Origin of the sequence: Methanosarcina sp., assembly GCF_049706645.1 — an archaeon.
Lineage (GTDB): Archaea > Halobacteriota > Methanosarcinia > Methanosarcinales > Methanosarcinaceae > Methanosarcina.
Map to the genome: position 1 here is coordinate 230,687 of NZ_JBNAKP010000015.1, position 57,671 is coordinate 288,357.

Here is a 57,671-nt window from a genome sequence, read left to right on the forward strand (position 1 = left end):
TTCTGGGTAGCGAGTATAAAAAAGGGTTTGTCAAGCAGGTATGTCGTATTTGCCACAGTTACCTGCTTTTCCTGCATGGCCTCAAGCAGCGCAGACTGGGTTTTCGGGGATGCACGGTTGATCTCATCGGCAAGGACAATATTTGCAAAAACCGGGCCCTGTTTGAACTTGAAGTGTTTGGAGCCTTTCTCGTCATCTTCTATTATATCGGTACCTGTGATATCCGCAGGCATGAGGTCAGGCGTGCACTGTATCCTGCTAAATTTCATGTTCATAATCTGGGAAATCGTGGATATGGTCAGGGTTTTACCCAGTCCCGGATTGCTTTCGACCAGCACGTGCCCTTCGCACAGCATGGCTATAAGGATCTGCCTTATCATTTCTTTCTGGCCGACTATGGCATTGCCTATCTCCTTAAAAATGGCCTCGAAAATCGCAGGGGCTTTTTCATAAGTGGGTTTTAAATTAAGTTCCGAATCTTCAAGCTGGATTTCCTGTATTTCCTTCATTGAAACTCCTCTCTTTTTAAGATGAGAGCTTTTCAAAATATTGCTTTATCAGCGGTTCATATTCTTCGGGGAGATCTTCGGTATACGTCTGGCTATACCTGAACCCGTTTTTAGAGCTGTTCGAGCTTTCATTGAACTTACTGGCTGTCTCTAAATCTATCCGATTTGTAAATCCAAGTCCCAGGCTCGGGTTGATTTCCATTTCGATCTGCTCTCCGTTTTTTATTATGACAGCTTCTACACCATAATCGGTCTCTTCAACAGTTTCGTTTTCGGCCTGGCCTGAAGCCTTTCCTTCAGGTAAATCCGGGATTTTCTCGATCAGGCGGCTGGGAGAGATGTCAAAGCTAAAACCTTCAGCTATGCAGAAAGCAACCGATCCGCTGAATAGTAAAAACACTAAAAATGCGCTGAGGATCTGCCTGCCTGGAACAAGTTTTTTAACATCGGCATCGGCTAGCTGTTTATATACATCATGAAAAAGTTTATCAGTAACTATATTCAAATTTTGTTTATTGTCATATGCCGTACTCAGCTTTGTCCTGAGGCCCGGAAATTTTCCTTCAAGCATGTTCATGAGGTTTAATTCTCTTTTCTTCCTGAGCGGTTTGCTGAAGGCGATTCCTAAAAAAGTGAGTATAACCGCTCCCGTTCCCATCAAAAAAATATTAAACCAGTAGGGGTCGATATACTTTTGGGTTTTGATAAATGCTTCAGCTCCAGGAATAAAGTAAGCAAACTCGTAGGTATTAAATAAAATCATTAACAGGAAAAGAAAGACAAACTTCCCGACGATTTGTAGAAACCTGAGAATGCTGTAATATTGCTTCAAATAAGCTTTATATTTAACCAGCAAGGGCTCAAAAAGCATGTAAATCTCTTCCCACAATTGTAATTTTATTCTAATTATATTGCAGATGTTAATGAAAAACTTTTCTAATAATTTAAGCAACTCGTGGAAACAGAAAACATGTTTTAGACCTGGAATGCCGATTTTCGGGCATTAAAATAGTTAAGAGATCAGGTGCAGGTTTTTAAAGCCCCGCCTGAACGTAAAAGATTAACTATAGAATCTCAGGTTTCATTGTAGAATATCCAGTCTTTTCTAAAGCATTTACTGCTGGATTATTCCATCTTTCAACTTTATTATCCTGTCAGCATATCTGGCATGCCAGTCTTCATGGGTAACCATTACAATCGTCTGTCCCTCTTCCCGGTTAAATTTTTTGAAAAGGTCAAGGACTTCCTTTGAAGTCTCGGAGTCCAGGTTGGCACAGGGCTCGTCTGCAAAAAGGACTCTTGGGGAGTGGGCAAGAGCCCGGGCTATTGAGACTCTCTGCTGCTGGCCGCCGCTCATTTTTGAGGGGAGCTGCTGCAGGCGGTCCCCAAGGCCAACTGCGGTAAGGATCTCTGCAGCTGCGGATTCGCATTCGGCTTTACTTTTGCCCTGCATCATAAGGGAGATATAGACGTTTTCCGAGGCATTGAGTTCGGGAAGAAGAGCATAGTCCTGAAAGACATAGCCCAGATTATGCAGCCGGAATTTGCCTTTTTCGCTGTCGGACATGCGGGAGGTATCCGTGCCGTCTATAATGACTTTTCCGGAGTTTGGGGTATCAAGCAGGCCGAGCTGGTTTAAGAGAGTGGTCTTTCCTGAGCCGCTCGGGCCCATGATTGCAATAAACTCTCCATGCCGAATTCTTACATTTACGCCGCGCAGGGCTCGAACATGTACCTCTCCCATCCTGAAGGTGCGCACTATATCTATGCCTTCTATAATGATGCCTTCTATGATTGAACCTTCGGACGGCCTTATAGAATCACCAGGCTGTCCTTTCGTTTTTCCGGTTGTGTCTCTTTCCGGATTCCCGGTTTCGTTTTTTAGCATATTCTCAGTCTGTTTTCGGGCTTCTTCCACACTTTTCCTCCTTTATTTTCCCCATATCAAGTCCAGAAGATCTCTCTGGGCCAGTTTGTACGCAGGAATTACCGAACCGACGATAGAAGCCAGGAAAAGGAGGACAGCGCGGTTTATGGCTTCGGCGTCGTCCAGCCTCAGGCTCATGGTGCCGAGAGGAATCTCTACAGGGTGAGAAACCGTATAAGGCGCAAGCCCGAAGCGCATAAAAGCATAGCCAAGTATGACGCCCGCGCCTGCGTAAAGCATGGCCTGGAGCACAAAGGATGCAACTATTACATTTTGCTCGATCCCTATGGCTTTCTGAACGCCTATCTGTCTCTTTTTGTTCACGATGTTTACGTAAATGACTACAAAGATTATCACAAAAGCGATTAGCAGGCCGATAGCGTTCATAATGTTCCGAATCAGGCCAAGCGTATTTTCAATCAGGCGGAGAATGCCTGCAAACTCCTGCCAGGTGCGGATATTCTCACTGATTCCGAGGGAGAGGAGCGCAGTTCTGGTATCGTATTCAGGAGTACCGTCTGCGGTTTTAACGGCAATTTCCTGGGCAAAGCCCCTGCCCTCAATACCCATCATCGCTTCGAGGTCAGCTCTGGTAAGATAAGCTGAAGCGTCAGCCATAAAATAACGGGTTGTATAAATCCCTTTTACTCTGAACTGCCTGGTTACGCCCCCTACGGTAAGTTCAACGGTGTCTCCTACCTCCACACCTCCCAGAGATCTCGATTCCATAAGGGCTTCGAAACCTCCTGAGACTTCCCTGCCCAGAATGACTTCTCCTCTGTCAGGCCTGCTCAGAAACTCCCCACTTATTATGGCGTCTTCAAGGCCTGTTACAAGTATTTCATCTGCAGGATCTATCCCGTAAACCGTAGTTCCCATTTCTTTTTCTTTATAGCGGAAGTTTCCAGTCGTTTTCAGGCGAGCCGAGGTCCCTACCACCTGCGGAAGACTTTCTATTTTTTTCTGAAGAGCTGAGGCATCCTCAATGAATCTTGCCTCGGTTTCTGGTTCGACCACAACATTCCCGGTCTGAAAATCGACCATCAGTTCATTAAATTTCAGCGTAACTCCTGCAAGCATGCTTGAAAAAAGCACAAGCTGTATAAAGATCAGGGTCAGGACAAAGACTGTAAAGATCGTAATCCCTTTATTGCCCCTGGTTATTGAGCGGCTGGCAAGGAAGAGGGAAACTTTCGCTTTTTCGAGCATAATAGGCGTCCTTTCTGGTTAATTCCATTTTCCTGCTTGTTTCTGGGATGCTTGTTTCCGGGATTTTAGAGCTTGCCTTTCTTTTTCATATAGAAAATCACGGCTGCAAGAATCAGTACCACTCCGAGCACAATCGGAACAGTGCTACCTTCCTGGCTTTCCACATTAAAAGTCAGGTTCTCGCTAAGCTGGTGCCCTCCGAAATCATCCTCGTACTCCACCAGCAGTGTCACTTCCTGCTCTCCTGCTTTTTCAGGAGTAAATGTAAAAACTGCAGGGGCATCATCGTCCTTATCAAGGCGTCCGAGAAAGGCACCTGTACTTCCCGAACCTTCAAGCCCTTCAAGCCTAGCCTTGACTGAGCGAGCTTCCCCTTCCCCTACATTTTCAAGCCGTACGGACATGGATACCTGCTGCCCTTTCACAGGCATTCCGGGGTCGAATTTCAGGCTTGAAATGTCGATCTTCGCCCGGTTAAGCACGTTAATTCCAATCTCCTGGATCTTGTCTATCTGGAAGGTGTCGGTGTTATTCGAAGCCGTTATCCGCAGGGGAATCCTGTAGGGCTGCACCTCGGCGTTGCTGCCGAGAAGAAGTTTGAACGATAGGTTTTCGGAACTGCCTGCACTCAGGTTTTCAAAGAAACGGACATTATCTTCCAGCGGGATTACAGGCGACGAATTATTGAGGTTGAGCATTACCCTGACGTTTTTTGCGTCCCCGTTTCCTGCATTTTTAACCGCTGTCCTGAGGTAGAATTCCTGTCCCGGAATTATGGCTCCTGAAGAAGAATTATCTGCGTTTACAGGAAGAATTTCAGTGCCTGTAAGCACGAGATCCGGGTTTCCTTCCACCCGAATGGGAATTCTTCTCGAAAAACTTGTTCCGCTGTTGTCTTTGATAGTAAACTCGAGCTGATAAATTCCGGATTCAGCCTCCTGATCTACCCTGAAATAGAAATTCAGTTCGACTTTGGAACGCTGCCGGATCTGTTGAATCTGGAAATTTTGCTCTGTGTTCGTCCCGGAACCGTATATTTCTGACGTGCTATACTTAAAAACAAAAGGATGAATTTCCTCAATTCCTATTATCACGTTTTCTGCGGGCTCGTCTCCGGCATTCTGTACATTTACTTTTATCAGCAGGTCTTCGCCTGGCCTGGCAGGGTTGGGAGTGATTTCCGAGATCTCAACCCCTAAATGAGTGCTTCCGGACACTACAACTGCAGAAGCGGGGCCCGTCAGAAAAATGGTTATAATCAATAAGGCAACTGCAAACCGAAGAGCTGCGGCTGACATTCTATCTCTTATTATTCTATCTGCCAGCATTTTATATACCGAACTTCGATCTCCCGGTTTTTTATCTACGGATCCTCTTTCTGCCGACATTCGATCTATCAGCTTATACTTCTTTTTCCCGGTACAGGAACACTTTTCTGGATAGGCGAGCTTCATAGGGTAACAATCCTTATGCCTGGTTTATAACGGTTGCACTTTATTTGCAACTTGTAACATGTTGTATTTTTCTATTGCAAGCCTTTTCAAAAAAGGCTTGAGCGAAAACGTGGCAACGCCTGGGTTGAGAAATACTTATAATCCCCTAACCCTATCCGGCGTGATCACAAACCTTTTTAAAAAAGGTTTGATCGAAAACGGAATTGTCGGCGTGATCAACCGGCGCAATGGTTGCGGCCCAACGGTTGCGGCCCAACGGTTGTGTTTGAGCCAAAACGGCGTTTTCGGCAGGGTTGTTCGATATTCCAGGGGTTTACCATGCTCCAGGCGGATTATTTCGACGCCTCAGCGGAATTTGAGGTTTCAGCCTCCAGTTTCTCAAAATATTGACTGGTTTCGGCCGCAACAACTTTCCGAAGAGCCAGCAGGGCAATAAGGTTTGGGAGAGCCATGAGTCCGTTTACTATGTCTGCAAGCACCCAGATGATATCAAGGGTCAGGAAGGCGCCTGAGGCAACAATCAGGATATAAACGATCTTGTAAGGGAGAATTCCTTTTACGCCGAAGAGGAATTCCGTACAGCGCTCACCATAGTAATTCCACCCCAGAATAGTTGTAAAGGCAAAGAAGATGAGCCCGACTGTTACAATGTAATTTCCGGCCTCTGCAAGTACGGTGGAAAAGGCGTAGCTTGTCATATAGGCGCCTGCAAGGTCGCCTGTCCAGGAATCTGTTACGATCAGTACTGTTCCGGTCATGAAACAGATGATAATTGTATCGAAAAAAGTCCCTGTCATGGAAATAAGCCCCTGCCTGGCAGGCTCTTTTACCTTTGCAGCCGCAGCAGCTATCGGGGAACTTCCAAGGCCGGATTCGTTTGAGAAAATTCCCCGCGCAATTCCCATTCTGACCGCAAGCATTACCCCTGCCCCAAGAAAGCCGCCCCGTGCAGCCGTTCCTGTAAATGCGGAGTTTATTATCAGGGCCAGGGTTTCAGGAATCTTCTCGAGGTTCAAGCCTATAATTACCAGGCAGCCCAGCACATAGCCAATTGCCATGAAAGGCACAAGAAGCTGGGCTACGGCTGCAATCCTCCTGATTCCGCCAAGCGTCACAAACGCTACAAGCAGGCTTATTACAGCCGCGCTCAGGGTTTCAGGGATATCAAAGGCAATCCTGGCCGAATCAACAATGGCATTTACCTGCGGAAAGGTTCCTATCCCGAAAAGGGCTACATTTACCCCAAAGAAGGCAAAAGCGGCTGCAAGGATGCGGCTGTACTTCTTCTGTTCAAGCCCGTTTCTGATATAATACATGGGCCCTCCTGACATCTGCCCGTTTGCATCCACGGTCCTGTATTTGACTGCAAGCAGGGACTCGGAATACATGGTTGCCATCCCGAAAAAAGCTGCAAGAAACATCCAGAAGAGAGCTCCCGGCCCTCCCGTTTTTATTGCAGTTGCGACCCCAACTATATTCCCTGTCCCTACCGTTGCAGACAGCGCAGTGCTGAGCGCCGCAAAACTCGAAATATCCCCCTGTACCCCGATTTCGGCTTTTCTTGAGTTAAACACGTACCTGAGCGCAAGGGGCAACCTGAAGATCTGGATCAGCCCGAGCTTCCAGGTCAGAAAAATTCCGGTTCCCACAAGTAAAACCAGAAGCGGCGGCCCCCAGATTAACTGGTCTATTCCTGTAAGAATGTCAAGTATGTCGATATCCGCCAGTCCCGTGCAAGCCAACCTCCATAAAGTAAAGAGATAATTTTAGAAAAAATCGGTTTTCTCAATATTTGTTGAGGCTGGTCTTAAACGTTAATGTTCGGAAATTAACGGTATAAAGCTGAATTCCGGAATTAAGCTGAACTCAGGAATTTGGAATATTCGAAAGACATCCGGAAAAATCCCTCCACAGGCAAAAAAGTGGGAAAATCTCCTCATAAGCAAAAAAACTACTTCCTTTAGCCGCCAACAGAGTAAATTTTTATACTTTCACGGCTTTTACTTATTTTTAAGGGGGATTTGAAATAATACGTATAACATCTTTAAATAGCACGTCTCTGGCAAAAGTCCTGAGCCTCATGTACCTTACTCTTGCAATCATCTTTTCGCCGTTTGTTTTTCTAATAGCGAGTGCAGATGGGCTGGGCTTCACTGAAGGTATATTTATGGTCGTATTTCTTGTTGTTTTTTACGGAATTGGGGGAGCAATAGCGGGATTTCTTTTTGGCACGGTATATACTCTTATTGCAAAGAAGGTTGGGGGTATCGAAATGGAGATCGAAACCACCTGAATCCGTTATTCTGTAAACTCTATTTTAAAATCTTTTTTAAAATTTTTAAACTTTTCTAAACTCTTTTTAATTCTTTTTAACTTTTCTTTGATTTTTTATTATTTGTGTTTAAATTCTCTTTTTCTGAATTTTTCTTTTATTTTTTCCTTAATTCCGGAAAAAAGCCGAAAGTCTCATCTGCCCGGTTTTCTGAATTGTTTCAATTTGCCCTTCCTGCTTTTGCTGGTTCCCCGGCTTTTCTTTCTTCGCAGGCTCAAGCACGTTATCAAGAAAAACGACTTCATTTTCCGGGTTTAGTGAATCCCTGTAATACTTGATTGTTTTTTCCTGCCAGTTTCCCGAAAGCAGCAGGAATTTCATTCCCCTTTTCTGCTCATTCCATCCCCAGACTCCAGCCTGGTAAAAAATAGCTCCCAGCTGGCTTGAAAGCTGGGCATAAGATACTTCCGGACGGAGCTTGTACAGGAACTTCCCGATGCCGTCCTTCTCCGTTCCCATGCACAGGTTTGCAGCGCCGTTCGCAAGGGCTTTCCATTCCCCATCCTGCATGAACTCGCAGAGCCTGTCCAGATGGCGGCAGCTAATCTTATCGATTCTGGGAAAACGATTCTTTCTGAACTTCCTTTTTATGAAAAGGTTTCCTCGATCGTCTATCCGCCAGGAAAAGCCCTTATGTTTTGCGCCAAGGGTTCTGGACCGTGACCAGAAGGCTGCCATCGGGGGTAAATCGAATTTTAAATATAAAAAATTGTATGTTATTTCTCTTACCTGTCTATTGTATCTGTTACCCTGAGGCTTCGGCAAATCCGACGGCTTAATCAAAAAATTGTCTTTGCAGCTTCATTAGTCCGGATTTCTTTTTCAGGCTCCTGAAGTTAGGGTGCACAGGCGTTTACGTAAGTTCTGACAATAATCCAGAGAGCAAGCCAACCAAGTGCTGAGATCAAATCGTTTCTGAACTGTGTTTCCATAAACTTATATAATCTCTTCATCATATTTAATTTTTTTTGTCTGTTTAATAATTATTTAAGCTGCGCCTTATTCTGCATGAATACTATCCCTGTAACCCCTGAAAACTCGAATTGTGCCACAGGTGTGTTTTATAAAGTAATTTACATTCTAACCTGTAAAAAGAAGGGCTTGTAAAAACGGACTACTTATGCAGACTTATGAGAATTGGATTTAACAAACTAAAATAATTTATTTAGATAGTGATTAATGGAACGTTCTCAAAAAAGTTCAAAGTGTTTGTGAACATTGTCGTGATGGACATCTTGCATTTCGATCTTGCTTATAAGTGGCTATGAGTGTAATAAATCCATTATTCTGTTCTCAGGCTACTGCCTCATAGATGCTGCGGCTGTCCCCGGCATAAGAATCGTAAATATGCTGGATGGCTATATTGCATTTTTAGGATATAAAAATACAGGACGATGAATTTACGTATTTACAGCTTATTGATGTATGAGTTAGGAAAGTTGCATTGATAACTTAAATTATTGATAAATTGAAAGAAAAATAAAAAATTTTCATTAGCCGGGCCCGAGTAAAGAAAGCAACCGATCTGTGGAAGTATTAAGTATTTCCAAAAAAATAAACCCTTATAAACAAGTAGAAAATCTGTAGAATATAACCTTTAAACATAACCTTTTCAAAGAGGGTAAAAATATTCCAAGCGCATACGACAACCGAAGAGGCTCGGTAATAGTGGAAACCGATAACGGAATCCTGCTGGTGAGCAGTTCCGGGTCTTACTACCGGCTCCCCGGAGGAAAACCGAAAAAAGGGGAAGCCAGTATCGAAACTGCGATTCGGGAGCTTCGGGAAGAGACAGGGCTTCGGGCTTACGATGTGAGATATCTTTTCAAGTTTCATGCGTCCAAGGTCTTCAAAATTAAGGCGAAGGGGGAGCCAGAACCGGGAAGTGAGATTCACCATTTTGCGTTTTTCAGGCCGGGAAAGGACACGAAGGTGCGGGTTTCTGAGAACACAGTAAAAATACTGGACATTTATTACAGGCTAAGGAGAGAGAGTAAATAAAAGGCTGTCCTTTAATCCGGAAATCATTCTGTGCAGTTATTTCTATTCATCTTGTTTTTCAGGTACATGTTGAGTTTTTCATGTACTGATTTAAATTTTCAGGTACTGATTTAGATTTTCAGGCACGGATTGAGATTTTAGGTACATCTGGCATTGAGATATTTTTTCAGGGGGTTGTAACTATTATTTTTCTTCCGGTTCAGCCTTTCAATCCGTTTGTTTTGACCATGCAAAAACAACTGTCCCTGCCCGGCTCCAGATTTGCGACCGCCGGTACCTGTCATACAGTGTAACGTTCAGGGTCAGGAGAAGAATAAAGAATAAAGTGTCAGGAAGGTTGATTGAACCGCCGAGCCTGATTATAAGGAAATCATATGCGAGCACGATCCCGAAATTCACGGCAGAGATTACTATGAACTCCCAGATTATCGATTTCCAGCGGGTTCCGCGCCTGGCAAGCCACTGGCTCAGTTCGGTGTTTATTATAATAAGAAGCGATAAGCCGATTGCAACCTGAAGGCTGCTTGCCCGGACCTCCGGAAGAATCTGGGCAAAAATTACGCTCAGCAGGGAAACAAGTATAATCTTTTCGATCAGTTCGTAATGCAGAAAGTCGTCGAAAAATCTCTGGCTCGTATAATTATCCCTCATATTCCTGGCCTGAGGGCTGTCATACGGAAAATTCCTGTAACTGGCGGCAACTATCAGGCCAGGCCGCATAGGGGGCAGGTCCCGCAAAAGCCGCCAGGCCAGGAAAGTAAGGAGAGCAGCCCAGCCAATCAGGATTATCACATTCGGAGGATTGGCTCTCACCCAGTCCGTCGTGTCCATCCTGGCAATATGTATCCAGTATTCCTGCGGCAATTTGACAAAGATCCAGATAAAGGCGGCAGTGGTGATTAATTTGTCTTTCGTAAGTATCCTCGGGTCCCATTTCAGGCGGACGAGCTCATAGAAAATGAAGAAATATTCAAAGATATTGGGAAAAATAAGCAAGAGCAGGCGCAGGTGTGTTAGTTCGAACAGGGTCACTCCGACCAGCCTGTAGTAAAAAAGGGATCGGCCTACTTTGAAGGCGAAGAAATTTGACCAGTTGCGCAGAGTTGAGAGATAGGTAATTGCCAGATAATAAATATCGAGAGCCTTGTCATAACCCTGGTAATCTTCCAGAGGCAGGTACGTAAACTGCTGGAAAATCGTCTGGTCTATCATATCAAGCAATAAGGAAAGTGTAATGCCTGGAAGGGGATAACTGGGAATGGCAAGCGGTATTAGAAAGCGAGCCACAACTACAGCCCAGAAAATGAGCAGATCCGATGTCTCAGGCATTATGGGTTTGCCTCCTTTCCCGGCACTCAACCGGGTCAGATATAGTCATTTCCTATCCGGCTTGAAAGGTTGTTTCTAAAATACTTTTATTCTAAAACACTTTATTCTAAAATACCGTTATTTAATTTATAATATTTCACATTTATATCTCTCACGAGACTTCAAACGTTTTTATCTTCCAGAATCAATTGCTTCTCTCAGGGTTTCTCCTGATGTGTACCTCCCGATATCTGTCATAGAGAGTTACGTTCAGGGTCAGGAGGAGGATGAAGAATAGTGTGTTTAAAAGATTGATTGAACCGCCGTACCTTGGCAGCAGGTAGTCAAATGCAAGGACTATGCCGAGGTTTACGACGGACATAACTATAAACTCCTGAATAATAGACTTCCAATGGTTCCCGCGCCTGGCAAGCCAGTGGCTCAATGCAGTGTTTATTATTATAATAATAGCCATGCCTATCGCCAGCTGGAGGTTGGTTGAACGTACCCCTGGAAGGATCTGGGCAAAAATTATGCTCAGGAGAGATACCAGCGCTATTTTTTCGACAAGCGCGTTATTGAAGAAACGTTCTGCAGAATTAAGTACCGTAAGACTAGTTCTGCTTCCTTGACCGGAAGACTCTTCTTGGGCAACAGGGAGAGAGTCGGCTGCAATTTCAAAGCCAGGTCTCATTGGAGGCAGGTCCCGTAAGAGCCACCACGCCAGGCCGAGCAGGAACATCGCATAGGCGATCAGGATGAGGGCGTTTAAGGGGTTTGCCCGGATCCAGTCGGTAGTGTCCAACTGAGCAATGTGAATCCAGTATTCCTGCGGCAGTTTGACGAAGATCCAGATGAGGGCTGTAGCAGTGATCAGTTTGTTTTTTGTGAGCACTATCGGGTTCCATTTAAGGCGGACTGCCTCGTAAAAAATAAAGAAGTATTCGAAGGTATTTGGAAAAATAAACAATATCGCCCTCAGCTGTGTTAGCTCGAAAAGAGCTGCACCAACCAGCCTGTAATAGAAAAGGAAGCGGCTTATCTTAAAAGCGAAGAGATTTGACCAGTTCCGCATGGTTGAAAGGTATGCTATGGCCAGGTAATAATTATCAAGGGCTTTATCATAGCTCTGGTAGCCTTCAAGGGGCAGGCTCGTAAACAGCTGGAAGATCGTCTGGTCGATACCGTCTAAGATCAGGCAGGCAAGCACGCCTGGAAGAGGGTAGCGAGGAATGGCGAGAGGTATAAAAAAACGCACCATAACTACAGCCCAGAAAATCAGCATATCCAATGTATCCGGCACGCTAAACCTACCCCCGTCCCTTTAGAATATTTTCTGAACCGCTAACCCTATGACGGTTCAATTATCCGATTGGAAATTAATCTTACAAATCGGATATTAATACTATAACGTTCTTATTTATTATATTACTCTTATTAATTTTGAAGCTTTTGACTTCTTTGGCTATTACATTTCTATCAAAATTAACATACTCATCTCGAAATTAATATACGATGGATTTTATATAGATCAAATTTATACATATATTCTATTATTATAAGTAAAAACAGGATCTTAAAATAAGGCCAGCTAAATGTCAGTCACCTTGCCTGCAGCCGGAGTCACTGGAGCTTAAGGCGGGAAATATTGCAGATATGTGGGGTACTCTGCTGAGAAGATATTCTGGCAAAAGTGAAAGGCCTTGCTCTTTGTGGAATTCTGTATCAGGAAGCTGGAATTATACTAATTCTGATACTGCGCAAAGGGCCAGGGCTGGTAAAAAATCTGGGGGAAATAGTAATGGCACAATTCAGACCTTTTGAAATGGATAGTATTCCGATAGAAGAACAGTTTATGAACTGGAAGGAGATAGTCAAACCTCCGTATGACAAGAAATCAGTCGATGCATACACCCGGACCCGGGTGATTCTGATGAATGGTATTGAGAATGCTTCGATCCTCATGTCCCATGCTATGGAACGGATGACTGTCGATCCTGAGATTAAACGGCAGATGGCAATGATGAGGCGTGTCGATTCCATGCAGCAGCAGACGGTCGACTGGCTAAATCCGGCTAATCAGAGTGTTGTAGAGACTACGCTTGGCTATGAACAGGTAGCTGTCGATCTCACTGCAAACCTTGCTAAAAACGAGCCTGATCCATATGTAAAGCAAACGCTGGACTTTGCATTGCTTGAAGACTTCGACCACCTCTATCGCTACAGCTGCCTTTATGATTATCTGGAAGGCGGCGATCCTGAGTCTATTGTCCAGGGCAAGACCGAGGTAAAACCGGGAAGACCAACAGTTGCCCATCACCGCCATCCTGACGACACCATGCGCAACCATTACGATAAGGACACAGCTGACATTAAAACTAAAATGAATTATCTCACCATTGTTGCAGGCGAGCAGCAGACCGAGCTTTTCTACAAGACTCACGGGAACATGTATTCTGACGAACTTGCAAGGCAGCTTTACTCCGAGATTGCCGATGTTGAAGAAGAGCATGTAACCCAGTACGGGTTACTCGGCGATCCGCGGGAAACAATGCTCGAAAAGTCTGCACTTATGCAGCTCTGTGAAGCCTATATCTATTTCTCCTGCGCACAGACCGAAACCGATCCCAGGATAAAAAGCATCTGGGAGAATTTCGCAAAAATGGAAATCTCGCACTTCGAGGGCTGTGCCCGCCTCCTTGAAAAGTATGAAGGCAGAGACATCAGGGATGTCGTAAAGGCTGATGTTATCGAACCTCTGGTCGTTTTCGAGCCGAATAAAAACTATGTAAATAAGGTAATCGATGAGCAGCTTGACCTCATGCCTTCTAATACGGAATACAGGCGGTTCAGCGAGCTTACCGATAAATGGTCCAGCTTTAAGTTCCAGTGGAAGATGAATGGAGCTGGCGTGCCAAGTGAAGAGGTAGTCGGCAAAGCAAGGCGTGAGCTGGCTGAGCGGGATCAGGCTAAAAATATCAAGCAGTTTAAGCGTCAGTTAGCCGAACGCACAGAAAGTCAAATGTCTTCGCAAAGAGGAAAAATGATGCCGCATCCCTGATAAAATCTTATGCAGGGCATTTTTTATAAGGTATCTTTCAATTTCAAACGCAGGAAAGCCATTTCATTCTTAAATACAGGGCGTTGTTTCACGCCCGTTCTTTAATTTAAATGGCCTGGAATAATCTGTTCTTCAATTCAGATAATTTAGTATAATTTTTTAGTTCAGGCCGCTTAGTATAACCTTTTTTTAATTCAGGTCAGTTTATATAACCAGTTATTAAATTCGATTTTCTATTCGATGTTTCTGAGATGTTTATATATTTTTATTAATATTGTTTAACCTGTACTTCTGTCAATATTAGGCAATTGATTTACTAGCTGGCCTGTTAACTGAATTTCTAAATAGCTTTGAGATATTATTCAAACTTATCAAATTGCGTGACGGTTTTTTTCAGTAAGTTATAAAAATACATGATTCAGTACATGAACTAACAACAACCCTACAGAATAACTCTGAAAAACAACCCTACAGAATAACCCTAAAAAACAACCCGGAAAGAAAACTAAAAATTGATCCCTATGCACCCGAAAACTCAACAGATCCTTGAAGTCTTTGAAGAGATCAATAGAATTCCAAGGCGTTCAAAGCATGAAGACCAGATTTCCGTCTGGCTGCAGGAGTGGGGCCTATCCAGAGGTTTTGAGGTAAAAGCCGATTCCTTAAACAATGTGCTCATCAAAGTCCCTGCAACGGCCGGATATGAGAATTCCCCCACACTTATTCTGCAGGGGCATATGGATATGGTCTGCGAGAAATGCAAAGATTCCAGGCACGACTTTTCCAGAGACCCTGTAAGATGCGTTTATGATGGGGAATGGGTGCGGGGAGATGGGACTTCCATAGGTGCGGACAATGGGATTGCACTTGCAGTCGGGCTTGTAATGGCAGAGGCAGGGAAGAAAGGAGAAATCGGACATCCGCCGCTTGAGCTGCTCTTTACGGTAGACGAGGAGACAGGGTTGACAGGGGCGAAAGGAATTGAGGCCTGTTTCTTTGAAGGGAAGGTGCTTCTGAATCTTGACTCAGAGGATGAAGGCGTTTTTGTAATAGGATGCGCAGGCGGGCAGAATTCGCTGATTACACTCCCTGTTGAATGGGAACTGTTCGACTTTAAAAATGAAAATTTATTCGGGTTTTTCAGGCTCTCGGTTGAGGGGCTGGAAGGCGGGCATTCCGGGGTTGAGATCAACAAACAGCGTGCAAACGGGATACAGCTGCTCTCCCTGGCGCTGGCAGGCCTCAGGGACAGGCTCGGAGCAGAAAATTTGAGGCTTGTCCTGCTAAACGGGGGCAGCGTCCATAATGCAATTCCCAGTACTGCAGAGGCCTTTATTGCACTCCGCAGGGAAAAGCTCGAGGAAGCCAAGGAAGCCGTGTCAGGTCTCAGGAAGGCGTTTCAGGCTGAATATGCAAAAACCGACCCTGGCCTTATTTTGAATCTCGAAGCTACTGGAGGAGAAATAAGCTTTGAAGGGGCAGGAGACAGGGCTCCCAAAAAAGAAGTTTCCCGTATCCGGGTCATTTCGGCAGGGACCGAAGAAAAACTGATAGAACTGCTCCTGGGGTTGCCACATGGAGTTTACAGGATGTCGGAAACTATTCGGGGGCTTGTCGAAACCTCAAATAACCTTGCAACGGTAAGGACGACTGAAAATGAAATAATGATCGTATCAAGCCAGCGCAGTTCTAATAATCCCAGATTGGCTGAAATTACCGGAAAGGTGGAAGCAGTGGCAAAGCTCGCAGGCGCATGGATTGAACATGAACCCGGATATCCTGCCTGGGAACCCGACCTGAAATCCGAACTGCTCTCCAGGTGCAGGCAGGTTTACACCGGAACATTCGGAAGAGAACCTGAGATTAAAGTGATTCACGCCGGGCTTGAATGCGGGATAATCGGTTCGGTAAATGAGGGTATGGAAATGATTTCTTTAGGGCCGACGATCAAAGATCCGCATTGCCCTTCGGAAAGGATTTTCATTCCTTCCATTGAAAAAGTCTGGATTTTTCTGGAGTGCCTTCTGAAAAGTTATCGATGCACGTAATCAAATTTCAACCACTTCAATTTATTCTTTCGAGTGGTAAATAGGCTGGCTCACTGCCCTCAGAACTTTCTTCCCTGCTGGCTGTCCTGCTTTCTTTCTCACTTCCTTTTATTGAAGAGCGCACTTTCATGAAATAAGCCAGAGCTGCTATGGGTAAGGCATATCCTATTCCATAGACAGCCAGGTTGATTTCTTGTGGTTCAAAGATCACGCTCAGGAAATTGACAGCAAGCACAACTACGGTTAGTCCGACAAGGTTCAGTTCCAGTTCTTCAATATTATGCGTTCTCAGCCATTCGGGTAAAGGGAGTGACTGAATAAATAACTCATAAAGACCCAGGGAGGTGAGAAAAAGCACAGTACCGACCAGAAAGAGGTGCACAATCTCCACAAGTTCGACAATCACACTCCCCTGGGTATCGGCCTCCTGCATTCCGGAAACAAGTTCCCAGAGGAAATGAACAAGGTCAATGCCACCTTTAATAAACAGCACGTCAGCCGCAACGGCCAGCCCGATAACCGGAATGAGCACGAAGAACCGCATGCCTGCAACAAACTTAACTGCTCTGATTATCAGACTCCTCCGGATTTATCTTTTTGTTTTTACTTCTTTCATTTTTATTGGTTTTAATTTGACCTTTTGCAATTTTTGGTCTATTTAAGCTCTTTATTTATTCTGTGAACCGGAATCCTTAACATGGAGGTTTCAATCGGCAGTGCATCTCTGCTTTTTTTCTTCAGTCTTTTATCAAAATTCGTTATTCGCTATTTTCTTGCCAGACTGCCAGTTTTATAATTTCCATTCTACGATTATCATTTATGACTATCAGTTTTATAGCTATTAGCTCTGGGAAAATTAAAATCGTGCTCAGAAAGCAGACTCTCTGGCGAAATCTGAGTTCATTATTTTATTGAGCCTATCCCAAAATTAATATTGAGCTGATCTCAAAACTCGAAATAATTCCTTTGAATCGCGAAGATAGGATAGTCAATCGAGTTTCCGATTCTGGAAATATTTTTGAAATTCTTGTTGATGGGGAAGTAAAATTGGTTTTGGGATGAGCTCATTCTCAAATTATTCTTCGGCAAATGCTGGATATAGCTTTTTGCAGAACCTGCAACCCCAATCCGCAGGCCCGGATTAGGCAAGCCGATAGAATTCGGCAAGCTAATAATATACTGTTGCTTTTATATATATTATTATATACGGATTTACATACTTTAGAGTATTTCAATTAAGATTCTTTATGATTCTTTTTATGAGTTCGGGTTTACTGCTTTTTGAGGTCGCTCTTCCCCGATTTAAAAAAGCATCTCGCCTATCTTCTCCTGGTTTTACTCCTATATTCCCCTGGTTTTACTCCTGTATTCTCTTGATTTTATTCTTTGCTTTCACCCGATTCCATCAACCCTGCCAGCCAGCGAGTATCATCGGAACTTTCCAGGATCATTTTTACAACCATTGTAAGAGGTATGGCTATAAGTGCACCTGAAGGGCCCAGTACAAAAGCCCAGTAAAATAAAGAAAGAAATACTATCGACGGAGATAATTTAAGGCCTTTTCCTGCAAGAGATGGGAGAACAACACTTTCTACGAACTCGTTTATAAGCCAGAGCCCAGCAAGAATTGCGAGTGCTCCAAGAGGTCCGTACTTAAATAGTGCAAGCAACACAGGTGGAAAAGCTGCCAGAATAAAACCAAGAAACGGAATATAACCAAGCACGAAGGTCAGAATACCCCAGAGAACTGCAAAATCGATTCTTACGATAAGAAGAAGTATGGTCGTTCCAATGCCTGCAATCAAATTGGTCTCAGTCCTTATAAGAATAAAACTCACCAGGCTCTTACCAAGTTGGATAACTTGTAAAAACAGCATTGGTTGAGTTCCAGCTTCCCTTTGAACCTTTCTAAGAGCGCCTGCTGCGTCCAGAAGCAAAAAAGTTGTAGTGGTAATAATGAGCGCGGTTGTTGTTCCGGCATTCAAAGCTCCTGTAAGAATTCCTGCAGTCAGACCAAGTACGAATGCCCCTATATCGCGCAGAATTCCTTCAAAGGAAAATTCATCTGATGCAGGTAAATATCGCTCAATATTTTGTATTAAGTCCGAAAATTGAGTCTGATAACCAGGAATCTGGCTGCTGAGCTGGAACAGGGATCCGGCAACAAGAAGAACTGTACCCGTGGCAATAATAATAAAGAAGAAAATTACCAGACCTACACTGACTGGACCGGGCACGCCCTTTCTCTGGAACCAGTTAACCAGAGGGGCAAAGATCAGAAAGGCAAAAATTGAGAAGAAGACAGGCACAAGTATACCTGAAATCTCCCTCATCCCGATTGTCAGGATGACTGCTGCCGTGCCGTAGAGTAATATCCTGGCGGGCACTGAGTAACTATCTTTGTTGATTTTATCCGTGTTCATTTACGCTCCCGGATACCTTTATACCGTTAATTAGCATTCGGCTAATAGTATAAAAATTTTTTCAAGAGTTCCGAATTTTTCTTGTCCCCGGGTTCTCAGCTTTTTTCTGCTCTTTTTAACTGTGTTCAAGATCTTCCGCTGGACCAATCCACCTGGCAAGCCATCTCATTTCATCAAACCTTTCAGATATGAGTTTCAAAATATCGTAAGTGATATGACAGTAGCATACCTGTCCTTCCAGGTACGCAGTTCCAGTAGAACAGGGTAAGAAATAAGATTGCAGGAGATGTTGAGGAGATAAATTGAGCCCCTTTCCTGCGAGTCAGGGGAAAACAGGATTTTCTGAAAACACATTCACAATCATAAAAATTGCAAAAACAGCAAGGGTGCCCACGAAGGGATGAATAAGAGTGCAGCAAAAATGAGGAAAAAGGGTTGTAAGTATTACATAAGTATATACACCCTGCACATGCTCCACCCGATACATCCCGGAGATTTTCAAAATTACCGGCATAACTCGCTTGATTCGCTTAAAGTCCAGCTATCCAGCGTTTAAAACCTGCTTACCTCCGTTTAAAACCTGCTTCCCGCTTATCTCAGCTCCTGAAATTCAGGTTAAATTAACAGGCATTAGCCCCATTTGTTCTTTTCGTTTCCCTCACACTCAGGTGCTCCCGATTCCCTGCAAAAGCCTGTCCATAACCTGATCCACGGTAAAACTTGCAGCTTTCTGGCGTGGAGGATAATCTTTGAAAGTTGCCAAAAAATCACCCACAATAGCCTGGGCAGGCACCAGCAGGAAGGCATGATCCAGCAGCCAGTCATAATAGGTGTTTGAGGTCTGATCCGCCCTTTCATAAGGATCGGTGCGCAGGTTGAAGATTTTTGGTACGCGAAGCTGGACAAAAGGTTCAGCCCAGACCTGTAAAGTACCAATTACGCGCTGCTCCATAAAGACCATTTTCCAGTTATCGTACCTGAGAGCTACCAGGTCCCCATCGTCGGAAAAGTAAAAGAACTCTATACGTGGGGATTTCTTTTCTTTTCCTGTAAAATACGGAAGCAGATTATAGCCGTCAAGATGCACCTTGAAAGTTCGGTCTCCTGCTTTGTAGCCTTCTTTGAGTTTTTCCTTAATATCCGGCTCTCCAGCTGCTGCAAGGAAAGTGGGCAGCCAGTCAAGATGACTCACGATCTCATTAGAAATTGTACCTGCCCGGATCTTAGCAGGCCAGCGCATTACTTCGGGAACGCGGAAAGCTCCTTCCCAGCAGGAGTTTTTCTCGTTTCGGAACGGGGTCATGGCAGCATCGGGCCAGGTATTCATATGGGGCCCATTGTCCGTGCTGTAGACAACTACAGTGTCATCGGCAATTCCAAGTTCATCTAGCAAATTCAACAGCATACCAACCTGCCGATCGTGCTCGATCATTGCATCATGGTATTCCGACTGCCAGCGCCCGGACTGCCCCTTTATTTTCTCCGGGATATGAACCCTGAAATGCATCCAGGTAGTATTGAACCAGACAAAGAACGGCTTTCCAGCTTCATGCTGGCGCTTAATAAAATCGCTGGCCGCTTCCAGAAATTCCAAGTCCACTGTTTCCATGCGTTTTCGGGTTAGTGGGCCTGTATCTTCAATGCGGCCGTCAGAATAGCTCCGGATTACGCCCCTTGGACCATAATTCTTCCGGAAATTTGGAAAGTCTTTTTCAGGTGGATAGTCCGGATTTTCCGGTTCTTCCTCAGCATTAAGGTGGTAAAGGTTGCCAAAAAACTCATCGAAACCGTGGTTGGTAGGCAAATGTTCATCCCGGTCTCCAAAATGATTTTTTCCAAACTGGCCCGTGGCATAACCCAGTGGCTTTAATAGTTCGGCTATAGTCGGGTCCTCGGATCGGATTCCAAGTTTTGCTCCGGGCATGCCTACTTTACTCAAACCTGTTCGGAAGGCACTCTGTCCTGTAATAAAAGATGCCCTGCCTGCGGTGCAGCTCTGCTCCCCATATGAGTCCGTAAACCTTATACCTTCGTTAGCTATCCGGTCAATGTTTGGCGTTCTGTATCCCATCAGACCGTCACTGTAGCAACTGAGGTTACTAATGCCAATGTCATCTCCCCAGATGACCAGTATGTTTGGTTTCTTTTCTGTCATTTTTTTATCCCCATTATATAGATTAATTGACATTTCGGATTTTGGGCCCCTTTTTCTTGAGGCCGTGACAGCGTTTGAACTTGAGCCCACTGCCACAGGGGCAGGGGTCGTTTCGGCCTGCACGGGTAAAAGCGTCTTCCAGGGCCAGGACTCGCATGACCTCTACTGCCGGATAACCCCTGCGCATCAGGCCTGCCATGATCTGCATCGGAAAGTCGATATGCCGGAAGAAAGCTTTCCAGCCTTTGCACAGGTAGTTCAGGCCGGTTTCTCCGGTAGAAGTGGCAAGAAAGCGGTTTTTAGGACATTCTCCCCTGCAGGCAAAGAGCACATCGCATTCACGGCATTCCTGCGGCAGAGTAGCATGTTTGTCCTGCCCGAACCTGTACTGCTTTTCCGAGGCAGAAAGCTCAGAAATCTCTTTTTCCATAATATTGCCAAGCAGGTAGTCCGGCTCCACAAAATGGTCGCACGAGTAGAGATCGCCATTGTGCTCCAGAGCAAGCCCCGTACCACATGTCTCTTCAAAAACGCACATGCCTGAAGGCATCCCCAGCCACCTGCGTACAGAAGCCTCAAAAGTCTGCACGAAGACCCTGCCCACATCATTTCTCACCCACTCGTCAAAAATACGGCTCAGGAAGCTTCCAAACTGCTCTGGCTGCACCGAGCGGTCCGAGACCGTGTCCCCTTTCTGATAAAGGGAGTGTCCCTCCTCATTTATCCTCTCTACAACAGGAATGAACTGAATCCAGTCTGTCCCGGCTTCGTCCCGCAGGAAGCGGTAGACTTCCAGCGGATAATCGGCGTTGGTGCGGTTAACTGTGGTCAGGACATTATATTCCACGCCGTGTTTTTGCAGTAGGCGAAGCCCACTCATGACCCTGTCGAAGCTCCCCTCCCCTTTTTTGTCCACCCGGTAGGCATCATGCAGTTCACGCGGGCCGTCGATGCTGATCCCTATGAGAAAGCCGTTTTCCTTAAAGAACCGGCACCATTCGTCATCAAGGAGTGTGCCGTTGGTCTGCATCGTATTTTCGAACGTCATTCCCGGTTTTCTGTACTTTTCCTGCAGTTCGATGGCACGCCGGTAAAAGCCGATGCCCATAAGCGTGGGTTCACCCCCCTGCCAGGCAACGGTTACCTGCGGGCTGCGGTGGGCTTCGATAAGCTGCCGGATGTAGTTTTCCAGCACTTCGTCTGACATTCGGAACCTGCTACCCGGATAGAGCAGTTCCTTGTCAAGAAAAAAACAGTAGGAACAGGCCAGGTTGCAGATCGCTCCGGTAGGCTTGGCCATCACATGAATGCGGGGATGCAGGAAGTTTTGTGTCATTTTCACTCCTTTACAGGGCTATTATTCGGCAGTTCTTCACATTTTTGTAACAAAAACCTGGTAGGCAGCAGATATTTATTTAAAATCCGTAATTTTTGTATCGTTACCAATCTCAAGAAGTGAAAAGAAATCTCCAGAGAGTTGACTCTCTGACCAGACCTGATTTTTCATTCGGGATTATTCTTCAGCAAAGGCTGCCCTAAATTTTTCTTCTTATCCGCAGGCCAGTTAACTATGGCTTCATCATGAAGCGTTATCAGACCCTGATTGCTCAGATCTTCAATCACGTGACGTGCCTTTTCAGCACCATCGGTAGTTTCGAACTTCAGAACTGTTAGATTGCCATTCCTCAAACTTCTTTTATTCTCCTACTAGCATTGTTTTTCCTGAAAAACGCATAAAAGTAAAATGTGGAAAGGAACTGACCTTCTGCTCCTCTCCCAACATTCATTTTTTGAGGAACCGTTGTTCTTATCTTACAACCGGCTTCCGGAAAAATTTGCATTTCCGAAGGGTCGGCTTTCAGGTCCGAATTCAGTATGCTGGAGCTGTTTCTTCTTCAGCAAAGGCTGCACGAAGCTTGTCCTCTTCTTCCTTGGACAGGTTGGTAGCAATTATCTCAAAATTAAACTGTTTCATGGATTCGAAAACCCTATCTTTCACGGCATCGCTGGTCATAAGAAAGAGGGCTGACGTACCTGGAGTCACTTTGCTGCGGACAGACTTGATAAATTCATCACTAATTCCAACGTCTGCCATGGAACCGGTGAGTGCGCCCAACGCGGCTCCAACAACCATTCCAAATATAGGAACAAAGAAGATAAGACCAAACAGCAAGCCCCAAAAAGCGCCGCTCATTGCTCCTACGCCTGATAAATCCGACAATTGTTTGGTTTTTGGCTTTTTCTTGTCCGCAGGCCAGGTAACTATGGCTGCGTCATGCAGATTGATCAGGCCCTGCTTGCTGAGGTCTTGAATCACATGAAGTGCCCTTTCAGCACCATCAATAGTTTCAAACTTAAGAACTGTTAAAGTTGCTATAACTCGAACCTCCTTTTATATCATAGATTTTATTGATTATTCTGTTTTCAAGCCAGTTCGCCAATAGAGGCTAAACTATCGTCTCCACTATTGTTTTGTAAATCTTGAAAACCTGGGTTAGTCATGTCTTCTTCCCTTGATACACATTTTCTGCTATCTCAGCATGCAGCAATATAGTAGCCGGGAAAAAGTCCTGCTTAAATCCCTCAAGCCATTTTGTACCGGGGTTAAGGAATAGCCAGTTTGTTACAGGAAAGCCTATAGTATGTTTTAGTACGTTTTTTCATGCAATGTGATCTTACAATATCTCGCGTATACTGATATCCTTCCACAGACTGCGCTATTCAGAGGCAGGTGAATCAATTAAAATTGCCTTTTTTGATACTGTCGATTTCAACCTGGATACTGAGATTTATCAATGTCTTATTGCGAAAGTTGCTTACCAGGTATCTATCGATTAATTTTAGTGTTGTAACCCCCAATTGAACCTTCGAGATTTCCCCCAGGCTCGTCGTTCAATAATCCATTTTATATAATTATTCTTTTATATATATTATTTTATGCATGTTGATTAATTTTATCGGGTCTGCTGAAAAGGATTACTCTTTAAAATCGTCGGGCATACCTTTTTGCTTTCTTTTTATAGCCCAAACTGAGGCTTTCCGAATTAGCAAGACTGAGTGCAGCATTAACTGTCGATGTCGCTAACTGGCAATTTTTAAATCACAGGTCTTTAGAATTTCAAGATGAACTCTCTATAATCTTTTCCTCATCCTGATCCCTATCCCCACTTGATTCCATCAGTTTAGCTATCAAGCGTGTGTCTTCGGAACTTTCGAGAACTATCTTTACAACTATTGTAAGAGGTACGGCAATCAGCGCACCTGCTGTCCCAAGCACATAAGACCAGTAAAATAAAGAAAGAAACACAAGCGTCGGAGATAATTTAAGGCCTTTCCCCGCAATAGATGGGAAAACGACATTTTCCACGAGCGCATTGATAATAGTGACGCCGGCAAGGACACCCAGGGCCCCTATAGCCCCGTATTCGAACAGGGCAAGAAGCATAGGTGGAATAGTGGCCAGATAAAAGCCCAGGTAAGGGATATAACCGAACAGGAAGAACAGGAGGCCCCAGAGAAGAGCAAAATCTATATCTCCAAGAAGGAAAAGTATGGTAACTCCAATGCCCCCAACCAGATTAGTCTCAGTCCTCAGGAGCATGTAATTTACAACGGTTTTGCTTAACTCGGCAAACCGCGAAAAATGGACTGGCTGCTCTTCAGCTTCTCTTTGCACTCTTTTTGGCGCACCTGCAGCATCCAGAAGTAAAAACGTTGTCGTGATAAAAATGAGTACAATTGTTGATCCGGCATTTAAGGCTCCTGTAATAATTTGCGCACTTACACCGAAAGCAAATGCCGAAATATCGCGTAGGGCCGATTCCAACGACACTCCGGCTTCAGGTAAATACGTTGAAATACTGTTCAGAATACTCTGCAGCTGGTTCTCATAGCTTGGAATCCTGCCGCTGATCTGGAGTAAAGAGCTTGCAAAGAGAATTGCGGTTCCAACAAAAACAAACATGAAAATAAGGATTACCAGAAGAACGCTAACCTTTCCCGGAACCCCTTTCCTCATGAGCCAGTGAACAAGGGGAGAAAAGATCAGAAAGGCAAACAGAGCGAAAAAAACCGGTACCAGTATGGTTGAAATCGCCCTCATGCCAAGTGTAAGGAGAACTGCAGCAGTGCTGTAAATCAGAATTTTGGCTGGCGTTGAAATGGTATTTGTGTTTATGTTTTATCCCCCAATCTTTCTCTTCCCTATCGAGAAATCTGCATCAAAAAAATAGTTGCATCATTATATTATAAAGAATATAAAATTTGGAATATATATGAGTTATCATATATAATATTAAAATAAGATTTGAAAGAAACGCAGTTTGACTAGTTTTTAATTGTCATCGATGTGTTCCACTGGTCCCATTAATGGCCATGCATCTTGTTTCTTCAAAATCTTAAGTAAAATCTTTATAACTAATGTAAGAGGTATTGAAAGCAAAACACCCCCAAGTCCAAGCACGAAATTCCAATATATGAGAGCAGGAAACAAAAAAGCAGGAGATAATTTCAGGTCTTTTCCCTTAAGCGATCGGAAAAAAACCTTTTCCCCAATTTTCTATTAGTCGTGTACCATCTGATCGAGTGCTACCGTAATTGCCAGGATAAGAGGGGCATTCTGTCCCGGAGAAACCTCCACCCCATAGGTATCCCTTATCCGGAACCACTTTTTGGAGACCTCTGCAACTTTTGTCCCGCCAGCGTCAATGCTGTATTCGTGCCTCAGAATATTGCCCTGTACATCCATTTCAGGCCCATTTGCGACTTCAACTTTAAATCGGTCGCGGAGAGGTGTAATCAGGGCTTTTTTGATTGATGCGGCCGTTTTTCCTTCCGCATCCTCGATGTCCATCGTATCCCGGATCCTGAGCATTTTCTCCCTTATTTTATATAGATCGTTTCCCTGCGCATCCTTAATATTCAGGGTTTCGCGAATGCGGAGCGCCTTTCCGTCAATAAAGAATGCACGCTCCCCAGCTTCATTTTCGATCCAGTAGTCATCTCCTATTGAAATGATTCTTTCACGCATTTTGTAGCGTTGTCCACCTGCTGTTCCGTGGTCCTGGGAACCGCTCACGCTTTCACGATCCCTGAGTCTATCCCTTAATCCCATCTTTAATCACTCCTTTGTTTTATTGTAGTCCGGAGCTTCTCGTATCTCAAAAAGCCCGACGTAAAAGGGAATGGTGGAGAATCCTGTATCATCCAGCACTCATCAGGTAGCCATGGCTCCTCACTGTGCCAGGGGCTTTCCTGGTGTATTAAAGGGTTCCTTACTATGCTATGCTTCTTTACTTTACCATGTGAGTTTCGTAATTAATCCTGTTTAGGATTCCGATAGGATATACGGTTCCGGATGCCGATAGTAAAGACTCCCCTAAATTGTTTTGAGATATTCCCCCCATCCGAATTCGTAAATATGTTTAAATATAATTTAAACGAATTTATAATTTCGCCTCTATTCATATCACTTTTTCAAGAAAAAACTGGCTGTGAACGGGGTATCGGATAATCAACTTATTTGCATAACGGTCCTACTGGAGCATCTTCCGGGGTTTTTAAAGTGGGTTTTCTCCCGCTTTTTTTTTCACCCTTATCCTCGCTCCCACTTGATTCCATCAGTTTCGCCAGCCAGCGCGTTTCTTCGAAACTTTCCAGGATTATCTTCACAACCATTGTAAGAGGTATGGCAATCAGTGCTCCCGGAGTTCCCAGCACATAAGCCCAGTAAAACAAAGAGAGAAACACGACAGACGGAGATAACTTAAGGCCTTTTCCTGCAAGGGACGGAAAAAGGATATTTTCTACGAGCGCGTTGATGAGCGAAATACCGACAAGGACAGCCAGTGCTCCTATAACTCCATATTCAAAAAGTGCAAGGAGCATTGGAGGAAAAGCAGCCAGAATAAAACCCAGGTAGGGAATATAACCGAGCAGGAATGTCAGGAAACCCCAGAGAATTGCAAAATCAATGCCCCCGATAAGGAGAAGCACGGCAGTCCCGATCCCTCCTATCAGATTGGTTTCAGTCCGTATGACAATGTAGTTCACAAGGCTTCTGCCAAATTCGATGGTCTGCGACAGCAGGAGAGACTGTTTTTCAGCCTCCTTCTGCACCCTTTTCGGAGCTCCGGCGGCATCCAGCAGCAAGAACGTTGTTGTAATAATGATAAGCCCGGTTGTTGTCCCGGCATCTAAAACTCCAGTAAGGATTCCTGCTGTAAGACTGAAAGCAAATGCTCCCACATCACGCAGGATTGATTCTACAGAGAATCCGACGGATGGCAAATATATTGAAAGGTTTTCCAGAGTTTCCATTAACTGGGTTTCATAGTTTGGGATGCGACTGCTGAGCTGAAGTAAAGATCCTACAACCAGAAACCCGGTTCCCATGGCAACAGTAATGAAAAAAAGGATAGCCAGACCGACGCTAACAGTTCCAGGAACCCCTTTTTTCTGGAGCCAGTGGATGAGGGGGGCGAAAATTAGAAAGGCGAAAATCGAGAAAAAAACAGGCACGAGTATAGTTGCTATCTGCTGCATACCGATAGTTAGAATAACCGCAGCGGTACTGTAGAGAAGAATTCTGGCTGGTGTCGAATGACTATTTGCATTCATAGTTACTTCCTTAATCATTTTTTATGATCCATTTATTAGCGCTCGTGCAGAAATAAAGCTTCTCCTAACACCCGCCACCCGCGGTCCATGGTCGCCAATATTTGTACGGTCTCTTTCTAGGCTGTCTTAGCCAGTTTAGTTCGTGTTTTGCTGGGATGCTCTTCTAAGGCGAACTAACTCAGTCATGTGCCATCTGATCAAGCGCAGCCGCAATCGCCAGGATAAGCGCATTATCCTGTCCGGGCTCAATCTCCACTCCATAAGTATCCCTTATTCGGAACCACTTTTTTGAGACTTCTGCAATTTTCCTTCCTTCAGACTCAATCTTATACTCGTGGTCCAGAATATTTCCACGGATCTCCATATCAGGCCCGTCCGGAATTTCAACCTTCCATTTATCCCTCAAGATATTAATGAGATCTTTTTTGACTGTTGCAGCCAGGCCGTCATCGGCTCTCTTGATATCCATCGTATCCCTGATCCTGAGCAATTTTTCCGTAATTTTATAAAGATCGTTTCCCCGCAGGTCTTTGAAAATCAAGGTGTCACGAATCCGGAGCGCTTTTCCGTCTACACGGAACACTCGCTCTCCAGTTTCGTCCTCTATCCAGTAATCATCTCCGATGGAAACGAGTTTTTCATGCATTCTATATATGTGTCCTTTCTCTTCTTCATGGCCTCCACGGCCCCCGAATAATTTCATCAAAAATCACTCCCTTTGTTTATGCAGTCTTGATACCTTCTCTTGAAGAAGTGGCTTATTATCTTTGAATTCTCAATTTCAGGTGCTTTTCCCAGGCATTTTTCACAGGGCTTTCCTGTAAATCTCAATAATATCTTCTTTTGAAAGGTCCCTGGGATTTGTCAGGCGGCAAACGTCCTGCATTGCATGTTCAGCCAGGAGTTCAAGGTCTTCTTCCTTTGCGCCAAGTTCTTTTAAGCCTGAAGGAATTCCGATATCGGACGCAAGTTTCCTGATGGCATCTATAGCTCGGTCTGCAGCTTCTTCCGGGCTTAATCCTTCTATATTCTCCCCCATTGCCTTTGCAATATCGGCAAAGCGTTCCGGGACGACCTTCTTATTGTATGCCTCCACATAGGGCAGAAGAATCGCATTGCAGACCCCGTGCGGAAGGTCGTAAAGCCCACCTAGCTGGTGCGCCATGGAATGCACATAGCCAAGGCTTGCATTATTGAAGGCGATACCTGCAAGGTATTCCGCATGTGCCATCATGTCCCTGTTCCTCACGTCTTCTCCGTGGGCAACGGCTTCGCGTAAATATTTTGAAATAAGTTCTATGGACTTGATAGCAGCCGCATCCGTTGTAGGTGTAGCCATAGTGGAAACATATGCTTCAACGGCATGGGTTAAGGCATCCATACCTGTTGCAGCCGTAAGTGCGGGCGGCATGCTGACCATGAGTTCCGGGTCATTAACTGCGACGTCAGGGGTTATGCGAGGGTCGACGATTGCCATTTTAATGTGACGCTTCGTATCCGTGATAATCGTAAAACTCGTCATCTCACTAGCAGTGCCCGCAGTCGTATTTACTGTGATAAGCGGAGGAATTCCCTTTGTAACTTTGCCCACACCTTCATAGTCATTGATTAACCCCCCGTTATATACTACAATGCCAATAGCCTTTGCACAGTCCATCGGGCTTCCTCCTCCGACAGCGATTATCATATTGCAGTCTTCTTTTCTATAAATATCCGCTCCTTCCATAACTGAAGTATCAGTCGGGTTCGGGTCTGCTCCTGCAAAGATTGTGGCTTCGAGGCCTGCACCTTCAAGAATTTTGTAGATATCCAGTGCAAGCCGTTCTCCATGCCTGCTTTTTCCGGAGACTATAAGGGCTTTTGTAGCCCCAAGGTCTTTTGCATGCCTGCCGATTTCTTTTACGCACCCAGCCCCCATAAGGGCCACTTTCGGGTTCAGATAGGTATATGTCACGCGTTCCAACTCCCCTTAGCAACTGCTATCAAATTTCCTGAAATTTATTAAATATGTATAATATTAATAGAAATGATTTTTCCACGCAGATAATAAAGTTTTGCCCTGAAAAAAGATTTTTAAAAGCAGAAGGCGAAAACCCTGGAGCATACGGGCAGATGTTTTTAAGTTTTATTGAGCCTGTAAGAGAATAAATACGTAATGAGTATAAAAAGTGAGAATTAATAATGTATAAAAATAGATTAATAATACCAAATAGACCTTTTTTTTAAATATATAAAAACGAGTCAATAACTTCAGTAATAATCGATTTTTTTCCAAACGTACAGGTATTTAATAAATCAACCCTAATGAAATATGTATGAGTGGGGGCAGGTTTGGAGCAGATTCCTTTTCCACATATGAAGAAGGAATAAAAAGAGAATGGGTTATAGGAAACGGGCTTGGAGGATATGCTTCCTCTACAATTATCGGGGCGGGCACAAGGACTTACCATGGACTTCTTGTAGCAGCTCCGGAGAATTCTCCGGGGAGGCTTCTGGTGCTTTCTTCCCTTGATGAGGAAATCTCTATCAATGAAGAGATTTATAAACTCGCAGTTCATAAATATCCAGAAATTATTTCTCCTACGGGCTTCAATTACCTTTCTGAATTCATTCGTAATCCATTTCCTCTCTGGGTTTACCAGCCCGGTGATTTTATCTTAAAGAAAAAAGTCTTCATGGCTCATAATAGTAACACAACCTTCGTTCTCTATGAAATTACATCCAGAAAAGAGGGAGCTTTGCTAAGAATTTTCCCTCTGGTAAGCTCAAGAGACTTTAATCTCACTGCTCGCTCCGCGTACATTTCCTTCTTCCAGAAAGCTGGTCCAGCGGGAGTGGAACTGGCAAGCTCTAATGGTTTTACTTTCTCACTTTCATCCAATCTCCAGTACCACCCTGAGCCCGTGTGGCACTATAACCTGGAGTATGACACTGAGAAGGAAAGGGGACTTAACTTCCAGGAAGACAACTTTAACCCAGGTTATTTTGAAAGCAAACTAAAACCGGGGACTTCCCGTTTTTTTATTGCTGCTTCAACAGGGGATGTTTCTTCTCTAACGCTCGAGCAGGTTAATAAACTCTATTTAAGGGAAGCAAACCGGCAGAACCTCCTTGCTCTCGATTCCAAGCTTATCGAGCCTTTTGCTCTCAAACTTCTCAAGGCAACCGACTCTTTTGTAGTGAGAAATCGCGTTTCAGGTGAAAATACAGTGATTGCAGGATATCACTGGTACTCTGACTGGGGTAGAGACGCCATGATTTCTCTGCCCGGCTTGCTTTTAATTCCCTACCGTTTCGAGGAGGCAAAGTCCACTCTCATCAATTTTTCCAGATACTGTCGGAGAGGTCTGGTTCCAAACACTTTCCCGGCTTTTGGAGGAGATCCGGTTTACAATACAGTGGATGCTTCTCTCTGGTTTATTCATGCACTGGACCGTTATTTCGCATATACTCAGGACTTCCTTTTCCTCTCGGATATCTGGGATACCGTAGCTGAGATTATAGACAATTATTGTAATGGCACGGATTTTGGAATAGGCATGGATCCTGATTACCTTATTCGACAGGGCCCTCAGTTAACCTGGATGGATGCTAAAATCGGAGAATGGGCAGTGACCCCAAGAGCTGGTAAAGCCTGTGAGGTGAATGCTCTCTGGTATAACGCCCTGAAAACAGCTTCCTACCTGGGTACTCTCCTCGGCGAAGATATCTCTTTATATGAGAATCTTGCAGCCGGGGTAGTTTCGAGTTTTGAAAATGCCTTCTGGAATCCTGAGACTGACTGTCTCTTTGACCTTATATATCAGGACGAGACAGGAAACCAGATCAAGGACCCTGCAATCCGCCCTAACCAGGTTTTTGTTGTATCACTCCCTTATACCATGCTTTCTCCTGAGAAAGAAAAGGCGATCGTACACAGGGTTGAAAAAGATCTTCTAACCCCTTTCGGGCTAAAAACCCTTTCAAGTGACCACCCCTTATATAAGGGGCAATATCGTGGAGACGCCCTTAACAGAGATACGGCCTATCATAACGGGACGGTCTGGCCCTGGCTCCTTGGAGCCTATGTGAAAGCTTATCTGAAGGTCCATGGATATTCTAACAGCAGCCTTAAAGATATGAGAGCCCTTCTTGAGGGCTTTGATGAGCATCTTGAAGCAGCAGGCATCGGCACTATTTCTGAGGTGTTTGATGGAGATTACCCGCACTCTCCCGGAGGCACCATTGCCCAGGCATGGAGTGTTGCGGAAATTCTCAGGGCATACGTAGAGGACATACTCGGGATCAAGCCTTGAAAAAGGAATTATGTCACATCTTATGGGTTTTATATAGGATTTATACAGCTATTATACACGTTTTATATAGCTATTCTACACGTTTTATATAGCTATTCTACATGTTTTGTATATTCCATTTTAGTACTGTGAAGATACTCTCAGGCGTTATATCTACGGGCTCAGGAGTATTGCTACTGCCCTGGATATTGGTAAATTGTCTTGCCTATTGATCACGATAAATGAGGAAATGTATGATCTGGAAGAGACACGAGGAAATAATATGACCTGGAAGGGGGAATGAAGAATAACGATCCGGAAGGGGAAAGAGGGATAATATGAGCTGGAAAGACCATGGGGAGCTATTTGTACGGCACAGAAAAAATCCTATACTTACAGTTGAAGATTGGCCTTATAGAGCCAATTCGGTATTTAACCCTGCAGCCGCTATAGTTGATGGTAAAATTCTATTACTGGTCAGGGTTGAAGACCACAGGGGCTTTTCTCACCTTACAGTAGCCAGGAGTGATAATGGGATCGATGGCTGGGAAATTGACAGTAAGCCAACATTTTTTCCGGACCCTGTTAACTATCCTGAAGAGATATACGGCGTTGAAGATCCGCGGATAACTTACGTAGATGAGCTGAAAAAGTGGGTCATAGTATATACGGCTTTTTCGGATTCAGGTCCTTTACCAGCGCTTGCCTTTACAGAGAATTTTCGTGATTTTGATCGAGCAGGACCTGTAATGCCGCCTGATAATAAAGATGCGGCTGTGTTTCCTGTAAGGTTTAAAGGAAAGTGGGCAATGTTACACAGGCCTGCACCTACTGTTCATACTTTGAAGGCGAATATCTGGATCTCCTTTTCTTCAGATCTGAAATCCTGGGAAAATCACGACGTGCTTCTGTATGCCAGGGAAGGTGGCTGGTGGGATGCTTACAAAATCGGTTTATCTCCGCAACCGCTCCATACACCTGATGGATGGTTAATTATGTATCATGGGGTACGCCAGACGACCCCTAAACTAAGTTATCGGCTTGGACTGGCTCTCCTTGACCTTGAAGACCCTACGAAAGTACTTCGCAGGTCAGAAGGCTGGGTCTTCGGGCCCCGGGAACCCTACGAACGCAGTGGAGACGTTAATGATGTTGTTTTCCCCTGCGGATGGGTCGTAGTAGGTGACGAACTCCGCATCTATTACGGAAGTGCCGATACTTCGGTATCGATGGCCAGCGCAAAATTGGACGATATCATGGAGTATATTATGTCAGTTCCTAATATTTCTGAGGATTTACCAGAAACCAGGAAAAGAAATAATAAGGAGAGAAATAACAAAAATAGGGATTGGGGATAATGAAAAACCATATTTTATAAAGATAGAAAGTATGAGTACCCTGAACGCAGATTTCCAATACCTATTAAGGGTGTGGTGGATATCGGTGATTACAGGGAAAAAGATTAACCCTATTTATCGTAAAGGTATCCTCAAGTACTTTAATTATATACATTTTTGAATGCTTATTGTCTTCTTTTTAATGAGTAAGTTTTGTATCCAAATTAACCGAATCGACACTTTTTTTAACTTTATCCGCATTAGTAGATTTTTACCGATCTCTGTTCCACATCAGAAGACTTCTTTTATACTCGGAACGGCGGCGAAATAATTTCGCTCGTCCATATGTAATTAACTTAGAGGGGCTAGCCGATTTTTTGACGTTTTGATGCCTGAGGGTTGCGATTAGAATCCAGTACTAACTTTCCTGATATTACCAAAACTTCCACCAGGGTTTCATATTCTCTAGTATCGTATCAATTGGCTTTCTATTGATGAGTGTTTGAACCTTTTTTCAAGTGGAAAATGCATAAAATGTAAGTGAAGTATCAAATACTCAGAAAATTTTTTATATCTGTTTGTTTTATACTGTTATGATTATGTTGTGAATCTTTGGATTATTACTTTGCCCCAGCTCTCTTTCCTCCTGTGGGCAGAGTAGTAGCATTAATGGTTATTATGATCTTCAACTGTTCATAAAACTAGAAATATCAAGAGGTTATCATGAAAGATTCTGAAGTAAAAGTATTGGACGAAAACGATTTTATTTTTATTGAAACGTTAAAGACTCTCGGGATGTCCAGAAATGTCGCTACAACCATGGCATATCTTATGAACGTAGACGAAGCTTCTTCCCAGGCAATTGAAATCAGTACCGGATTGAGGCAACCTGAAATCAGTCTTGCAATAAGGTTAATGCACAATCAGTCCTGGGTTAGTGTGCGCTCAGAAAAAAAGCATGGAAAAGGGCGACCGACACAGATTTATGCTCTTGCGGCTCCTGTTGATGAGATAATAAGCTATTATGAAGACAAGATTTACAAAGAATCTCAGGCAACGATCTCAACAATCAAGAAGCTGAAAGTTATGAGCAAACAGATGTCTCCCTCAAAATGAAGAATTTCAAACAGGATTAGCTCCATAAGAGCTACAGTCCTTTTTGGGAATTCACTATTATGGAAAATTAAATTTCTCCGATTTAGTTCATTGTCTATATTTCTCCAGAAACGTTCCTGGTTTCTCAATATACCCATCAATCTCTTTTCTTTTTTGAGCAGTCAAAGGCAGGTAATTAAAAATTGCGTTAGGGGAAATAAATAAAAGGCGCTTGACAATATTCTTAATTGGAAGCGGGTCTCTTTCACCAAAATTTATACCATTTCTTGTTATTCCCGGGCAATTCGATGGCTGTTGATTGCCAGGCGTTTGAACCTGGAGCATATAGTTAGTATGTTTTTAAAGTCTTCTTTATCTGGCCTGTCCTTGAATCAATTTTATCTCAATAACTGAGGTATGTAACGATTGTTAGGTGAAAAAATCTTTATATGTCTAGCCTAACATATTAAGTATTGGAGGTAAAAAATGATTTTTGCAAAAGGATATACTTTTACAAAAGTGAGAACTTCACGCGGTTCTGATATGTATGTCTCACGATTTGGGAGACTAGTAAAAGTCATGCCATACAACCCGCAAATAGATCTCTCTGAATCATATGCAAGTCACTTGATCCATCAGATCGAGTGCGATGATTAAAAGATAAGATATTTTTTCCGATTCTTTTCTTCTGGATATTCAAACTTGCTTTTTTTAAGATAGAATCAGGGAATATGGTAACGAAAAATGGGAAATGGTTATTAAAAGTCTGGAAACCTATATTATGTACACTGCAAGAAACCTTTACTTATTGTTTTTTTCTAAACTTTTTTCTCTTTCCTGCTAAGTAGCCAGCTTACGGAGAGAAAGATGACAATCGCAAGAGTAACGTAAGCCGCTATAAGTAAAAAAGAACCGTATTTACTTAGGATAGGATTTGTGTTATCTATCTGCTCGTTTTTTGGATACATAATGTCTTGTTCGTCGCTGCTGTGATTCAATCCCAAGGCATGCCCCAATTCATGCTCTGTAATGGCGAACATTGCAGAATCACTATACGGGACCCACTTCGTCCACTGATAATTTCCAACTCCAAGCATTATATCTACACGTACAAATCGCCCCTTGACAACAAATGGAATTGCAACGCCTGCAACTCCAGGAGGAGCTCCCTGTTCTTTCTGCAGGTCTTCGACCCATATTATCCTTATATCAGCTTTTTCGGAATCCACAAGTTTAAAAACAGGAGTATACTCAAGCTTTCCGTTTCCCCCTTCTTCCCAGTAATTCAAAGCTTTTTGTACCCGTGTGTAATAGGTAGGACTATAATGAGGAGGCACAGTTTTGTTATCTATATATACGGTGATAGGAGAATGATCCCAGGGTTGGTCTAAAATTCTTGGATAATTAAGCTCAGAAGCTGCCGAAGCAAGGGGTAAAATAAGTACCATCAGCAACATTAAAAAGAGCAATCTTATTCCAGACCTCTCGATTTGGGTAATACAGACCTGCCTCCATATTATTAGTTTATTTGATCCTGAAGCTTAATAATAGTATTAATCTCTTGCATAAAATCCTTCCAGAATGTACTTTCAATGTTGACAGATGATTTTGACTTCCAGTCAGTGAATTCTTTTTTGGAAAATTAGGGAGAGTATACATCAGAATTCAGGCCTTAAAATAGGTTTGAACGAGAATTGTCAATGATATTGGGGGTTGGGCATCCGGATATTGGGGAGTTGGGGGGTTATTAAAAAGAGTTAAGAACAAGTCTTTAATGACCTTCCAGATGCCCAGGATTCTAATATACTTCATGATATATAAATATTGAGGATACGACTGAGCATGTCCCATCTGTAGAATCTTATTTATCCGCTCATTGGAAAACTCCTCTACTGACAGCTTATTTTGACTAAGAAGTGAGTGAATATTAAAAAATAGTTTGGCGTAAAAAATCTCTTGTCAGCAGAAATTACAGTCTTTCCTGCTGAGAAATTCGGCTTTATTTCCTGTTAATTCAAGGTTTGAAAAATTTTTCTTTTTCTTGCATTTCTAGCTCTTTTTGTTTCTTCAACAGTTCCCTTAATGTTGGTGGAACTGGGCACCTACTCGCAAGTTTTTTGTCATCCATAATGTATATAGGCTTTTTTTCTATTTTTACCTATGTTAGAAATGCTTATTTTCTCTGATAGTCTTATCTTTCTTTCTGATTAAGGGCAGTGTGCTTCATTTTCTGTAAAATATAGGTGTCAGAGAATACTGAGAAAAAAATACCACACTGAAATAACCGTCCCGGATAGCAACGTCATAATATGAGCGTTGCTATTTTCTAAATTTTAACAGTACATCGAATTTTCTAGACGAGCTGATCCCAAAAACCAAATTGCTCTATGAATCTTGTATTCTTAATAATCAATTGAGTTTCTGATCATGAAATAAATTCTGAAAATTATTACTCATCGAAAGTGGGTTGGTTTGGGATCAACTTATTTAGAAAAGCAAAAGGTAGATGGGCTGGGTAGATCGACCCCTTTCTAGCTTGAGATAAGGCAGGATATCCAGACCTGCCCTACGATATGATCGAAGACTCCGCCGATTGGGTCTTCAATTATCGGTTTATTAAATGTTTAAATTTTCTCATTTAGATTAGGACGAGTTTTTGGAATTTAGTTTAAAATTCTTCTAAATTTAAGCAAAAATGTCGACTTAAGGACATTCTTTAAAACCCGCTATAACGTTTGTAATGACGGCTTTCTTTTTGTTTGCGTATCTTCATAAACGATAAGGTACAATAATAAATTGGGGTGAATAACTATGCATAAACTTATGGAAATAGTGGTTTATATCTTAGCCTTAATAGGATTTGCTTGTGTTATAAAACATATACGCGTCATGCATTGTGAAGAAGGTTGCTGTATGTGTGGCTGGCATAAACCAAAAGTAGAGGAGTCTAAAACAAAAGCAGAAGAAGTTAAAACAAAAGCAGAAGAAGTTAAAACAAAAGTAGAACACGTTAAAACAAAAGTAGAAGAGTTTAAAACAAAAGTAGAAGGGTTTAAGGCAAAAGTACACGGCGAAAAAAGAACTGGTTCAAGGTATGGTTCTAATCCGGTCCGTTATTGAACGCGACAGCCATAATTCGAAGGACATTACAGGCTTCTAGGATATGATAGGATAATATATGGCGGGCTCTGCGGAGCCCTTTAGAATTTTGCAAAAAGAGCAAAAATTACAACGACAATTGTATTCGAGGTATCCCTTGACTTTGTCGATTATCAGCTTGCTCATCTAAATTGTCTTATCCTGAGATGATTAGTGGATGCAACTTTTTTAGATATTTTGATATAAGATATGATATTTGATGACTCAAAAGATTAATGTTGACGAAATTGGATTAAATTGAAGTGTTATGGAATGACTATATAACAAAAAAATTTGAAGCGAAAGTTTTCATCAGTTAGTAACCATACTGATCTGTTAAGTCAAAATCAATATCAAGCAACTGATTTAAGGTAAACTGAATAGTTGCTTGAATAGAATACTTAATCTAAAAATCAGATACTAAAAGATAAATCACCTTTTGTATGATCCAATCCCCAGTCAAGTATCTAACATCACATCTTGTCCTGCTCGAATTCAAGCAGAAGTTTCCTTGCTCAGGATATAAGCAACCATTTCAGGATTAAGATTTCTTTCCCTTGAAACCTTTTCTTCAATTCTCTCAACAGGTGTACCCTCCGATTTCATTTCCCTTATTATCTCAATCACTGAGGATGGAATGGTGTAGTACTCGTTTATATCCTTCCTGTGACCCCAGACATCTCCTTCGAGAAGCTGAATTCTCTGCATCTGAAGGAACATTTCTATGGACTTTGAAACCGTAGCCATATAAGACTTAGGTAGCTGAATTACCTCAATTTTCGGGCAGGTTTCGACCAGTCCTAAAATATCCTTGTTTGAAGGTCTGAAAGCCAGGTGAACAATACGCTCATTAGGATTGAGAGTGAAAATTTCTTCTCTTGAACTGACGACTCTTATTTTCATGTTTTCCTCAATTTCAACTTCTTTTGGTTGTACTTTGATATATTGCACATGCTAACTATAAATAATTATTTCATTGAACTAACATTATTTCATTGAACTAACATTATTTATTTAACTAACATTATTAATATTGAGCTGATCCCAGAACTCAAAACTAAATTTAGCTCGACCTCAATAAAAGTTTCAGAACAGCTTTCGTCATTGAAAAATTAGATTGATCATTTGGAACTTGAAATTCAAAGACTTAGTTTTGAGATGAGCTCAATCATATTATTTACAATTTTGTAGAACTAGAAATTAAAGATTTAAAATCCCTTCTTTTCGGCTCAGTATCTGAAAATATTAAAACTTTTGCCGGCTTAAATCGGGGGTTTAATGTTTGAAGATAATTAGAACAGCCGGATCTTCAAGACCGATTTTCTTCAAGACCTATCTTTTACTAAACGCTACTACCAATGTAAATAAATTACTAATAACGTAGTATAATTATTCGAAAAATCCATGAAATTTTCTTTAACAAATGTAATATTAACTGATCATGTAGTAGTCTATTTATATATCTTAACTGTAGGAGTAGTAATATGAAGCAATACAAAACTTTCAGACTTTCTAACAGTGTATTATCAGACCTGAAAGCTTTGCAGAAAGATGGCGAATCGATTCCAGATACCATCAGAAGACTGAATGACAATTACTCGGAGTGTGTTGAAGAAATTCATTACAGATATTCAAGAGATATAATGAATGACGGGTCATATACTCAGTATATTTCTATCACTGCTTGTGATAACAGTAGGTATGGTTCACGATATACTGAATATTTCATGAAGATAGGAGAAGAGCTAAACGACCTTCTTAGGCTACCAAAAGACGTTCTTGACGAAATTAGTTGGATAACGCAACATCCAGACGAGATATTCAATACTACTATGTTCACATTGATATCTATTGAGAAGGCTTTAATGGAATGGAATGGAGAAGACAAAAAATAAAACTAATATCATACTTTTCTTTGTTAAAATTCCTATAACCGTTTTGTTTACTAACTCACAATCAACCCACTATTCTATTTTCTAATCCTTAAAGTGGTAGCCTGGAAATAATTTGAATCTTGGCTTTTACTAAGAGGCTATCTTAAAATTCGGACCATTTCCATAATTGGATAATGGGCAATTAAATTAAGATACTATGGCTATCTTGACGTCGCTGAGAAACAGGTACCTCTTCTAAGTATTCTCTAAATTCTGATAAATATCGCTTTACAGACCTCCTCCACATTAAGACTCCATTTTTTACTTCGGCTTCTACTTCCTTTAATAACTCACTTGGAGTTTTACCTGTAAATTCTGTGAAAAATTGCATAGCTATTAAGTAACTTCTCTTATGTTCCGCTTAGGATTTATATTTAAAAACCAATCTTGGATTACAGAATCCTATTGTAATTCCTTAAACTTCATAACCACCGTTCTCTAACAACTGAATATCTTATTGAATGATATAACACACCATGGAGTATATTTGCGGGTGCCCTGAGAAACAATGCCCTGAATCTCAAAAAAGGCCGTGGATATCGTGTGAAATCGGAAGAGCTGTAAATCTTTTTATTGCTTGATGGAAGTAATCTATCATTTAAGGGAAGTAATGATAATGGATGGAAGGAGAGCAGGAAGAGGGCCTCTGCAACTGGATATAGGCATAGTTGTATCAGGTCTTGGAGGAAACTCCAGTGAGGAAAGGGATCAATTCAATGGCCTTGTTTCCTTTTTTGGCGTCGATCTTGGACTCTATATCGGACCATCATATAATCCTTTTCAAACTATAGGGCCCAGTATCGGGATTGGTCTGGTTATAGGGTCTAATGGTTTTCTGGCTGCAAAATTAGGCATCCATTTCAGAAGAACATTCGGTCTGGCTATGCTGTTTCCTATAGTTCCTATCTACGGTGCTACGGGAGCGGGTCTTATAGCATCGTTGCCAGTTCCGGAAGAAGCTAAAGCTGCGGCAGTTATGCCTTTGCTCTTGGTGCCGGCAGCGCTTGTATACCAGGAAAATCTCAAAGAATTACGCAGACTTGGAACAGAAACTTTAGTTAAATTAAGAGCTTTTGCCAGGAAAAAACAGTAATTCATAACAATAACCCGAAGTATCGAGATAATGCCTGTGAAGCTTTTCTCCAGCATTATCTTTAGAACTTTTTTATTTTCTCCGGCACTGACTTCTTTAGCAAGCAGTTGGACAAATAAAATAATATCTGTCTTTGGACCGAATTTTGATAATACAAATTAAAGTGCTCTGGCTCACTCGTTACAGGCTGTGGGGTATGTTCTCGCTGTCGCAAACGATATATTCCTGCGATTGCAGATGCTAATCGCAGAGATTATACAACATAACTTATACAAGTTATACAACAGAGCTTATAAAAGTCGAGCTATAGTTCTGACTGCGAGGAATTGCTTTAATCACAGCCTCAAATAATCTTTAATTGTAACCTGAAAGGAGAATCTGTCTTGAAAATTGCAGTTGTAGAAAACGATAAACAAGAGACGGGCTCAATATTTGAACCGGGATTAGTTGCAATATATGGGGAAGACGGAGGAAAATGGAAAATCGTGAGCCGTTTCGAAAATAAGGTTTCCGACGCGAAGGGCATTGCTGCGGTACGCACGGCTGTAACGGATACCATAAAACAGCTTGGTGATGTAAAGATAATGGTTGCAAGTGAAATCCCGGGAATAGCGTTCGGCGTTTTTCAAGCAGTAGGCTTTGACATATTCCTTGTAGAAAATAGCGTGCTGGAAGTTCTTGACTCAGTGAAAAAAGAAATGCTTGAGGTTATTGAAAAGCGGCAGGAAAAGCCCAGCAAATTAGATATCATGCAATTTTTGGAACCTGGTACAAACGAAAGGGATTTTCGTCTTAATATGGAGGAAATCCTTCTAAAGAATCCGGAGTTAACTTCAAAGAAAATTCTGATTCCCTTTTTGAAAAAAGGAGAATTCAATAGGCTGGATGTCGTTTGCAGTCATATTCCAAAGTGGTTTTACACAGAGTTAGGCGCCCTGGGGTTTGAATATGAAACTGTGAATGAATTGCCAAACAGGAAGACTGTTAGAATAGTGCGTGTGCAAACTCCTTGAAAAACGGTTTTTGGAAAATATATGAAGCTCTTAGATAAATTTTTGATTACAGTCCATATTTTAGCGGGCTTCATATCAGTTACGTTTTCATTTTTTCTCTAAAGATTCGATTTATCCTTAATGCGCCGAAGCGTGGTTAAGAGATAGACGAGACAAAATTCACTTAAAAATAGAAGGGATTTTTCCCTTATTATTTAACAGCTATTCTATTATAGACAAGTTTGTAATTATTGTTACTATTGTATACAGTCAAACAAACCGTATAAGTTCCTGCCTTTTTATAGGTGTGGGTCGGGTTCTGTGCAGTTGATCGGTAACCGTCGCCGAAATTCCAGTTCCATTTTATAGGTTTAGCACCTGAAGTCGTATCTTTGAAGGTAACTTTCTTTCCAGAGATTACGGATTTAAAGCCTGGAACGAATTCTGAAGGTGTTTTCCCAGGTGCTATCGTAATGACCGCCTTTTTTACCAGACTCACACAACAATTTCCAGAACCATATGCAGTCACTTTTACGTTATAGGTTCCAGGTTCTTTTATAATATACGAACAGGTACATATCCCTTTTTTCGTACATTTCGAACAATAGGAACTGGAGGAACCGACTACTTTTCCAGTTTTGGAATCAATTACTGTATACTGGACAAGTTTAACAGGACCTGATATATAACTTGTAAACCCGACTTTAGCTGGTGCGGTTTTGCTTGTAGGATTTATTGTGACCTTGGTTATTTTTAAATTACTACACGTACCTCCTTTACAAGATACCTGTGGAGCGCTGGCCATTGCAGAAAATGGCATCAAAACCAATAAAGCTACTACAAAGAAAATTGCTATTCGTTTCATCATTTCTATTATTCGACTAACTTGATTATATGTTTTAAGAACTGGACCAAATAAATTTAGCATGTAATGTAAATAAATTTAGTTTATGATCACAATAATAAAGCTATATACTAGCATTATAAGCATAAAAAGTCAATAATAGAGCCTCAATCTAATATTTTATTTATCTAATATTTAATAAAGTAACAGGTAAATTTTCCTTTCCCAGTATAAACTATCAATCCAGTAATCGTTTTTCTTACTTACCATGCAGCTGTTCATCAGGAAACTATCAAACTCGTCAACCTGCTGACAACAATTAATTGATCACAAGTGTATAAAAAGAACTTAAGGCTCGTATCTCATAAAAACGGCCTTTAACTCGTCCAAACCTACATTTGAAAGTCTTTGGCAAAATCATAAGCAGTATAAAATAATTTTGTGATTTTGCCTCAACTAAGTTTCTTCTACACTGGACATTATTACAGGTTCAGTTCCATGGCTTCTTTTAAGTTCGAGTTAGCTATCACAGAGAGTTTCTATATATGGTTGAAAACAGCTTCCTTAATTTCTTAATATTCCAGACCGACAAATAGCTCTTTAAGCAATTATCACAATCAAAAGGATTAATGAAAAAAGTATCGTCGTCACAATACTTTTCCGGAAATGATTGCCCTGATGGGAAAACTGCGTTCAGAATTGCCTGGGGATAGTATAACAGATATGGAAAGGTATTAATTGGAGAAGTGTGAGTAATAATATGTGGGTTATATAATTATAGCAAGCCCCCTGATAAAACCATGAGGTGATAACTATGTGTAGTGTTGGAGACTCATTCGATATCGATATGGAAGGAAAACTGCCGGTTAAAGATTACGCATGCAAGGACTGTGGAAATAAGTTCAAAGGTATTGGCAAGAATGTAAAATGTCCTTCCTGCCAGTCTAAAAATGTAACAGAATCCTGATAACCAGCCGGATTTTTTAATACTTATTTTTAACATGGAAACATCGGCCTCTTCTAAAGAAATTTCACTGAAGGAAAGTGAAATGCTTCTCCTGCGTGGAACGGCAGGAACAGTGGCAATTGTGAAAGCAGGTCCGAGTGGACAGTTCTTTCTGGAAACTGAAAGCGAAGAGATTGTGCTCGGACTGGAACCCCATGACCTGATTGTTGCTTCTGCGCTGTCTGTGAATGAGAAGACTGAGAAAGGGCTTAAATGCGTGCTCTTCATGATCCGGGAAATCAGGTCACCATTGATAGTTCTTCCAAAGCACCACCCTGCCTCACCAAGGCTTCCAATTGTAGTATCAGCCGGTGGAAAGACTGTTATGAGCTGCAATATCACACCTGGCACGCACCCGAATCAGGACGTGCTATGCGGTTCAAATGAATTTGATAGCCTGGAGCTAACAGGAACACCTGAGGGCGTACAAATTAAAAATCTGCCGCATTGTGAGATATTGAAGGTTAACTTTGATATCTGACCAGCGTTCTTTTCAGGAACAAAGAAACAATGCCTCTGATTCAAATCAGCACAGAAGGGTCCCAAAGCAATTGATTCTTATTATGGTACAACCAAAAGCGATGAGTTCAGGCTGATGAAGATACTCAAACGACCGAGAAAACGAGTAATGGTTGAAAAAACGAAAGAATATTTTTTGAAAACGGATGTACTTTTTACCTGTCTTTTTCAAAATTTCTCGCTTACATTTAGATTCATTCACTTCGAATATTTGTTTTCACATCTGCTCAGAATAAAAAATCCTGTATTCTATTTCAGAGCGGCTTTTTTAAATTGAGTTTTGGGTCGGGTTTTTGCCAGTGAGTAAAGAAAACCTATTTTGAATAGAGAATACTTTTTACTAACTCTCTTCTTCTAAGCTGAGCCCTGTGATAAATCTACCTCTTTACGTATCTTCATAAATGATAAGGTGCAATAATAAATTGGAGTGAATAACTATGAATAAACTTATGGAAATAGTGGGTTATATATTAGCAATAATAGGATTTGTTTGTATTGTGAAACATATACGTATCATGCATTGCAAAGAAGGTTGCTGTTTGTGTGGTTGGTATAAAACAAAAACAGAAAAGGAAAAACCAGCTGGTGAGGCTGAGTCGCATAAAATAAAAGTAGAAGATGAAAAAGTACACGGTTCAAGGTACGGTTCTACTCCGGCCCGTTATTAAACCCAGGATTTTTGCGAAAAAGCTTGGGTTTTTGATCAAAAATTTTTAAAAATTTCTGGTCAAATATTTTTAAAAATTTTTGGTCAAGCTTTTTTATTTTTAAAAATTTTTGGTCAAGCTTTTTTGCAAAAATGCCTGACCAAAAACACTAATATCTTACTCTTAAAAATCCGGCGAATGACATTTTATATCATTTTTTTTCTTTATTCAAGGTGTCTATTTCTGCATGCTTCTCATCCATCTCTTGTTTGTATTTATTTTTGATTGTTTTTACCTCTCTGTAAATAAGCATGCTCTCTTCACTGATTCCCTTCATGGACTCCATATGCATTACAACCTCATCTGCATCTATACCTTTATCCAGTAATGGTTCTACTTTACGCCATTCCGCATACTTAATATCCAGCTCTTCACCAAGTTTATCTTCAAGTTCAAAGATTTCATCCCAGAGATCCATAATCTGGCTGTCTATCTCTTCTTTTGTAGGCACTATCTTCTCCCCCATTCGTTAAATCTCTTTAAAGGATATTTCTATTAACTCCTTTTCAATAGCTTTTTCCTCAATTGTCAAGTCAGCATTTTCAACCGATGCTACAGCGGAATCAATAATATTTTTATTTGCACCAAATGATAAATTTGTCGATACACATACGAATAGCAACAAAAGTAATGTCGGAGCATTCTTCAATATAGATACAGTGTTGAGCATGGCTTTTATTTAAACCACGATAAGATGCCGAAACACGTTGATTCTTATCAGGTATAGCCAAAAAGGAGCTCCATAACTTAGTCTGTTTTGGGTTGATAAAGAGATTCTGCCAACAGAAAAAATGGATATGGGTTGAAGAAGAAAATGAACTAATTTTTCGATTAAAATTCAGGTTCATTCACTTCGAATATTCGTCTTCATCACCGGCTCAAACTAAAAAGCCCTATATTATAATTGCTAGCGGTTTTTTTGACTCGGTTTTTTGACTCTATTTTTGGCTTTTTTTGGGGTACTAGGTAGAAGAAAAAAGTACTTAAAAGTAAAACGCCAAGAGTGGTAAGCCTTTCACCCTAAAAGCCACGTTTTGGAGAGAGTTAAGAAATGGGAAAACTTGGTTTCTGGGGTTCAGGTTGAGGTTTAAAGGAGTTAAGTTTTAAGGTTGGGTATTAGGAAAGTATTGATTACAATACCTCAATCTGGTTTGTAAACAGCTAGCAGTAGTTTTATAAATGCATATTGAACCCCAAATATATTCATACAATTTTTCTGAATATAATATATGGTACAAGTTACAATGCGTGTAGATAGCTTCTTCAATAAGAGTCTATCCGTAAAGCCAGTAATGCATGTTGAAAAGTTACAATAGGTCTATATCTGAGTATCAATTCCGGTTGCGTATTGCCAATTGTAAAAGTTTTGGAGGTCGCAATAATCTTCGGATAGGCTCTATAAACGTGCAGACCTCCAGATTTGATTAAACATCCTATAATACCACGTATTTCACTCTTTCTTATCTTCTTTTGTACAAGAATACGCAAAGTAGACAGGCAATATCAGAGGCTATTTCAAAGCTAGGAGTTTTTTTGCTTTCTTTTGCAGAGGTATTTGGGCTTTGCTTTTGCTCAGGTGTCTGTTCAATATTTTCTGTCGTATTTCGAGTGTTAGCTTCATTCTGTATTTCATTTACAGCTACAGACTGTGTTCCAGTCTCAGTTCCAGACTGTTTCTCTGTCTCGTTTACTTTAGTATTATCCGTTATTGCAAATTGAGAGAAGCCCAGCGTTTGTGCTGTGAAATACAGGTACTTTTCGTCTTCCCCTGACAGGTTAGTTGAAAGCTGGCTCCATTTATTGTCACTATATCTGTTTAGAGTTATAAAAGATGGGTCGATTTTTTCATCCTGTATCCAAGATCTCTCAACCTTGAAGCATACAACCGCGTTTTCGATATTCTTTGAAGTTCCGAACCCACCATTTCCAACCCAGACATTCAAATATTTGTAGACTTCACCAGTAGGCATATCAGAGGTAAGAATGGATTTATTTTTCAGTATCTCGACATTAGTTGCTATCTTGCCAGCAGTCTTCTTCGAATCGAAGCTCACAGATACGACAGAAGTAGCATTCTTTGGAAAATCAAACTTTGCAGAATTTCCGCTGGTAACAAATCTCTGTGAGAAATCTTTAACTTCAACATTTGTTGCAGGCTCAGGGGAACCACCGCCTCCACTTGAGGTACTTTTACTGGGACTGGGACCATGAATAAAGAAAAGATCCATATATATAGTAGAAGTTTTAGAGGCAGTAACGTTTTCATTGCTCAAAGTCAGGGTAACAATATAGTTTTTTTGTATGTGAGTTCGCCCCGGACCACAATAGGTTGATGTATCTATATAAACGTGCCTCGGATTTTGAAGGGTTGAAGTAGCTCCATCTCCAAAGTCCCAGTTCCATCCAGCTGCATTTTGAGAAAGATCAGTAAACTGAACGAAAAGAGGATTACCGCCTCTAGACGGATTGGCAGCAAAGTTTGCTACAGGAGGTACATTATAATCTAAAATAGTTACTACAGCAAATTTTGAATCTATATCGTTTTCATTGGTTGCGATTAGTTTAACGGTGTAAGGCCCTGCTGAAGAATAAATATGAGTTGGGTTTTGCTCGGTTGAAGTAGTTCCATCTCCAAATTCCCAGTACCATTCGGTTGCATTTTGTGAAAGATCAGTAAACTGGACAGCCAGTGGGGCATAACCACTGCTTATATTGCTACTGAAGTTCACAATAAGTACTGGTTTTAGTGCTGAAGGATGTGCTATAAACTGCCCGAAAGCAGTAGGACTGCCTCCCACATTCACTGTAGCTGTAACCTTGTTAGTTGTGGTGTCAATTAGGGAGACCATGCCACTATCCGGATTCGTTACATATACCTTTGTTCCAGCCGGATTGACTGCAACTCCATAAGGCCGGTTTCCTACATTTATAGTGGCTGTAACAGTGTTCGTAGCGGTGTCAATTATAGAGACAGTAGGATCAGAGTTTGCGACATATACCTTTTTTCCATCAGGTGTGACTGCAACTCCGCCAGGAGACTGTCCTACAGGCACTGTGGCTGTAACATTGTTTGTTGCTGTGTCAATTACAGAAACTGTACCGTTTCCTGGATAACAGGCGTTGACTGAACAAGGGGTGTCGCCTTTTGATACGTATACCTTTGTTCCTTCGGGGTTGACTGCGACTCCATGAGGATATCCATGAGGATAATTACTTCCTACATTCACCGTGGCTATTACAGTGTTGGTTGAAGTGTTAATCACAGATACATTTCTGTACCAGTTCGCCACGTACACCTTCGTTCCATCCGGAGTGACTGCAACTCCTGTAGGGAAGTCTTCTACGTCCACTGTCTCTGTAACAGTGTCCGTTGCAGTGTCAATTATAGAGACAATGCCGCCATAGTAGCAAGCCGTTACATATACCTTTGTTCCGTCTGGACTGACTGCAACTCCGCGAGGAGACCATTCTACAGGCACGGTAGCTGTAACAGTGTTTGTAGCAGTGTCAATTACGGAGACACTGCCACTGCCTTGGTTCGCCACATATACTTTTGTTGCATCCGAAGTGACTGCAACTCCTAAAGGTAATTTTCCTACAGGCACAGAGGCTATAACAGTATTATTTGCTGTGTCAAGTACAGAGACAGTCCCATTCTGATTTGGAATATATGCATATGTTGCAGCAGGCGAAGCACTTGGCACAGGAGCTGCCGATGTCGTAGATGATACGAAAATTAAAAAAGAAACGAGAAATACTGAAACAAAAGTTTTTGAATACAATATGTTCTTCCTTTCCATTATATTTCATCCGTTTATATTATCTCATTTGAAAAATCTTATTATTAATACAATTTAAAGAAATTTAAAAGTTCCCTCAGTTTTTGGCTTGAAAGTCCAAGTATTAGATTATTTGTCAGAACAGAAGGTCAGATAGAGTAAATGTGAGTAAAACACGAAAGATTTTGCATCTAAGAAATTTAAAAGATTAAAAATTGAGAAACAAGATTTTGGAGTGAAGTTCTAAAAATTGCAAGTAAAAATTCTCTGGAATCTATCATGGAAGGCAAATTAAGTTTTTTTAGCCGTAATTATAGTATATGGAATTGAAGGTCTTCTTCTTTTTAACTAAACTGGCAATTTAAGTTAAAGAATTAAAGGAAAGGAATAGCTAAATGCGCTTATCACAAGTTTAATTATTTGAAATACAGGATATGAATCGTTATTTAATGCATATTCTGTTTCCCTTACCTGTAAAGAGATTGCAGACAACGAGGATATTGAGTTAAAAAAGGTAGCAGATGCTCTTAATCACTATACTTCAAGCAATTACTCTTATATCACGAGGCTAAAGAAGAAGTCTGCCAGCGGCAAATACAGGTACAAAATCAACAAAAGCGATGTTGAAGCCTACCTTCAGTATAAATACCGTGTAAAGCATGGGCTTGATTTAAACCGACATAAGGGTACCAGAGCGCGTTGATTCTTATTATGGTATAACCAAAAAGGCGCTTTAGAACCTGGTCTGGTTTGGGTTGATAAAGAGATTCTGCCAACAGAAAAAATGGATAAGCATTGAAGAAAAAAAGAACAGACTTTTAGACCAAAATTTTGATTAAGGCACTTCGAATACTGTCTCCACTACCAACTCAAAATAAAAAGCCCTATATTATAATTGCTAGCGGCTTTTTTGGATTGATTTTTGGACAGGAATTTTGCTTTTGTGGAGAAGTTAAATACCATCCTATTTTATGCAGCGTTTCTAATGAGTTTTCAAATTAATTGCAATTATTATTTGATTCTTCAACTTTTCAATAACTACTATCCACATATTCAATATTAATACCTAAACTTTTAAGATAAGGGAGTATCTTTTCTGTAAAACATTTAACGCATACATCAGGTTCAAACTTACTTGCAGTTTGACATCCCTGCCATCTTTGCCCATATTCATGACATATCGTAACTTCATTAAAATGAGATCCCATGTTTTCTTCTTGAATATCTTTGCCGCAGATGTCACAAGTAGTTTTTATAAATTTTTTATGGATTATTGTTTCTGTAACTTCTTCGTAGTGATCCATTCCCTCAATCCCTCCGTATATTTATCTATTAACCTCATCCAATTAGAATGTTAAGGTTTCAATCTCTCAGGACTGTGCGTTTGATAGGCAGAGTAGAGCACTAGACGGCCTGTCGTAACTATTATGAATCAGACAGTTTTAATCCTCTTACGGTTGGTTTCTTGTCCAACTGCGTAGTGTTATTTTATTATTTTATTATTAAATATTTTATGTAATTTGCAGAAAATGATTCAAAAAGCCAAGAGGTACTAATATGGGAGTTTCTGATCTTCTAGAATGGTCGTGACTCCTCAGCATTTGCTTTAGATTCTATCCTTAATACAGGAAGAAGGGCTTAAGTTTTCCGTCAAATATAGGTGGTGTAGGAAAGCCTGGCTTGCGGATTTTGAGGATATAGCTGAATATGTACGCGACGTAGAACTAAAAAGGCGCCTGGCGGCATATAGCGTGACTGAAGCTTAAAAGTAATTTTTTTGTAAAATCCCGCCAATTTTATTGTTACAAGCAACGTATAATCTCTTACTCAGTCTAATTTATTCATTGATTTTCCTTTCCTGCATTAAATTCATTAATAGCTTTTGCTGTGTTCTCAAGCAGCTTGAAAGCGAGGTCCTGATCCGGCCAGAACGCCAGCCCGCAGTCCGGATTCGCATATTTTATGCGGTCCCCAAGAATGGAAAAAGCCGTTTCAAGCCTCTTTTTTATGACGTCTGAAGTCTCTAGCTCAGTTACGATTTTTTGCAGATATTCCTTTTCCTTCCAGGCATTGACCCCATACTTTTCATTGATAATGCTTATAAGACTGAAAATATCGGTTCTCGAGACTCCGACTCCTACGTAAGTATTTGAGTCCTCCAGTACTTTTCTGTCCAGAAGATCGAGGTAGGAAGGAGTTCCCGCATACTCAAATCCGATGACATTGATAGGGGTCTCACATATAAGCTTATACTTCAATGGGGAATACAGATGAATCTCCATGTCCGCTCCCTGTTGCCGAGCATAGGTAGAGGCAACTGTAAGGGCCGATATGATCTCAGAGTCAGAAAACTGAATCTTATCAGTTAATCCCAGGCTGATCTCATCCAGAGCTATAACTTTAATTTTGAAATTTTTTGCTGTTTTAAACGCCTGTTTAATGAATTTCTCAATATCCAGCGCAAGGATATTATAAGCGTCCACAAAAGCTGTTGCCCCGAAAGCCTGAAGATACAGGTCTGTTGGGCCTGCAATACAAACCCTGACTTCAAGAGTCTTTCCTGTCTCTTTTTTATATTGTTTTGCAATTTCATCAATTATTTCCAGCTCAAGAATCTTTGCATTTTCCTCTTTTAACACATAAGGTTCATAACAATTCTTTTCTTCTCTGATAATATCCAGGAACTGACCTATCATATCTCTAAACTGTGGATATGTGGGAACGTGTACTCCCACATCGATTTTTCTCTGGAAAGCCTCTCTTATTATTGAAAATAGCTTTTCATCCTCATTTCGGTTTTCAGCTGCAGCCTTTACCCACTCCCTTGTGATACCTTCAGGTGTGGGAAGGCTGCCTTCATCGATAAAAATAATCTCCTGCATGCTTGGTATTAAGAGATATAAAGTTTTATAGATATTGGAATTGCTCTCGCAATAAAAAGTGCGAAGTACCTCATTTTAAAGAAATAAACTCCTGTGGGAAATTGATGTTGAGGTACACTATGAAGCTTATTCATTGGAAGAGATAGAATGGCGAAATGTAGGTAAAATATATCAATTCATAGTTCTACCTAAGCAGTATACTGTTACTGAAGCTTAAGAGTAATTTTTTGTTTTGCCACTTCACTCTTCCGGTGGTTCTTATTGAGATAAAAGGCGAGTTGTTGCAATCTTTAGTTTAAGATTCTTCTAGCTTTAAGCAAGAACATTGACTTAAGGATACTCTTTAAGCTCTCTACGAGCTGCTTTATGACGACGGCTCTGTTTGTCTGCGCATCTTCATAAACTATAAGGTACAATAATAGCTTGGGGTGAATAATTGTGCATCAATTTGTGAAAATAGCAGGTTATACCGTAGCAGCATTGGGAGCTGCTTATGTTGTAAAACACATGAAGCATGGTAAAAAAAGTTCGCGTGGGTGGCATAAAATAAAAGTAGAAGATGAAAAAAGAACTGGTTCGAGATATGGTTCTAATCCGGTCCGTTATTAAACCCGATAACCATACGTGAAAGTTCTCACTATTACTCCACATGCCGACCATCACGTCCAGAGCCTTGAGTACAGGGTCGGGGTTAGATGACTTTATGTATTTTTCTCATTCGTATTTTTTCTTTTAAGTTTATTGTCCCTCGTATGCCTGCTTTAATTTTTCTATGTCAATTTTACCCATCTGAAGCATTGCATTCATAACTCTTTGCGATTTCTCAGGATCAGGATCATTTAAAAGCTCGCCCAAAATAGTGGGAACGATTTGCCATGACACGCCGTATTTGTCTTTAAGCCAACCGGGTCCCTGGCTTTCTCCGCTCTCGGAGAGTTTCTCCCACAACTCATCTATTTCTTCCTGAGTCTCGCAATTGACGAAAAATGATATCGCTGGCGAGAAGGTGAATTGTGAACCACCACCGTTTAATGCAATAAAATCTTGTCCTTCGAGCTGGAATGCCGCGAACATTACTGTCCCTTTCGGTCCCTGGCCTGCTTCTCCATAGCGCATAATGCTAACAGTCTTTGAATTTGCAAAAATGGAGGTATAAAAATTCATTGCCTCTTCAGCTTTACCATCGAATAATAGGCATGGAGTAATTTTTTGCATATCGTTTCCTCCTTTTATATCTGTTTGAATGTGACTGCTCCCCTCATTAAAATGAGGGGTATCTATCGGTTTTACGAACAGACTGTAATCCCAGTCTGAGAATATTAATAGAAGCATTAAGATCACGGTCAATAGATAGACCATAGAAATGACAGTTATGAGTTCTTTCTAACAGGTCTTTTTCTACCAGCATTCCACAATTTGAACACATCTTTGAAGTATTCTTTGGATCAACGAGTATTACTTTTCTACCAGCGTTTTAGCTTTGTATGAAGTATAAGTTACAAGTTTACTCCAAGCGGCATCAAGGATGTATTTTTCCAGATTGTGATTTTTTGCCATGTTTAATTACTTTTAATGGATGCAATTATTTCCCTAATTTGATCTCTTTTAAACTTTCATCAGATATTCAGCGAGCTTGTCTAAGGATTCGTTCCAACCAGCCTCAGCCGAATCTCTATTTTCACCAGCTGGAATGCCTTCATGTCGCAGAGTGATCTTAGTTTTACCGTTGTTTTCTTCAAATATTACCGTCACAAGTAGCTCTAAGGGCCAATCTCCGCTCATTCCATAATGAGAAGCTGGTACCACATTACCTTGAGCATCCGAAAATGAATCGGTAGTGACAATCTTCTCCTGCTCGACAATTTCCCGATAAACACCTGTACTCCAGTAATCTTCACCTTCAGGTGATCGCATGCACCAAAGAGACTTCCCTCCCACGCGGAAATCTATCTTGATAACAGGCGTAGTGAAATCTTTCGGTCCCCACCATTGCATTAAGTGCTCAGGCTCAGTCCATGCCTTCCAAACGAGACCCCTCGGTGCATTAAAAACTCGTGTAATGACAAGCTCTTGATCCCCAATTTTCTGATTCAATTCTACCATTTATGCTTACCCCCTTTATGCCTGACAATAATGAGTAGAATAACCTCTGAGCTCAGTTTTTTGTTTTCATAAATTTCAGTTTAAGCGTCCATTTTTTTTGAATGCAGGCTTTCCACTCATCAATAAAACAGGATTTTATAATATCTAGGAATTACGCAGTTAAAGTATAAAAATCAAGTGCAGTAGACTTTGGAGTCTAAACGTAGATGTTGGGAAGTTGAAGATCAATATTATTGATTTCTCATCTCAACCTCATAAATCCCGGATTGAGCTGCAAAATGCAATAAAGCTAAAAGTAATCATCAAAAATCCGTAATCAAAGTCTGTCTCTCATCTCTTTCCTTAAGTTTTAAGACCCTACACCTACAAGCCTGAACTTTTACTTTCCAAGGAGTTTCATTAGGAGCTGTATAACAGTCCTTTCAATCACAAAGAGATCTGAAGTCTATATAGGGATTGTTTTTTAGGTATTGCTTTTGAGTGCTTGTATGTGGAAAAAATCTTCAAAACGCACTATAAGAGCAAAATATTGATTCTGATATCCTCCAAAAAAGTCAGTTCGCAAGAGCTTTATCTTCCGGATTTGACCACAACTCAAGATCGCACTCTGTACCTGTATAGAAGCGAACACAATTGTCCGTCATTTTAAGCTTATCGACACGCTGGTAATACATTTTCTGAGATAGTATATACTTATCTGTCCATAGCTTATTCAAAAGGAATGCATATACCATGGCAGGATCTTTATGGTCGATAAAATACGCTTTTACTGCATCATAATATTTGTTTGATTTTATTGTTTCCACTCTTTATCCCTGTCTATCACTTGACTGTCTAAGTATAAAACTTTTGAGAAAGACATTGAAATTGCATGAAAACTTAAATTATTCTAAACAAAATAATCGGGCAGGGACGATATAATATTTTTGTAATTGTTTGATTTGAGAAAACTAAATTTTTTTAGAGTTTCTTCTATAACCCTCATATATCTATTACTTCCTACAATGTATGCTTTTCTAAACTCAATTTCCTGGGAGTTTCCAGCGATTACCGCCAGCTTAAGCCTTAGGTTATCAAATGTTTAGATCGGGGTTGCAGCCACATAGTACAACGTATAAAATTAGTCGGTTTTTGAATAAAATAGATTGGGTAAATGCCTTATCTACATAAATCTCAGTTTATAGCGAAAATTTATTGTTTTTCAGTAAAATTTAATTGGGATTTAAGTTAATTGCGATTTAAGTTGCCTTTTTTGTTGATCCCGTTTTAGATTCAAACTTTGTTATTGAAAAGATACCAAAAACGTATTTAATATGTTTTTTAAGGCTTAATAACCCTTGAAAGACACTTTCAGATTCTCTTTATAACTAGCGTATTTATAGAATAAAATATTATATAATTAATTAAATAAAAACGTGGACTAAAAGTCAAACTGTACATAGGGAGGTCGAAAGAAATGCCACTTGTTGATATCAAACTCATTGAAGGTGTATTCTCTGAGGAAGAAATCAAGAAGCTTATAAATGACGTCACAGACGTTATAGTCTCGTTCATGGGAGAAAATCTCCGTAGCTTTACATTAGTAGTAGTCGAGGAAGTAAAGAGCGGAAGCTGGGGGGCAGGTGGACAGGCAATTGGATTGGAGGAAGTAAGGGCCATGCAAGCGGGTACTTTAAAGAAGCCCTAAACCATAATCAGGAAAAGCCGGAGATTAGCTGGCAGGATTTGATATCTGCCAGCGATCTCATCGTTCCTATGCACAATTACTGTCAATATCCTCAGATTATAAAATGCTTTAGAAAGCGGAGTGAAAGTATTGTCTAATATTGTTATGGACATTCGTCGGCGACTTTATCAGCTCTTTTATTTCTTACGACTCACACGTAGACTCTATACTTGATTGAAATCGTCTCCTTACATTCTATCCTGGACAAGCAGATAATCCCTTAATTGAGCTCGTATATGGCGTATGAAAAAACCGACTCAAATCCAAAAATTTACAACTAAACAAAATAAGGTTAAGAAAAACTTTCTTTATCTTCCTTATAAATTGCTATTTTCCTTCTTCCCAAAACTCACTTTCCCTCAAATTTCCCCACCGGAAATAACCATAGATATATATCAGGGTTATTCAAAATAGCCATTTGTGACCTCTGGAGAAACTGTGCGGGCGGAAATCCTTGTATCCGGAAGGGTGCAGGGTGTTGGTTTTCGAAGATTTGCAAGAAATGCTGCCGAGCGTCTGGGTGTTGACTCTAACCCGATAAATTTAAGGGATGGCAGGGTTTTTGTCATTGCCGAAGGCAAACCCGAAGCTGTAAAGCTCTTTATAAGTGAACTCAGGAAAGGGCCCACGTTTGCTCATGTGGAAGATGTCGATGTCACCTTCAGGGAAGCCTTTGGAAACGTATATGACTTATGATCTCTTTTCGTTATACCCATTATTTTGTTAAATCCATAGATCCGTTATATCCATCAGGTTCTTATTTCTCCTCTTCTCCGGTCTCTTGAGCTTTTTTCAGGATTTTTGCAATAATTATAATTCCCGCAAGATTTACAAGTCCTATCACAAGATACCCTATCAGATGCTTTAAACTCGAATCCGAAGTTCCCGAGTTCCCTTTCTCAAAACCTGCCGCAGAAGTGGGTTTTTCTCCTGAACCAGTATCAAACTCCGTATTTTTCCCGCTTTTTTCTTCGATTTTCTGCCCCTTTTCGGTGAATTCAAGCACCGAGTCGGTCTCAAGAAGAACCTCTTTTTCCTTCGCTTCAAGGCTGTTTCCGGAGTCAAGGACAGCGCTGGTCATGAAGGTACTTCCCGGCTCAAGCCCCAGGAAGAGGAACTGGTCATCATTTTTCAGGGAGGCTATAACGTTTCCATCCTTCCTGATTTCTACGGAGCCCTTCTCAGGGAGTTCCACCTTCAGGTTTACGTGGTCTGTGAGGAGGATCTGATTTCCTTCTGCAAACCTCGGCCTGTCAGGGATGTCAAGAATTCCAAGCAGCGTCGGAGCAAAGTCTTCCTGGCCGTATTCTCCCCTGCGAACTCCGATCCCAACGTCGTCAGCATTTACTATCAAGGGAACGAGCTGTGCTTCGTCGGTTACTGAGAATTTTTCGGATTGGTGGCCTCCTTTTGAATCCGCTTTGGAAAAACCCATTCCGTGGTCGGCTGTCAGGACAAAGGCAATGTCATTCTTTTTGCAGAGTTCATAGAGCCGGGGAAATTCGGAATCGAGGCATTCGATACAATCTATATACCCATAGTTATCCCTGTAGTGCCCGCTCATATCTACAGCTCCTACATTCACTGTGAGCAGGTATTTTTGTCCTGGTCTGTTTCCGGACATATATTCCACGATATCGCAGGCGGTATCGATTCCCCATCTGTTATATCCGCTGTATTTTTCCCGGGTCTCTTTTGATGTGACATAGCCAGGCGCTTTGTGAGCCGCCTCTTCCAGAACCTGCAAAAGTCCTTCAGGCACTTCAGGAGTGCCAGGGGATGGCTCGGGTTGCTCAAGCACGATTGCCATGTTCTTTATCGAGTTATTTTTGTCCCTGAGAAAAACATCCTGCTCGGCGCAGACCGACCAGGAATCCCCTTTTTCCATAACTGCAATACAGAGATAACCTTCCCTGTGCAGAATATCGAAAACTGTTGCGTCTTTAAAGCTTACAAGCTCACTGTCCGCACCCGGATTTCCCGTGATAAGCACTGAATGCCCTCCTTCGGTAAAGGTCTGAGGGGCACGGAATTTCAGAAGCCTGGCACTCTCTTTATTTATTTCCGGTAGATTTTCAAGCTCGGCTTTTTCAAGGGGTGTGCCGTCCAGTGCATGCGGCGTAAGCTCAGGATAGATAAAAGGCGCGCTCAGGCCGTCCACTATCAGCACGACTGCGCCATGGGGTGTATTAACGGGATTTACCTCAACTTCGGTCAGTGCAGAGGCAGGTGCTGAAAAAGTGAAAAAGACAAAAAACATTGCAAGAAAAAACAGAATTGGGAAAGCCCTGGATTCTCGATTTGCCTGGATCATTGTAAATTATTTTAGCTTTAAGCTATAAAGAATTATCTTCTGATGTACTCTGAGGATACGTATTCTGGAGATATATTTTCTCAGGAGATTTGCTTTCTTCTCACGATACATATTTTATTTTAATATTTTCTTCTTACTTTTTTGACTTGTGAAGTTTACTAAATGCTAAAGTTTACTGAACGCATCTACGCTGAAGTTTTCTATGTCTTGCTGTTTCAGTTCTATTTTTGCTATTTCAGTTACCTTTTTAAATATCTATTCTATCAGAAAGAGTAAATTCTTATTATATTTGCCGTAAATATCTATAACATTCTGGCAAAATCTATTTCAGGACCAAAAAACAGGGAATGTTCCTATGAAAATGAACCCACGCTGTACCTACTGCCTGCTCTCAAGAGTGCACTTCCAGTCTAAGCTTTCAACGGATGATGAAGACCTTATAAGCAAGACCATCAAAGAATGCCTTGAAGTTATGAACAAACATTACAACCCTGATGCCGTATCCGCTTCCGTGGCCACCAAAATTCACAGGAAATGCTATGAGGTTCTGAAAGACAATGACCCTTATGCGGTAACAAAGAAGCTTATCAACCAGGCTGCGCTGAAAGTCCTGCCTGCGGCAGAAGAGAAAATTTATGAAAATTCTCCTGACAACGGGGAACTTTTCAGGCGGGCAGTGCTGGCATCCGTGGTTGCGAATTACTTTGATTTCGGAATTATGGGCTTTGATGCCAGTGAAGACAAGTTTGAGGCGGCTTTTCTGAAATATTTCGAACACGGGCTTGATGTGGACGATACTCCTAAAATACTCGGGCTCCTGCAGGATGTCGTTTACATTGCCGACAATTGCGGAGAAATTCTCTTCGATATGCTTGTTTTTGAT

General features: G+C 41.5%; 53 protein-coding genes (2 of these 53 running past the window's edge). 19 read left to right on the top strand and 34 right to left on the bottom strand.

The genetic code is table 11. The features are described 5' to 3' along the window. The 7 genes from ACPK8D_RS06870 to ACPK8D_RS06900 form a co-directional block, all read right to left on the bottom strand. Window positions 1-509: the 5' portion of an AAA family ATPase gene (locus ACPK8D_RS06870; RefSeq protein ID WP_424717095.1), read on the bottom strand. Its footprint begins 499 nt before the window's first position; 509 of the gene's 1,008 nt are visible here — the first part of the coding sequence; the start codon lies at window positions 507-509; its stop codon lies off the left edge, out of view. Between the two features lie 16 nt (window positions 510-525). Then, complete coding sequence (locus ACPK8D_RS06875) at window positions 526-1,167, bottom strand: DUF7502 family protein (protein ID WP_424717096.1); 642 nt, start codon at window positions 1,165-1,167, stop codon at window positions 526-528. A gap of 456 nt (window positions 1,168-1,623) precedes the next feature. Next, the gene (locus ACPK8D_RS06880) at window positions 1,624-2,253 is read right to left on the bottom strand and encodes an ABC transporter ATP-binding protein (protein WP_424717160.1); all 630 of its coding nucleotides are present in this window, start codon (window positions 2,251-2,253) and stop codon (window positions 1,624-1,626) included. Window positions 2,254-2,439: 186 nt separating this feature from the next. Then, on the bottom strand, window positions 2,440-3,645 hold the full coding sequence (locus ACPK8D_RS06885) for an ABC transporter permease (protein ID WP_424717097.1): 1,206 nt from the start codon (window positions 3,643-3,645) through the stop codon (window positions 2,440-2,442). A gap of 65 nt (window positions 3,646-3,710) precedes the next feature. Continuing rightward, complete coding sequence (locus ACPK8D_RS06890) at window positions 3,711-5,099, bottom strand: COG1361 S-layer family protein (protein WP_424717098.1); 1,389 nt, start codon at window positions 5,097-5,099, stop codon at window positions 3,711-3,713. Window positions 5,100-5,431: 332 nt separating this feature from the next. Then, window positions 5,432-6,841 carry an alanine/glycine:cation symporter family protein gene (locus tag ACPK8D_RS06895; protein WP_424717099.1) on the bottom strand — a complete coding sequence of 470 codons (1,410 nt, stop codon included), beginning with the start codon at window positions 6,839-6,841 and terminating at the stop codon, window positions 5,432-5,434. A 268-nt stretch (window positions 6,842-7,109) separates the two neighbouring features. After that, window positions 7,110-7,253 (bottom strand): hypothetical protein, encoded by a 144-nt coding sequence (locus tag ACPK8D_RS06900; protein WP_424717100.1) that lies wholly within the window; start codon window positions 7,251-7,253, stop codon window positions 7,110-7,112. Window positions 7,254-7,266: 13 nt separating this feature from the next. Here ACPK8D_RS06900 and ACPK8D_RS06905 point away from each other — a divergent pair, with 13 nt between their 5' ends. After that, window positions 7,267-7,392 carry a hypothetical protein gene (locus ACPK8D_RS06905; protein WP_424717101.1) on the top strand — a complete coding sequence of 42 codons (126 nt, stop codon included), beginning with the start codon at window positions 7,267-7,269 and terminating at the stop codon, window positions 7,390-7,392. A 147-nt stretch (window positions 7,393-7,539) separates the two neighbouring features. On the opposite strand, the gene ACPK8D_RS06910 is transcribed toward ACPK8D_RS06905, so the two are convergent. Then, window positions 7,540-8,109, bottom strand: coding sequence for a hypothetical protein (locus ACPK8D_RS06910; RefSeq protein ID WP_424717102.1), 570 nt, complete (start codon window positions 8,107-8,109; stop codon window positions 7,540-7,542). A gap of 990 nt (window positions 8,110-9,099) precedes the next feature. On the opposite strand from ACPK8D_RS06910, the gene ACPK8D_RS06915 reads away from it, so the two are divergent. Beyond that, a complete protein-coding gene (locus ACPK8D_RS06915) occupies window positions 9,100-9,432 on the top strand; it encodes an NUDIX domain-containing protein (RefSeq protein ID WP_424717103.1) in 333 nt (110 codons plus the stop codon). Between the two features lie 207 nt (window positions 9,433-9,639). On the opposite strand, the gene ACPK8D_RS06920 is transcribed toward ACPK8D_RS06915, so the two are convergent. Both ACPK8D_RS06920 and ACPK8D_RS06925 read right to left on the bottom strand, forming a co-directional pair. Continuing rightward, window positions 9,640-10,761, bottom strand: coding sequence for a hypothetical protein (locus ACPK8D_RS06920; RefSeq protein WP_424717104.1), 1,122 nt, complete (start codon window positions 10,759-10,761; stop codon window positions 9,640-9,642). A 184-nt stretch (window positions 10,762-10,945) separates the two neighbouring features. Then, the gene (locus ACPK8D_RS06925) at window positions 10,946-12,043 is read right to left on the bottom strand and encodes a hypothetical protein (protein WP_424717105.1); all 1,098 of its coding nucleotides are present in this window, start codon (window positions 12,041-12,043) and stop codon (window positions 10,946-10,948) included. A 498-nt stretch (window positions 12,044-12,541) separates the two neighbouring features. Here ACPK8D_RS06925 and ACPK8D_RS06930 point away from each other — a divergent pair, with 498 nt between their 5' ends. Both ACPK8D_RS06930 and ACPK8D_RS06935 read left to right on the top strand, forming a co-directional pair. Further along, window positions 12,542-13,801 carry a hypothetical protein gene (locus tag ACPK8D_RS06930; RefSeq protein WP_424717106.1) on the top strand — a complete coding sequence of 420 codons (1,260 nt, stop codon included), beginning with the start codon at window positions 12,542-12,544 and terminating at the stop codon, window positions 13,799-13,801. Window positions 13,802-14,322: 521 nt separating this feature from the next. After that, window positions 14,323-15,849, top strand: a complete 1,527-nt coding sequence (locus ACPK8D_RS06935; protein WP_424717161.1) for an aminoacyl-histidine dipeptidase — start codon at window positions 14,323-14,325, stop codon at window positions 15,847-15,849. A 16-nt stretch (window positions 15,850-15,865) separates the two neighbouring features. On the opposite strand, the gene ACPK8D_RS06940 is transcribed toward ACPK8D_RS06935, so the two are convergent. Both ACPK8D_RS06940 and ACPK8D_RS06945 read right to left on the bottom strand, forming a co-directional pair. Next, the gene (locus tag ACPK8D_RS06940; protein ID WP_424717107.1) at window positions 15,866-16,393 is read right to left on the bottom strand and encodes a YqhA family protein; all 528 of its coding nucleotides are present in this window, start codon (window positions 16,391-16,393) and stop codon (window positions 15,866-15,868) included. 835 nt (window positions 16,394-17,228) lie between these two features. Further along, window positions 17,229-18,272 carry an AI-2E family transporter gene (locus ACPK8D_RS06945; protein ID WP_424717108.1) on the bottom strand — a complete coding sequence of 348 codons (1,044 nt, stop codon included), beginning with the start codon at window positions 18,270-18,272 and terminating at the stop codon, window positions 17,229-17,231. Between the two features lie 400 nt (window positions 18,273-18,672). Between ACPK8D_RS06945 and ACPK8D_RS06950 the strand changes: the two genes are divergently transcribed. Then, complete coding sequence (locus ACPK8D_RS06950) at window positions 18,673-18,828, top strand: hypothetical protein (RefSeq protein WP_424717109.1); 156 nt, start codon at window positions 18,673-18,675, stop codon at window positions 18,826-18,828. A gap of 108 nt (window positions 18,829-18,936) precedes the next feature. Here the strand turns inward: ACPK8D_RS06950 and ACPK8D_RS06955 are convergent, their stop codons facing one another. The 9 genes from ACPK8D_RS06955 to ACPK8D_RS06995 form a co-directional block, all read right to left on the bottom strand. After that, the gene (locus tag ACPK8D_RS06955; RefSeq protein WP_424717110.1) at window positions 18,937-20,427 is read right to left on the bottom strand and encodes an arylsulfatase; all 1,491 of its coding nucleotides are present in this window, start codon (window positions 20,425-20,427) and stop codon (window positions 18,937-18,939) included. Between the two features lie 22 nt (window positions 20,428-20,449). Further along, entirely contained in the window at window positions 20,450-21,763 is a 1,314-nt protein-coding gene (locus ACPK8D_RS06960) for an anaerobic sulfatase maturase (protein WP_424717111.1), read from the bottom strand. Window positions 21,764-21,930: 167 nt separating this feature from the next. Beyond that, the gene (locus tag ACPK8D_RS06965) at window positions 21,931-22,116 is read right to left on the bottom strand and encodes a hypothetical protein (RefSeq protein WP_424717112.1); all 186 of its coding nucleotides are present in this window, start codon (window positions 22,114-22,116) and stop codon (window positions 21,931-21,933) included. 181 nt (window positions 22,117-22,297) lie between these two features. After that, window positions 22,298-22,744, bottom strand: a complete 447-nt coding sequence (locus tag ACPK8D_RS06970; protein ID WP_424717113.1) for a DUF1269 domain-containing protein — start codon at window positions 22,742-22,744, stop codon at window positions 22,298-22,300. A gap of 801 nt (window positions 22,745-23,545) precedes the next feature. Continuing rightward, a complete protein-coding gene (locus tag ACPK8D_RS06975) occupies window positions 23,546-24,604 on the bottom strand; it encodes an AI-2E family transporter (RefSeq protein WP_424717162.1) in 1,059 nt (352 codons plus the stop codon). Between the two features lie 384 nt (window positions 24,605-24,988). Then, window positions 24,989-25,540 (bottom strand): LURP-one-related/scramblase family protein, encoded by a 552-nt coding sequence (locus ACPK8D_RS06980; protein ID WP_424717114.1) that lies wholly within the window; start codon window positions 25,538-25,540, stop codon window positions 24,989-24,991. 404 nt (window positions 25,541-25,944) lie between these two features. Further along, window positions 25,945-27,045, bottom strand: coding sequence for an AI-2E family transporter (locus ACPK8D_RS06985; RefSeq protein WP_424717115.1), 1,101 nt, complete (start codon window positions 27,043-27,045; stop codon window positions 25,945-25,947). A gap of 178 nt (window positions 27,046-27,223) precedes the next feature. Then, a complete protein-coding gene (locus ACPK8D_RS06990; RefSeq protein ID WP_424717116.1) occupies window positions 27,224-27,748 on the bottom strand; it encodes an LURP-one-related/scramblase family protein in 525 nt (174 codons plus the stop codon). 102 nt (window positions 27,749-27,850) lie between these two features. Next, a complete protein-coding gene (locus ACPK8D_RS06995; protein WP_424717117.1) occupies window positions 27,851-29,008 on the bottom strand; it encodes an iron-containing alcohol dehydrogenase in 1,158 nt (385 codons plus the stop codon). Window positions 29,009-29,052: 44 nt separating this feature from the next. Between ACPK8D_RS06995 and ACPK8D_RS07000 the strand changes: the two genes are divergently transcribed. From ACPK8D_RS07000 to ACPK8D_RS07015, 4 genes are all read left to right on the top strand, one after another. Continuing rightward, a complete protein-coding gene (locus tag ACPK8D_RS07000; RefSeq protein ID WP_424717118.1) occupies window positions 29,053-29,193 on the top strand; it encodes a hypothetical protein in 141 nt (46 codons plus the stop codon). A 167-nt stretch (window positions 29,194-29,360) separates the two neighbouring features. Then, window positions 29,361-31,340: an amylo-alpha-1,6-glucosidase gene (locus tag ACPK8D_RS07005; RefSeq protein ID WP_424717119.1), complete on the top strand. Its 1,980-nt coding sequence runs from the start codon at window positions 29,361-29,363 to the stop codon at window positions 31,338-31,340. Between the two features lie 317 nt (window positions 31,341-31,657). Next, a complete protein-coding gene (locus ACPK8D_RS07010) occupies window positions 31,658-32,677 on the top strand; it encodes a glycosidase (protein WP_424717120.1) in 1,020 nt (339 codons plus the stop codon). A gap of 702 nt (window positions 32,678-33,379) precedes the next feature. Then, complete coding sequence (locus ACPK8D_RS07015) at window positions 33,380-33,772, top strand: transcriptional regulator protein (protein ID WP_424717121.1); 393 nt, start codon at window positions 33,380-33,382, stop codon at window positions 33,770-33,772. Window positions 33,773-34,569: 797 nt separating this feature from the next. Here the strand turns inward: ACPK8D_RS07015 and ACPK8D_RS07020 are convergent. After that, the gene (locus ACPK8D_RS07020) at window positions 34,570-35,199 is read right to left on the bottom strand and encodes a matrixin family metalloprotease (protein WP_424717122.1); all 630 of its coding nucleotides are present in this window, start codon (window positions 35,197-35,199) and stop codon (window positions 34,570-34,572) included. A gap of 1,363 nt (window positions 35,200-36,562) precedes the next feature. Between ACPK8D_RS07020 and ACPK8D_RS07025 the strand changes: the two genes are divergently transcribed. Continuing rightward, entirely contained in the window at window positions 36,563-36,871 is a 309-nt protein-coding gene (locus tag ACPK8D_RS07025; protein WP_424717123.1) for a hypothetical protein, read from the top strand. A gap of 513 nt (window positions 36,872-37,384) precedes the next feature. On the opposite strand, the gene ACPK8D_RS07030 is transcribed toward ACPK8D_RS07025, so the two are convergent. After that, window positions 37,385-37,792: a DUF1699 family protein gene (locus ACPK8D_RS07030; RefSeq protein ID WP_424717124.1), complete on the bottom strand. Its 408-nt coding sequence runs from the start codon at window positions 37,790-37,792 to the stop codon at window positions 37,385-37,387. Window positions 37,793-38,373: 581 nt separating this feature from the next. On the opposite strand from ACPK8D_RS07030, the gene ACPK8D_RS07035 reads away from it, so the two are divergent. From ACPK8D_RS07035 to anfO, 3 genes are all read left to right on the top strand, one after another. Further along, window positions 38,374-38,784, top strand: a complete 411-nt coding sequence (locus ACPK8D_RS07035) for a hypothetical protein (protein ID WP_424717125.1) — start codon at window positions 38,374-38,376, stop codon at window positions 38,782-38,784. Between the two features lie 655 nt (window positions 38,785-39,439). After that, window positions 39,440-39,916: a hypothetical protein gene (locus ACPK8D_RS07040; protein ID WP_424717126.1), complete on the top strand. Its 477-nt coding sequence runs from the start codon at window positions 39,440-39,442 to the stop codon at window positions 39,914-39,916. A gap of 383 nt (window positions 39,917-40,299) precedes the next feature. Then, window positions 40,300-40,929 carry a Fe-only nitrogenase accessory protein AnfO gene (anfO, locus tag ACPK8D_RS07045; protein WP_424717127.1) on the top strand — a complete coding sequence of 210 codons (630 nt, stop codon included), beginning with the start codon at window positions 40,300-40,302 and terminating at the stop codon, window positions 40,927-40,929. Window positions 40,930-41,119: 190 nt separating this feature from the next. Here anfO and ACPK8D_RS07050 read toward each other — a convergent pair whose 3' ends face one another. Then, a complete protein-coding gene (locus ACPK8D_RS07050) occupies window positions 41,120-41,773 on the bottom strand; it encodes a PKD domain-containing protein (RefSeq protein ID WP_424717128.1) in 654 nt (217 codons plus the stop codon). Between the two features lie 793 nt (window positions 41,774-42,566). Here ACPK8D_RS07050 and ACPK8D_RS07055 point away from each other — a divergent pair. The 3 genes from ACPK8D_RS07055 to ACPK8D_RS07065 all read left to right on the top strand — a co-directional run bounded on the left by ACPK8D_RS07055 (window position 42,567) and on the right by ACPK8D_RS07065 (window position 43,945). Further along, window positions 42,567-42,719, top strand: a complete 153-nt coding sequence (locus ACPK8D_RS07055; RefSeq protein ID WP_424717129.1) for a hypothetical protein — start codon at window positions 42,567-42,569, stop codon at window positions 42,717-42,719. Between the two features lie 34 nt (window positions 42,720-42,753). Further along, a complete protein-coding gene (locus ACPK8D_RS07060; protein ID WP_424717130.1) occupies window positions 42,754-43,239 on the top strand; it encodes a hypothetical protein in 486 nt (161 codons plus the stop codon). Between the two features lie 475 nt (window positions 43,240-43,714). Further along, a complete protein-coding gene (locus ACPK8D_RS07065) occupies window positions 43,715-43,945 on the top strand; it encodes a hypothetical protein (protein ID WP_424717131.1) in 231 nt (76 codons plus the stop codon). A gap of 190 nt (window positions 43,946-44,135) precedes the next feature. On the opposite strand, the gene ACPK8D_RS07070 is transcribed toward ACPK8D_RS07065, so the two are convergent. From ACPK8D_RS07070 to ACPK8D_RS07110, 9 genes are all read right to left on the bottom strand, one after another. Next, on the bottom strand, window positions 44,136-44,450 hold the full coding sequence (locus ACPK8D_RS07070; RefSeq protein WP_424717132.1) for a hypothetical protein: 315 nt from the start codon (window positions 44,448-44,450) through the stop codon (window positions 44,136-44,138). A 3-nt stretch (window positions 44,451-44,453) separates the two neighbouring features. Continuing rightward, window positions 44,454-44,654, bottom strand: a complete 201-nt coding sequence (locus tag ACPK8D_RS07075; RefSeq protein ID WP_424717133.1) for a hypothetical protein — start codon at window positions 44,652-44,654, stop codon at window positions 44,454-44,456. A 790-nt stretch (window positions 44,655-45,444) separates the two neighbouring features. Continuing rightward, on the bottom strand, window positions 45,445-47,784 hold the full coding sequence (locus ACPK8D_RS07080) for a PGF-pre-PGF domain-containing protein (protein WP_424717134.1): 2,340 nt from the start codon (window positions 47,782-47,784) through the stop codon (window positions 45,445-45,447). Between the two features lie 1,010 nt (window positions 47,785-48,794). Then, on the bottom strand, window positions 48,795-49,067 hold the full coding sequence (locus tag ACPK8D_RS07085; RefSeq protein WP_424717135.1) for a hypothetical protein: 273 nt from the start codon (window positions 49,065-49,067) through the stop codon (window positions 48,795-48,797). A 537-nt stretch (window positions 49,068-49,604) separates the two neighbouring features. Further along, window positions 49,605-50,645 (bottom strand): methionine synthase, encoded by a 1,041-nt coding sequence (locus ACPK8D_RS07090; protein ID WP_424717136.1) that lies wholly within the window; start codon window positions 50,643-50,645, stop codon window positions 49,605-49,607. 738 nt (window positions 50,646-51,383) lie between these two features. After that, a complete protein-coding gene (locus ACPK8D_RS07095; RefSeq protein WP_424717163.1) occupies window positions 51,384-51,986 on the bottom strand; it encodes a VOC family protein in 603 nt (200 codons plus the stop codon). Continuing rightward, window positions 51,907-52,071, bottom strand: a complete 165-nt coding sequence (locus ACPK8D_RS07100; protein WP_424717137.1) for a zinc ribbon domain-containing protein — start codon at window positions 52,069-52,071, stop codon at window positions 51,907-51,909. The genes ACPK8D_RS07095 and ACPK8D_RS07100 overlap by 80 nt, the downstream gene beginning before the upstream one ends. Before the next feature lie 179 nt (window positions 52,072-52,250). Continuing rightward, entirely contained in the window at window positions 52,251-52,748 is a 498-nt protein-coding gene (locus ACPK8D_RS07105; RefSeq protein ID WP_424717138.1) for an SRPBCC family protein, read from the bottom strand. Window positions 52,749-53,302: 554 nt separating this feature from the next. Further along, complete coding sequence (locus ACPK8D_RS07110) at window positions 53,303-53,554, bottom strand: hypothetical protein (protein WP_424717139.1); 252 nt, start codon at window positions 53,552-53,554, stop codon at window positions 53,303-53,305. A gap of 650 nt (window positions 53,555-54,204) precedes the next feature. On the opposite strand from ACPK8D_RS07110, the gene ACPK8D_RS07115 reads away from it, so the two are divergent. Both ACPK8D_RS07115 and ACPK8D_RS07120 read left to right on the top strand, forming a co-directional pair. Then, window positions 54,205-54,435: a tautomerase family protein gene (locus ACPK8D_RS07115; RefSeq protein ID WP_424717140.1), complete on the top strand. Its 231-nt coding sequence runs from the start codon at window positions 54,205-54,207 to the stop codon at window positions 54,433-54,435. Between the two features lie 459 nt (window positions 54,436-54,894). Next, the gene (locus ACPK8D_RS07120; protein WP_424717141.1) at window positions 54,895-55,170 is read left to right on the top strand and encodes an acylphosphatase; all 276 of its coding nucleotides are present in this window, start codon (window positions 54,895-54,897) and stop codon (window positions 55,168-55,170) included. A gap of 61 nt (window positions 55,171-55,231) precedes the next feature. Here ACPK8D_RS07120 and ACPK8D_RS07125 read toward each other — a convergent pair whose 3' ends face one another. Next, window positions 55,232-56,788, bottom strand: a complete 1,557-nt coding sequence (locus ACPK8D_RS07125) for a sulfatase-like hydrolase/transferase (protein ID WP_424717142.1) — start codon at window positions 56,786-56,788, stop codon at window positions 55,232-55,234. Between the two features lie 355 nt (window positions 56,789-57,143). Here ACPK8D_RS07125 and ACPK8D_RS07130 point away from each other — a divergent pair, with 355 nt between their 5' ends. Further along, window positions 57,144-57,671, top strand: the 5' portion of a protein-coding gene (locus ACPK8D_RS07130; RefSeq protein WP_424717143.1) for a damage-control phosphatase ARMT1 family protein. It continues 354 nt past the right edge of the window; the window shows 528 of its 882 coding nt (coding positions 1-528); its start codon is at window positions 57,144-57,146; its stop codon lies off the right edge, out of view.

What these genes read in the sequence shown, in the direction of transcription:
- ACPK8D_RS06875 (WP_424717096.1), bottom strand. Translation starts at nt 1,167, where the DNA reads ATGGGAACGGGAGCGGTTATACTCACTTTTTTAGGAATCGCCTTCAGC.
- ACPK8D_RS06880 (WP_424717160.1), bottom strand. Translation starts at nt 2,253, where the DNA reads ATGGGAGAGGTACATGTTCGAGCCCTGCGCGGCGTAAATGTAAGAATT.
- ACPK8D_RS06885 (WP_424717097.1), bottom strand. Translation starts at nt 3,645, where the DNA reads ATGCTCGAAAAAGCGAAAGTTTCCCTCTTCCTTGCCAGCCGCTCAATA.
- ACPK8D_RS06890 (WP_424717098.1), bottom strand. Translation starts at nt 5,099, where the DNA reads ATGAAGCTCGCCTATCCAGAAAAGTGTTCCTGTACCGGGAAAAAGAAG.
- ACPK8D_RS06905 (WP_424717101.1), top strand. Translation starts at nt 7,267, where the DNA reads ATGGTCGTATTTCTTGTTGTTTTTTACGGAATTGGGGGAGCAATAGCG.
- ACPK8D_RS06910 (WP_424717102.1), bottom strand. Translation starts at nt 8,109, where the DNA reads ATGGCAGCCTTCTGGTCACGGTCCAGAACCCTTGGCGCAAAACATAAG.
- ACPK8D_RS06920 (WP_424717104.1), bottom strand. Translation starts at nt 10,761, where the DNA reads ATGCCTGAGACATCGGATCTGCTCATTTTCTGGGCTGTAGTTGTGGCT.
- ACPK8D_RS06930 (WP_424717106.1), top strand. Translation starts at nt 12,542, where the DNA reads ATGGCACAATTCAGACCTTTTGAAATGGATAGTATTCCGATAGAAGAA.
- ACPK8D_RS06935 (WP_424717161.1), top strand. Translation starts at nt 14,323, where the DNA reads ATGCACCCGAAAACTCAACAGATCCTTGAAGTCTTTGAAGAGATCAAT.
- ACPK8D_RS06940 (WP_424717107.1), bottom strand. Translation starts at nt 16,393, where the DNA reads ATGCGGTTCTTCGTGCTCATTCCGGTTATCGGGCTGGCCGTTGCGGCT.
- ACPK8D_RS06945 (WP_424717108.1), bottom strand. Translation starts at nt 18,272, where the DNA reads ATGAACACGGATAAAATCAACAAAGATAGTTACTCAGTGCCCGCCAGG.
- ACPK8D_RS06950 (WP_424717109.1), top strand. Translation starts at nt 18,673, where the DNA reads ATGAATAAGAGTGCAGCAAAAATGAGGAAAAAGGGTTGTAAGTATTAC.
- ACPK8D_RS06955 (WP_424717110.1), bottom strand. Translation starts at nt 20,427, where the DNA reads ATGACAGAAAAGAAACCAAACATACTGGTCATCTGGGGAGATGACATT.
- ACPK8D_RS06960 (WP_424717111.1), bottom strand. Translation starts at nt 21,763, where the DNA reads ATGACACAAAACTTCCTGCATCCCCGCATTCATGTGATGGCCAAGCCT.
- ACPK8D_RS06980 (WP_424717114.1), bottom strand. Translation starts at nt 25,540, where the DNA reads ATGGGATTAAGGGATAGACTCAGGGATCGTGAAAGCGTGAGCGGTTCC.
- ACPK8D_RS06985 (WP_424717115.1), bottom strand. Translation starts at nt 27,045, where the DNA reads ATGAATGCAAATAGTCATTCGACACCAGCCAGAATTCTTCTCTACAGT.
- ACPK8D_RS06990 (WP_424717116.1), bottom strand. Translation starts at nt 27,748, where the DNA reads ATGAAATTATTCGGGGGCCGTGGAGGCCATGAAGAAGAGAAAGGACAC.
- ACPK8D_RS07000 (WP_424717118.1), top strand. Translation starts at nt 29,053, where the DNA reads ATGTATAATATTAATAGAAATGATTTTTCCACGCAGATAATAAAGTTT.
- ACPK8D_RS07005 (WP_424717119.1), top strand. Translation starts at nt 29,361, where the DNA reads ATGAGTGGGGGCAGGTTTGGAGCAGATTCCTTTTCCACATATGAAGAA.
- ACPK8D_RS07010 (WP_424717120.1), top strand. Translation starts at nt 31,658, where the DNA reads ATGAGCTGGAAAGACCATGGGGAGCTATTTGTACGGCACAGAAAAAAT.
- ACPK8D_RS07015 (WP_424717121.1), top strand. Translation starts at nt 33,380, where the DNA reads ATGAAAGATTCTGAAGTAAAAGTATTGGACGAAAACGATTTTATTTTT.
- ACPK8D_RS07020 (WP_424717122.1), bottom strand. Translation starts at nt 35,199, where the DNA reads ATGGTACTTATTTTACCCCTTGCTTCGGCAGCTTCTGAGCTTAATTAT.
- ACPK8D_RS07025 (WP_424717123.1), top strand. Translation starts at nt 36,563, where the DNA reads ATGCATAAACTTATGGAAATAGTGGTTTATATCTTAGCCTTAATAGGA.
- ACPK8D_RS07030 (WP_424717124.1), bottom strand. Translation starts at nt 37,792, where the DNA reads ATGAAAATAAGAGTCGTCAGTTCAAGAGAAGAAATTTTCACTCTCAAT.
- ACPK8D_RS07035 (WP_424717125.1), top strand. Translation starts at nt 38,374, where the DNA reads ATGAAGCAATACAAAACTTTCAGACTTTCTAACAGTGTATTATCAGAC.
- ACPK8D_RS07040 (WP_424717126.1), top strand. Translation starts at nt 39,440, where the DNA reads ATGGATGGAAGGAGAGCAGGAAGAGGGCCTCTGCAACTGGATATAGGC.
- ACPK8D_RS07050 (WP_424717128.1), bottom strand. Translation starts at nt 41,773, where the DNA reads ATGAAACGAATAGCAATTTTCTTTGTAGTAGCTTTATTGGTTTTGATG.
- ACPK8D_RS07055 (WP_424717129.1), top strand. Translation starts at nt 42,567, where the DNA reads ATGTGTAGTGTTGGAGACTCATTCGATATCGATATGGAAGGAAAACTG.
- ACPK8D_RS07060 (WP_424717130.1), top strand. Translation starts at nt 42,754, where the DNA reads ATGGAAACATCGGCCTCTTCTAAAGAAATTTCACTGAAGGAAAGTGAA.
- ACPK8D_RS07065 (WP_424717131.1), top strand. Translation starts at nt 43,715, where the DNA reads ATGAATAAACTTATGGAAATAGTGGGTTATATATTAGCAATAATAGGA.
- ACPK8D_RS07070 (WP_424717132.1), bottom strand. Translation starts at nt 44,450, where the DNA reads ATGGGGGAGAAGATAGTGCCTACAAAAGAAGAGATAGACAGCCAGATT.
- ACPK8D_RS07075 (WP_424717133.1), bottom strand. Translation starts at nt 44,654, where the DNA reads ATGCTCAACACTGTATCTATATTGAAGAATGCTCCGACATTACTTTTG.
- ACPK8D_RS07080 (WP_424717134.1), bottom strand. Translation starts at nt 47,784, where the DNA reads ATGGAAAGGAAGAACATATTGTATTCAAAAACTTTTGTTTCAGTATTT.
- ACPK8D_RS07085 (WP_424717135.1), bottom strand. Translation starts at nt 49,067, where the DNA reads ATGGATCACTACGAAGAAGTTACAGAAACAATAATCCATAAAAAATTT.
- ACPK8D_RS07090 (WP_424717136.1), bottom strand. Translation starts at nt 50,645, where the DNA reads ATGCAGGAGATTATTTTTATCGATGAAGGCAGCCTTCCCACACCTGAA.
- ACPK8D_RS07100 (WP_424717137.1), bottom strand. Translation starts at nt 52,071, where the DNA reads ATGTGTTCAAATTGTGGAATGCTGGTAGAAAAAGACCTGTTAGAAAGA.
- ACPK8D_RS07105 (WP_424717138.1), bottom strand. Translation starts at nt 52,748, where the DNA reads ATGGTAGAATTGAATCAGAAAATTGGGGATCAAGAGCTTGTCATTACA.
- ACPK8D_RS07115 (WP_424717140.1), top strand. Translation starts at nt 54,205, where the DNA reads ATGCCACTTGTTGATATCAAACTCATTGAAGGTGTATTCTCTGAGGAA.
- ACPK8D_RS07125 (WP_424717142.1), bottom strand. Translation starts at nt 56,788, where the DNA reads ATGATCCAGGCAAATCGAGAATCCAGGGCTTTCCCAATTCTGTTTTTT.